Annotated in this window: 52 protein-coding genes, 1 tRNA gene and 4 pseudogenes (1 of these 57 cut by a window edge); 21 read left to right on the forward strand and 36 right to left on the reverse strand. The window is 57.3% G+C overall.

Features of this window, described 5'->3' with window-relative positions; all coding sequences use genetic code 11:
• Positions 1 to 90: 90 nt before the first annotated feature.
• Together OMP38_RS32625 and OMP38_RS32630 are read left to right on the forward strand one after the other, a co-directional pair.
• The gene (locus OMP38_RS32625) at positions 91 to 837 is read left to right on the forward strand and encodes an MBL fold metallo-hydrolase (protein WP_277568755.1); all 747 of its coding nucleotides are present in this window, start codon (positions 91 to 93) and stop codon (positions 835 to 837) included.
• On the forward strand, positions 834 to 1277 hold the full coding sequence (locus tag OMP38_RS32630; protein ID WP_277568756.1) for a GNAT family N-acetyltransferase: 444 nt from the start codon (positions 834 to 836) through the stop codon (positions 1275 to 1277). Before OMP38_RS32625 ends, OMP38_RS32630 begins: the two co-directional genes overlap by 4 nt.
• A gap of 69 nt (positions 1278 to 1346) precedes the next feature.
• Here OMP38_RS32630 and OMP38_RS32635 read toward each other — a convergent pair whose 3' ends face one another.
• Entirely contained in the window at positions 1347 to 1880 is a 534-nt protein-coding gene (locus OMP38_RS32635; RefSeq protein WP_277568757.1) for a DinB family protein, read from the reverse strand.
• 232 nt (positions 1881 to 2112) lie between these two features.
• Here OMP38_RS32635 and OMP38_RS32640 point away from each other — a divergent pair, with 232 nt between their 5' ends.
• Together OMP38_RS32640 and OMP38_RS32645 are read left to right on the forward strand one after the other, a co-directional pair.
• Positions 2113 to 2937 (forward strand): SDR family oxidoreductase, encoded by an 825-nt coding sequence (locus tag OMP38_RS32640; protein ID WP_277568758.1) that lies wholly within the window; start codon positions 2113 to 2115, stop codon positions 2935 to 2937.
• Between the two features lie 138 nt (positions 2938 to 3075).
• On the forward strand, positions 3076 to 3675 hold the full coding sequence (locus OMP38_RS32645; protein WP_277568759.1) for a TetR/AcrR family transcriptional regulator: 600 nt from the start codon (positions 3076 to 3078) through the stop codon (positions 3673 to 3675).
• Between the two features lie 12 nt (positions 3676 to 3687).
• Here OMP38_RS32645 and OMP38_RS32650 read toward each other — a convergent pair whose 3' ends face one another.
• From OMP38_RS32650 to OMP38_RS32660, 3 genes are all read right to left on the reverse strand, one after another.
• Entirely contained in the window at positions 3688 to 4659 is a 972-nt protein-coding gene (locus OMP38_RS32650) for a helix-turn-helix transcriptional regulator (RefSeq protein ID WP_277568760.1), read from the reverse strand.
• Positions 4643 to 5665, reverse strand: a complete 1023-nt coding sequence (locus tag OMP38_RS32655) for a DUF1835 domain-containing protein (RefSeq protein ID WP_277568761.1) — start codon at positions 5663 to 5665, stop codon at positions 4643 to 4645. Before OMP38_RS32655 ends, OMP38_RS32650 begins: the two co-directional genes overlap by 17 nt.
• An 88-nt stretch (positions 5666 to 5753) precedes the next feature.
• Positions 5754 to 7184 (reverse strand): MDR family MFS transporter, encoded by a 1431-nt coding sequence (locus OMP38_RS32660; protein WP_277568762.1) that lies wholly within the window; start codon positions 7182 to 7184, stop codon positions 5754 to 5756.
• Between the two features lie 144 nt (positions 7185 to 7328).
• Here OMP38_RS32660 and OMP38_RS32665 point away from each other — a divergent pair, with 144 nt between their 5' ends.
• From OMP38_RS32665 to OMP38_RS32680, 4 genes are all read left to right on the forward strand, one after another.
• Positions 7329 to 7958 (forward strand): TetR/AcrR family transcriptional regulator, encoded by a 630-nt coding sequence (locus tag OMP38_RS32665; protein ID WP_277568763.1) that lies wholly within the window; start codon positions 7329 to 7331, stop codon positions 7956 to 7958.
• A gap of 218 nt (positions 7959 to 8176) precedes the next feature.
• Positions 8177 to 9913, forward strand: a complete 1737-nt coding sequence (locus OMP38_RS32670) for a hypothetical protein (protein WP_277568764.1) — start codon at positions 8177 to 8179, stop codon at positions 9911 to 9913.
• A gap of 7 nt (positions 9914 to 9920) precedes the next feature.
• A complete protein-coding gene (locus OMP38_RS32675) occupies positions 9921 to 10205 on the forward strand; it encodes a hypothetical protein (RefSeq protein WP_277568765.1) in 285 nt (94 codons plus the stop codon).
• 203 nt (positions 10206 to 10408) lie between these two features.
• Positions 10409 to 10485: transfer RNA gene (locus tag OMP38_RS32680), tRNA-Met, on the forward strand.
• 70 nt (positions 10486 to 10555) lie between these two features.
• On the opposite strand, the gene OMP38_RS32685 is transcribed toward OMP38_RS32680, so the two are convergent.
• Together OMP38_RS32685 and OMP38_RS32690 are read right to left on the reverse strand one after the other, a co-directional pair.
• Positions 10556 to 10912 carry a nucleotide excision repair endonuclease gene (locus tag OMP38_RS32685; RefSeq protein ID WP_277568766.1) on the reverse strand — a complete coding sequence of 119 codons (357 nt, stop codon included), beginning with the start codon at positions 10910 to 10912 and terminating at the stop codon, positions 10556 to 10558.
• A 125-nt stretch (positions 10913 to 11037) separates the two neighbouring features.
• Positions 11038 to 11511, reverse strand: coding sequence for a phage tail protein (locus OMP38_RS32690; protein ID WP_277568767.1), 474 nt, complete (start codon positions 11509 to 11511; stop codon positions 11038 to 11040).
• 192 nt (positions 11512 to 11703) lie between these two features.
• On the opposite strand from OMP38_RS32690, the gene OMP38_RS36505 reads away from it, so the two are divergent.
• Together OMP38_RS36505 and OMP38_RS32695 are read left to right on the forward strand one after the other, a co-directional pair.
• Positions 11704 to 11928 (forward strand): DUF7336 domain-containing protein, encoded by a 225-nt coding sequence (locus tag OMP38_RS36505; protein WP_420869790.1) that lies wholly within the window; start codon positions 11704 to 11706, stop codon positions 11926 to 11928.
• 31 nt (positions 11929 to 11959) lie between these two features.
• Complete coding sequence (locus OMP38_RS32695) at positions 11960 to 12433, forward strand: hypothetical protein (RefSeq protein WP_277568768.1); 474 nt, start codon at positions 11960 to 11962, stop codon at positions 12431 to 12433.
• Here OMP38_RS32695 and OMP38_RS32700 read toward each other — a convergent pair.
• The 4 genes and pseudogenes from OMP38_RS32700 to OMP38_RS32715 form a co-directional block, all read right to left on the reverse strand.
• Positions 12400 to 13078, reverse strand: a pseudogene (locus OMP38_RS32700) (ABC transporter ATP-binding protein). The gene OMP38_RS32695 and the pseudogene OMP38_RS32700 overlap by 34 nt on opposite strands.
• Positions 13079 to 14266: 1188 nt before the next feature.
• Positions 14267 to 15202 (reverse strand): sensor histidine kinase, encoded by a 936-nt coding sequence (locus tag OMP38_RS32705; RefSeq protein WP_420869806.1) that lies wholly within the window; start codon positions 15200 to 15202, stop codon positions 14267 to 14269.
• A gap of 441 nt (positions 15203 to 15643) precedes the next feature.
• Positions 15644 to 16364: pseudogene (locus OMP38_RS32710) on the reverse strand (response regulator transcription factor).
• Between the two features lie 76 nt (positions 16365 to 16440).
• Positions 16441 to 16983, reverse strand: coding sequence for a YceI family protein (locus OMP38_RS32715; protein ID WP_277568769.1), 543 nt, complete (start codon positions 16981 to 16983; stop codon positions 16441 to 16443).
• A 182-nt stretch (positions 16984 to 17165) separates the two neighbouring features.
• Between OMP38_RS32715 and OMP38_RS32720 the strand changes: the two genes are divergently transcribed.
• Positions 17166 to 17597, forward strand: a complete 432-nt coding sequence (locus OMP38_RS32720; RefSeq protein WP_277568770.1) for a hypothetical protein — start codon at positions 17166 to 17168, stop codon at positions 17595 to 17597.
• Positions 17598 to 17617: 20 nt separating this feature from the next.
• On the opposite strand, the gene OMP38_RS32725 is transcribed toward OMP38_RS32720, so the two are convergent.
• Together OMP38_RS32725 and OMP38_RS32730 are read right to left on the reverse strand one after the other, a co-directional pair.
• Positions 17618 to 18094 carry a hypothetical protein gene (locus tag OMP38_RS32725; RefSeq protein WP_277568771.1) on the reverse strand — a complete coding sequence of 159 codons (477 nt, stop codon included), beginning with the start codon at positions 18092 to 18094 and terminating at the stop codon, positions 17618 to 17620.
• A 34-nt stretch (positions 18095 to 18128) separates the two neighbouring features.
• Positions 18129 to 18338: a hypothetical protein gene (locus OMP38_RS32730; RefSeq protein ID WP_277568772.1), complete on the reverse strand. Its 210-nt coding sequence runs from the start codon at positions 18336 to 18338 to the stop codon at positions 18129 to 18131.
• Positions 18339 to 18837: 499 nt separating this feature from the next.
• Between OMP38_RS32730 and OMP38_RS32735 the strand changes: the two genes are divergently transcribed.
• Positions 18838 to 19629 (forward strand): hypothetical protein, encoded by a 792-nt coding sequence (locus OMP38_RS32735; RefSeq protein ID WP_277568773.1) that lies wholly within the window; start codon positions 18838 to 18840, stop codon positions 19627 to 19629.
• Between the two features lie 308 nt (positions 19630 to 19937).
• On the opposite strand, the gene ytxJ is transcribed toward OMP38_RS32735, so the two are convergent.
• Positions 19938 to 20276 (reverse strand): bacillithiol system redox-active protein YtxJ, encoded by a 339-nt coding sequence (gene ytxJ, locus OMP38_RS32740; RefSeq protein WP_277568774.1) that lies wholly within the window; start codon positions 20274 to 20276, stop codon positions 19938 to 19940.
• Between the two features lie 238 nt (positions 20277 to 20514).
• Between ytxJ and OMP38_RS32745 the strand changes: the two genes are divergently transcribed.
• Entirely contained in the window at positions 20515 to 22542 is a 2028-nt protein-coding gene (locus OMP38_RS32745) for a Na+/H+ antiporter (RefSeq protein ID WP_277568775.1), read from the forward strand.
• Between the two features lie 817 nt (positions 22543 to 23359).
• Here OMP38_RS32745 and OMP38_RS32750 read toward each other — a convergent pair.
• Positions 23360 to 25015 carry an alpha-amylase family glycosyl hydrolase gene (locus OMP38_RS32750; RefSeq protein WP_277568776.1) on the reverse strand — a complete coding sequence of 552 codons (1656 nt, stop codon included), beginning with the start codon at positions 25013 to 25015 and terminating at the stop codon, positions 23360 to 23362.
• 239 nt (positions 25016 to 25254) lie between these two features.
• Here OMP38_RS32750 and OMP38_RS32755 point away from each other — a divergent pair, with 239 nt between their 5' ends.
• The 4 genes and pseudogenes from OMP38_RS32755 (at position 25255) to OMP38_RS32770 (ending at position 28099) form a co-directional block, all read left to right on the forward strand.
• Entirely contained in the window at positions 25255 to 25743 is a 489-nt protein-coding gene (locus tag OMP38_RS32755; protein ID WP_277568777.1) for a DedA family protein, read from the forward strand.
• 578 nt (positions 25744 to 26321) lie between these two features.
• On the forward strand, positions 26322 to 27008 hold the full coding sequence (locus OMP38_RS32760; RefSeq protein WP_277568778.1) for a response regulator transcription factor: 687 nt from the start codon (positions 26322 to 26324) through the stop codon (positions 27006 to 27008).
• A gap of 46 nt (positions 27009 to 27054) precedes the next feature.
• A pseudogene (locus OMP38_RS32765) lies at positions 27055 to 27312 on the forward strand (hypothetical protein); the annotation flags it as partial.
• 103 nt (positions 27313 to 27415) lie between these two features.
• Positions 27416 to 28099 (forward strand): sensor histidine kinase, encoded by a 684-nt coding sequence (locus OMP38_RS32770; RefSeq protein ID WP_277568779.1) that lies wholly within the window; start codon positions 27416 to 27418, stop codon positions 28097 to 28099.
• 83 nt (positions 28100 to 28182) lie between these two features.
• On the opposite strand, the gene OMP38_RS32775 is transcribed toward OMP38_RS32770, so the two are convergent.
• Positions 28183 to 29013, reverse strand: a complete 831-nt coding sequence (locus OMP38_RS32775) for an SDR family oxidoreductase (RefSeq protein ID WP_277568780.1) — start codon at positions 29011 to 29013, stop codon at positions 28183 to 28185.
• 91 nt (positions 29014 to 29104) lie between these two features.
• Here OMP38_RS32775 and OMP38_RS32780 point away from each other — a divergent pair, with 91 nt between their 5' ends.
• Positions 29105 to 29485, forward strand: coding sequence for a MerR family transcriptional regulator (locus tag OMP38_RS32780; RefSeq protein ID WP_277568781.1), 381 nt, complete (start codon positions 29105 to 29107; stop codon positions 29483 to 29485).
• Between the two features lie 90 nt (positions 29486 to 29575).
• On the opposite strand, the gene OMP38_RS32785 is transcribed toward OMP38_RS32780, so the two are convergent.
• The 20 genes and pseudogenes from OMP38_RS32785 to OMP38_RS32880 all read right to left on the reverse strand — a co-directional run bounded on the left by OMP38_RS32785 (position 29576) and on the right by OMP38_RS32880 (position 52874).
• Complete coding sequence (locus OMP38_RS32785; protein WP_277568782.1) at positions 29576 to 30304, reverse strand: MBL fold metallo-hydrolase; 729 nt, start codon at positions 30302 to 30304, stop codon at positions 29576 to 29578.
• 227 nt (positions 30305 to 30531) lie between these two features.
• Complete coding sequence (locus OMP38_RS32790) at positions 30532 to 31458, reverse strand: ABC transporter substrate-binding protein (RefSeq protein WP_277568783.1); 927 nt, start codon at positions 31456 to 31458, stop codon at positions 30532 to 30534.
• Positions 31459 to 31642: 184 nt separating this feature from the next.
• Entirely contained in the window at positions 31643 to 32407 is a 765-nt protein-coding gene (locus OMP38_RS32795) for an ABC transporter permease (protein WP_277568784.1), read from the reverse strand.
• Positions 32340 to 33179 carry an ABC transporter ATP-binding protein gene (locus tag OMP38_RS32800; protein ID WP_277568785.1) on the reverse strand — a complete coding sequence of 280 codons (840 nt, stop codon included), beginning with the start codon at positions 33177 to 33179 and terminating at the stop codon, positions 32340 to 32342. Before OMP38_RS32800 ends, OMP38_RS32795 begins: the two co-directional genes overlap by 68 nt.
• Before the next feature lie 43 nt (positions 33180 to 33222).
• Positions 33223 to 33864: a Crp/Fnr family transcriptional regulator gene (locus OMP38_RS32805; protein ID WP_277568786.1), complete on the reverse strand. Its 642-nt coding sequence runs from the start codon at positions 33862 to 33864 to the stop codon at positions 33223 to 33225.
• Between the two features lie 311 nt (positions 33865 to 34175).
• Complete coding sequence (locus OMP38_RS32810) at positions 34176 to 36620, reverse strand: glycoside hydrolase family 38 N-terminal domain-containing protein (RefSeq protein WP_277568787.1); 2445 nt, start codon at positions 36618 to 36620, stop codon at positions 34176 to 34178.
• Positions 36607 to 37116, reverse strand: a complete 510-nt coding sequence (locus OMP38_RS32815) for an ROK family protein (protein WP_277569028.1) — start codon at positions 37114 to 37116, stop codon at positions 36607 to 36609. Before OMP38_RS32815 ends, OMP38_RS32810 begins: the two co-directional genes overlap by 14 nt.
• Entirely contained in the window at positions 37040 to 37573 is a 534-nt protein-coding gene (locus tag OMP38_RS32820; protein ID WP_277568788.1) for a hypothetical protein, read from the reverse strand. The genes OMP38_RS32815 and OMP38_RS32820 overlap by 77 nt, the downstream gene beginning before the upstream one ends.
• Positions 37574 to 37586: 13 nt before the next feature.
• Positions 37587 to 39339, reverse strand: a pseudogene (locus tag OMP38_RS32825) (class I mannose-6-phosphate isomerase).
• A 103-nt stretch (positions 39340 to 39442) separates the two neighbouring features.
• Complete coding sequence (locus OMP38_RS32830) at positions 39443 to 40255, reverse strand: DeoR/GlpR family DNA-binding transcription regulator (protein ID WP_277568789.1); 813 nt, start codon at positions 40253 to 40255, stop codon at positions 39443 to 39445.
• A gap of 557 nt (positions 40256 to 40812) precedes the next feature.
• On the reverse strand, positions 40813 to 42513 hold the full coding sequence (locus OMP38_RS32835; protein WP_277568790.1) for a sensor histidine kinase: 1701 nt from the start codon (positions 42511 to 42513) through the stop codon (positions 40813 to 40815).
• Between the two features lie 39 nt (positions 42514 to 42552).
• Positions 42553 to 43434, reverse strand: a complete 882-nt coding sequence (locus OMP38_RS32840) for a carbohydrate ABC transporter permease (RefSeq protein WP_277533773.1) — start codon at positions 43432 to 43434, stop codon at positions 42553 to 42555.
• A gap of 15 nt (positions 43435 to 43449) precedes the next feature.
• Entirely contained in the window at positions 43450 to 44340 is an 891-nt protein-coding gene (locus tag OMP38_RS32845) for an ABC transporter permease (RefSeq protein WP_277568791.1), read from the reverse strand.
• A 90-nt stretch (positions 44341 to 44430) separates the two neighbouring features.
• Positions 44431 to 46137, reverse strand: a complete 1707-nt coding sequence (locus OMP38_RS32850; protein ID WP_277568792.1) for an extracellular solute-binding protein — start codon at positions 46135 to 46137, stop codon at positions 44431 to 44433.
• Positions 46138 to 46235: 98 nt separating this feature from the next.
• On the reverse strand, positions 46236 to 46868 hold the full coding sequence (locus tag OMP38_RS32855) for a helix-turn-helix transcriptional regulator (RefSeq protein WP_277568793.1): 633 nt from the start codon (positions 46866 to 46868) through the stop codon (positions 46236 to 46238).
• Complete coding sequence (locus OMP38_RS32860) at positions 46865 to 47788, reverse strand: response regulator (RefSeq protein WP_277568794.1); 924 nt, start codon at positions 47786 to 47788, stop codon at positions 46865 to 46867. Before OMP38_RS32860 ends, OMP38_RS32855 begins: the two co-directional genes overlap by 4 nt.
• An 83-nt stretch (positions 47789 to 47871) precedes the next feature.
• Positions 47872 to 50316, reverse strand: a complete 2445-nt coding sequence (locus OMP38_RS32865) for a glycoside hydrolase family 38 N-terminal domain-containing protein (protein WP_277568795.1) — start codon at positions 50314 to 50316, stop codon at positions 47872 to 47874.
• 191 nt (positions 50317 to 50507) lie between these two features.
• Positions 50508 to 50906: a MerR family transcriptional regulator gene (locus OMP38_RS32870; RefSeq protein WP_277568796.1), complete on the reverse strand. Its 399-nt coding sequence runs from the start codon at positions 50904 to 50906 to the stop codon at positions 50508 to 50510.
• A 769-nt stretch (positions 50907 to 51675) separates the two neighbouring features.
• Positions 51676 to 52125, reverse strand: a complete 450-nt coding sequence (locus tag OMP38_RS32875; RefSeq protein WP_277568797.1) for a DUF2269 family protein — start codon at positions 52123 to 52125, stop codon at positions 51676 to 51678.
• Positions 52126 to 52145: 20 nt separating this feature from the next.
• Positions 52146 to 52874: an NAD(P)-dependent oxidoreductase gene (locus tag OMP38_RS32880; RefSeq protein ID WP_277568798.1), complete on the reverse strand. Its 729-nt coding sequence runs from the start codon at positions 52872 to 52874 to the stop codon at positions 52146 to 52148.
• Between the two features lie 138 nt (positions 52875 to 53012).
• Between OMP38_RS32880 and OMP38_RS32885 the strand changes: the two genes are divergently transcribed.
• Positions 53013 to 53378: a winged helix-turn-helix transcriptional regulator gene (locus tag OMP38_RS32885; protein ID WP_277568799.1), complete on the forward strand. Its 366-nt coding sequence runs from the start codon at positions 53013 to 53015 to the stop codon at positions 53376 to 53378.
• 25 nt (positions 53379 to 53403) lie between these two features.
• Here OMP38_RS32885 and OMP38_RS32890 read toward each other — a convergent pair whose 3' ends face one another.
• Positions 53404 to 54300: a diacylglycerol/lipid kinase family protein gene (locus OMP38_RS32890; RefSeq protein ID WP_338130725.1), complete on the reverse strand. Its 897-nt coding sequence runs from the start codon at positions 54298 to 54300 to the stop codon at positions 53404 to 53406.
• A gap of 337 nt (positions 54301 to 54637) precedes the next feature.
• Between OMP38_RS32890 and OMP38_RS32895 the strand changes: the two genes are divergently transcribed.
• The gene (locus OMP38_RS32895; RefSeq protein ID WP_277568800.1) at positions 54638 to 55108 is read left to right on the forward strand and encodes a hypothetical protein; all 471 of its coding nucleotides are present in this window, start codon (positions 54638 to 54640) and stop codon (positions 55106 to 55108) included.
• 52 nt (positions 55109 to 55160) lie between these two features.
• Positions 55161 to 56695, forward strand: partial view of an EAL domain-containing protein gene (locus OMP38_RS32900; protein WP_277569029.1) — the 5' portion only. Its footprint extends 121 nt past the window's final position; 1535 of the gene's 1656 nt are visible here — the first part of the coding sequence; its start codon is at positions 55161 to 55163; its stop codon lies beyond the right edge, outside the window.

The raw sequence follows: 56695 nt of genomic DNA on the forward strand, positions 1-56695 counted from the left end.
AATCCTTTCAAATACGTTCATCCGGCTATGTATCAAGCCTAGGCGCTAATGCTATCATCATAACAGATGAATCTCCGAGGAGGCATTCCGATGAAAATTCAACTGATTCGCCATGCGAGCCTATGGTTGGAATATGCGGGGACGACCTTTCTGGTCGATCCGATGTTCGGCGACCGGTCGAGTATGCCCCCGATCGCCAATTCCGGCGATGAGCGGCCCAATCCGCTCGTTCCCCTGCCCGACGCCCTGGACGCGTGGATCGCCCCGGACGCCATCCTGCTGACTCATTTGCACCGCGATCACTGGGATCAAGCAGCCGTCGACGCGCTCCCCAAGACTTGCCCGGTCTTTTGCCAGCAGGGAGACGGGGAGGCGATCGCTTCGTCGGGCTTCGCGCGCACGACGGAGATCCGGACCTCCGCGCGCTTTCGCGACGTAAGCATCCATCGGACGGACGGTCGGCACGGGACGGGAGAGATCGGCCAAAAGATGGGGATGGTATCGGGTTTCGTACTGAAGGCCGAAGGAGAGCCTACGCTCTACATCGCCGGCGATACGATCTGGTGCGACGACGTGAAAACGGCACTCGACACGTATAAGCCCGATACGACGGTCGTCAATGCAGGCGGGGCGAGGTTCCTTCTAGGCGACCCTATCACCATGGACGAAGACGACGTGAGCCGGCTCATCGGATACGCCCCGTATTCCCGGGTCGTTGCCGTTCATATGGATGCCATCAATCACTGTCATGTCACGCGCGACAAGCTGCGGTCGACACTCGCAGCCGGCCGGTTGCTGGATCAAGTCGTTATTCCGGAGGATGGTGACTGGTTATGAACCAGCGTGAAGGGAATATGGAACGCATCGTGTTGTCGACGGACCGGACGCTGATCGACCTGGACTTCGCCTACCGCTACCTGCGCGATCACATGTATTGGGCGAAAAAGCTGACGTTCGACGTTTTCCAAAAAGCCGTAGCCCACTCCGCGATCGTGGTCGGCGCGCACGATTCGTCGAAGGACGGGCAGCTCGCCGGCTTCGCCCGGGTCATCTCCGATCTGGCGACCTTCGCCTATTTGTCCGACGTCTTCGTCGTGGCCGAATATCGCGGCCAGGGGTTGTCCAAACGCATGATGGAGCTGATCGTCAACCATCCCGAGCTCCAGGGACTGCGGCGCTTCGCGCTCGTGACGGAGGACGCCCAAGGACTGTATGCCCAATTCGGCTTCGAGCAGCTGCGGGACGGGGCCAATTGGATGCAGATCTACAACGGATAACGCAAAGCGATCGAGCTCGCCAAGCCGCATATGTATACGTTCAAGAATGCAGGCAAGTAAAAAGGCACCTCATCGGGTGCCTTTGTCGTTGATCGATGCCTGCCGCTCCACCAAATAAAACATATAATCGGTCGGTACGCCGGCATGCCCTTGCTGCCTCAGCATCGCGGTTACGTTGCCCCGGTGATACGTCCCGTGGTTGACCACATGCCCTAGGATCTCGGAGAAATGCGTATCGAGCCGGCCGTATTGCGGATGCTCGATCGTCATCGCCTTGTCCGGGTCGGGCGTACGCCGAAGCAAGTCGCGAAACTCGCCGGAGACGTCGGCGAACAAACGGCGCATCTCGTCCACGGATCTGCCCTTCGCTTCCTCCGTCCAGCCCTGGAGCTTCGGGAAAATGTCGTCGTTCGGCACTTCCGCGAGCACGGACATAAAGAGCCGTTCGAACAAGTACATATGCCCGAGCGTATGCGAGACGGACGGGAACACGCTCGTTACCTCCGCATGGAATACTTCCTTCGGAAGCTGCGCCAGATGTTCGAACAGCCGCTCGTTCGCCCAAACATGGTACTCGTACAGCTGATGGGATTGTTGTCGCATGGCTCATTCTCCTTTCTTCCTTCTTCGCTGCTGCAGCAGTCTTAAACCTATCTTACACCCGGTCGGCTGACAAACGTTGTCAGCGAAGATCTGCCATATGTCCTTGCCGCAGCGGTTCGTGCAGTCTCTTGACAACCGATTTTGCGCGGATTATGATTAGAATGAACATTCGATCTAGAAGATTCAGCGGAATAGATTGAACGTTCTATCGAAAAACGTGGAGGGATTTCCGATGACAACAAAAACAGTCTTCATCACGGGCACGAGCTCCGGGCTTGGCAAGCTGACCGCCATTCGTTTTACGCAAATGGGCTGGAACGTCGCCGCCACCATGCGTACGCCTGAAAAAGAAACCGAGCTTACGGCTTACGACAACGTCCGGATTTTCAAATTGGATGTCACCGACGTCGAGCAGGTCCAAACGGCCGTGGAACAAGCAATCGCCGCATTCGGAAGAATCGACGTCGTCGTCAACAATGCCGGCATGGGCACCTACGGTCCGCTCGAATTAGCCCGGGAAAGCGACATCGATTGGCAATTCGCCGTCAATACGCGAGGCCCGATCAACGTCATTCGCAAATTTCTGCCTCATTTCAGAGCGAATAACGGGGGCATGTTTATCAATATCAGCTCCTTCATGGGGATCACGACGGCCGTGCCGCTCGGTTCGCTGTACAACATGTCCAAGTTCGCTTTGGAGGGATTGACGGAGGGTCTCTATTACGAACTGAAGCCGTTCAACATCGAGCTCCGATTGATCGAGCAAGGCGGCTCCACCGGGAATAACTTCAAAGACAGTATCGTATGGAACCGTGGCGCGCATATTAGGGACTACGATGATATGATCGGGAAATTAGAGCAGGTCATGAATACGGCCGGCGATAGCGGCCAGCTGGACGATCCGCAGACGATCGTCGACGCCATCGTCGCCCAGGCGACGGGCGAGAGCCAAAAATTCCGCACCGTCGTCGGCGCGGCGGGCAACGGGCTGATGGCGCTGCGGAACGCGATGCCGATCGAAGATTACCTGGAGCAAATGGCTGCAAGCTATAGGTGAAGCGGATATTAGCCCCATCACCCGATGCTGCAAATGAACGGGCTGCCTGCCTGCGTCCGCTGTGTTGACTGATCGCGGCATTGCGTTTATGCTGATTAGAATGAACGTTCGTTTGGTATCGGGAATGGGGGTTTTCCAATGTTCGAGACGTACAACAAAGTGCAACGCGCCGTCCTCGAGACGACGCTGAACATCATTATCCGCAAAGAACTGCAGGCGACCTCGATGTCGCTCATCGCGAAGGAGTCGCGCGTATCGACGGGCAATATTTATCATTACTTTCAAAGTAAAGAGGATATCGTCAATGAGTTGTACAAGGCGATCGTCACCTTCAACGGAGAGTATGTGCGCGCAGGCCTGTCGCAAGGAGGGACGATTCGCGAGAAATTTGAATTAGGCTGGCAGCGGGTCGTGGACCTGGGCAAGCAGTATCCGCAAGGCTTTCAATTCATCGAGCAGTATTCCTTCTCGCCCTACATCTACGACGAGGTGAAGAAAGCCGTCTATGTCGGCGGCTGGTGCGGCCCCATGAACCAATTGTACGAGGAAGCGATTCAGCAGAAGCTGTTCATCGCGCTGGATCCCGGCATGATGGTGCAGATGCATTACGGGTCGTTCGTATACATCCTGAAGGCGCACCTGCAAGGGGTGCTCGAATTAACCTCTGATCACGTGAACGAAGTCATCCGTTCTTGCTGGAAAGGCGTACAGCTCGCGGACGCGCCCGTGTCGGGTTGAGGGACATGCGCTTCAGCCGGCGCCGTCTTCGCAATGCGCGGCGATCCGCGATGCCAGCTCTTGCACGCTGCGCCGCAGCTCCTTCGGCTCCTTAATGCGGATGTCCGTCCCGAACGTAAGCAGGTACGTCGGAAGATGCTTGTTCATCGTCGGCCAATCAAGCAGAAAACGCGCATCCCGGTCGGTGCGCTCGGTCAAGTAATGACGCAAATGCCAGTGGCCGCACACCGCGTTCAGCGCGTCGGGCGCTCCCTCGATGCGGATGACCGTGAGCGGCCCGTCCGCATCCCGCGCCCGCTCGGACTGGTCGCGGAAGTAGCCGGATGCGGAAAAGCGCTCCGGCTTTTCAAACGTTGCTTCGGTCGGCTCCAGCTTCTCGATGCGGTCTACGCGAAACGTCCGCGTCTCCCGCGACCGATGGCAATACCCGACGGCGTACCATTCGCCCCGGTCGTAGGCCAGACCGTACGGATCGACTTCGCGTTCGTCGACCTGCTCCGCATTCGCTTTGCGATAGGCGATTCGGACCGTACGCCCGGCCTCCGCCGCCTGCTCCAGATCCCTCAGCGACACGACGACCGAAGGCGGCCGCGCCGGGGCGATCACGTCCAAGCCGTTCGTCCGGATCGACAGCTCATGAAGCTGATCCGCCTGCAGCCCGTTCTCCACCTTCTTCAGCGCGCTCTCCAGCTCCTCCGCGTACGGATAGCCGGCGCCCTGCGCGAATTTGTACGCATCCACGAGCGCCTTCAGCTCCAGGGCATTGAAGAACAAAGGCGTCTCCTTGAAGCTGTCCAAAATGCGGATGCCGCCGTCATGGCCCGACTCCGCCACGACCGGCACGCCGCTGGCGCCCAATGCGTCGATATACCGGTACACGGTGCGGATGCTGATCTCCAGCTGGTCCGCGATCTGCGCGGCGGTGAGCTTCCTGCCGTCCCGCAGCATCCAGAGCATGGACAGCATGTTATCCCATTTGGCCATTCGGGCGTCGCTTCCTTCCTTGAACGATTATTTGCCAGGGCGCGTCGTGAACTGCTTCCGCCCGGCGTCCCAGCGCCAAGTCAGTTCGTCGTGCAGATGCAGGCCGCCGTACAACTCGTCCAGTCCCTTTGCCTGCACATCCTTCACGCCTGCTGCGATATCCCTCCCCCAAGTCCGTCAAAGAGACGACGTTGTCGCGATCGCCAGGCAAGGCACTCGGATTCCGTATCTCCAACAATGCATGGGGCCGGTCTGCCATCCTTCTAAGCCGATACCAGAATTCCAGATCGCCCATCCCCAATAGACTTAAGCGATCCCCGGCTTCTTTAAAAAGCTCGCGCGGCGTGTCCGTCCCGTTCCGGACAAGCTCCAGGACCGTCTGCTCAACGCTTCCGAGTCCGTTCAACGTCGAGGGCAGGCGGGATAGATGCATTTCCAGCGCCGCCTGGGCGAAGGGCAGCGCCGATGTGTCCTCCTGAAGGAGGGCAGCATGCTGCCCGATATCCGAAGAGGCGTACGCTTCCCAAATCCGCCTACCCGTCTCGAGCTCCCGATCCCCGATCCTCCGCCACGTGCCCGCCAGCGATTCCAGCTGCTCCACTGTCAGCTGCCCCAAGCCGCGGAACCGTTCAATGCCCGGATACGCGCCGATGCACAGCAGATTCAGCGTCGTGTGCCCAAGCTCCTGCTGCGAAAACCAATGCAGCAAATATCCGAGCATCAGCTGGTCGAATAGATCATGCTCGAACCATAACACGACTTCATCGTACTGGCGGAAGTTCCGCAGGCACTGCTCCTGCGACTTGCAGGCTTCCGCATATTCGTCGGCCGGGATGCCCAAGGTTTTTTCCAAGTAGGTCGCTCTGGCCGTTCTGGCATGAGGTTCGTCCATTTTTACGACCGTCGGTCCTACGGGGTATACCTCTCTCCAGACCAGGATATCTCCGCGGATATTCCCTTTCCGCAGCTTGTCGCCGACGCTGTCGCCGTTTACGATGTGGAGCATCGCGCACCTCCTCTAGCAGCTGTAGCTGCCAGGTTCTATCAAAATAGTAACAGAAATGGGGTGTATATGTGAAAAGGTTGCCTCCTCCTTATTTCTTGCCCTTCGACAGCATGAATGCGGGGATGACCGCCAGCACGGTGAAGCCGAAGGACCACCAGAAGGCCGACTGATAAGCATGGGCGATGGCGCTTATGCCCGAGACTTCCGCGCTTCTGAGCTGCCGATCGATGACGGTCGCCAGAATCGCCGAGCCGAAGGCGCCCCCGATCGTCTGGAAGATCCGCGTGGAGATGCTCGCGTGCGGAATCTGCTCCTTGCTCAGTCCCGCGTAGGCGGACACCATGATCGGGATAAAAATGCCGTTCAATGCGGCTCCGCGTACGAACTGCGCGACACCGAGCAGGACATGATTCGTATCCGCTCCGGAGAGCGCGAATGGGATCGTGCCCATCGCCGTCGCCGCCAGGCTGAGCAGCACGATATTGCGCGAGCCCATCCGGTCCGCCAGTCCCCCGATCCAGCTCCGCGTCGCCAGCATCCCGAGCCCTTGCGGGATGAGCAGCAGCCCGGTCTCCAGTACGCCCTCTCCTCGCACCTGCTGGTAATATAGCGGCAGCAGCAGCATCGCCCCGTTCATCACCATCCCCGTCAAGAACAGGGTCACGTTCGAAGCGAGAAAATGGCGGGAACGGAACAGCCGCAAATCGAGAAGCGGCGATTGTCTCATACGCAGCGCGTAGACGACGTAAGCCGCCGTCAGGACGATCCCTCCCGCCAGCGGAAGCGAGGCTTTCAGATGGCTCAATCCACCCTGCGTGCTGGCTTCGGATATGCCGTAGATAAGGGCGGCAAAGGCTGGAGACAATAGCAGGAGCCCGGCGATATCGAGCTTCGGCTTGTCGCGCGCCGGCTCGTCGGCCGGAATATGGCGCCAGCTTAGCCAGATCGCGACGAGCATGATCGGGATGTTCACGTAAAAGATCCAGCGCCAATCGAGGTTTTGGATGAGGAGACCGCCGACGACGGGACCGAGGATCGGGCCGATCAACGCGGGAATGCTGATGATCGCGATGAGCCTGCCGAGATTGCGGCCGCCTGACGATTGTACGAGCACGTTTTGCATCGTCGGAATGAGCAGCCCCGCGCCGACGCCTTGCAGCAGCCGGAAGCCGATCAGGCTGCCGGTATTCCATGCCAACGAACACAAGACGGATGAGACCAGGAAAATGAAAAGCGAGAACAAATATACCTTTTTCCCGCCGAAGCGCTGGATCGCCCATCCCGAGGTCGGCACCGCCAACCCCATCGTGAGCACATATCCCGTCACGACCCACTGAATCGCGGACACCGTGCTGTGCAGGTCGGATGCCAGCTTGTCGATGGCCACGTTGATCATCGTCGAGTCCAGCTGGGACGCAACGGCGCCGAAGACGAGGATCAGCGCGATCCTCAGTACGCCGGCGTCTATTTTTTCTTTTGGCGGTTTGGCCGTTCTCGCCTCTGTTTGCGCGCTTTCCATTTTGACTGTCACCTCTTTTTCATTTAGAGTACGGTACGTACCGTACCTTATATGAACAAGATATGCTACTGCGGCGAGAAATGCAATATAATAATGAAAAGAATGCTTATTTCTTATATAAAAGACCGTTGAGAGGATCGAGCGATGGCTGAATCGAAAAAGGAGCAGGCTCCGAACAATGGCGCCGGGACGCGCCGGCGGGGCGACGTGCTGGAAAACGCGATTCTGCAGGCGGCCTGGGACGAGCTGGAGACGACCGGCTATAACCGCCTGACGATGGAAGCCGTGGCCGTGCGGGCCCAGACGAACAAGACGGCGGTCTACCGAAGATGGCCGAACAAAGCGCAGCTCATCATCGCCGCCCTTATCAAGTTCGCGCCCAAGCCTTCCCTGGAAGCCGCGGACATGGGCGATCTGCGGACGGACGTGCTCACCTTCCTGCAAGGGATCTTCAAGCCGCTGCAAGCAATCGGCGCCGAGACTATTCATGGCCTCATGAGCGAATATCCCGGCAAGGAGCACCCGATGTCCAAGCCCCTGCCGCCAAGGTCCGAGGACGCGCTGTTCGCCGCCATGAAAGCGATCGTCGGCAACGCGGAGAAGCGCGGCGAGCTGCAGCCGGATCGGCTGCCGGAGCGCGTCATCTCGCTCCCGGTCGATCTGCTGCGGTACGAGATGCTGACCACCCATGGCTCGGTCTCCGAAGATATTGTCGTTCAGATCGTGGACGAGCTGTTCCTGCCGCTGGTCAAGGCGGTCGCGCAAGCCGAATAAAGAAGTGACGAGGCCCGTCCGCATCGATTGCAGACAGGCTTTTTTTTATACTTGTTTTGGCGGAAAGGAAGGATATGGATCGGTTTTAGTCGAATGCATCCTAAACATTCAACCCATGGGAGGAGGCAATCGTGAACGCAAGCGGCATTGCTCGCCGATCGCCGTCAGGAAGTGCGCCGGCGAATCTAACTCTCGCTTCGGAGGTGTCGAACGCGCCCATGTCGAAAAGCTTGCCCAAACGCGGCGCCGCAGGTCCGGCGCGCGCGAACGAGGCCGCCTGTACACAGGCCCCCATGTCCCCGGCCCGCCCTGTCGGTCCCCGGCCTGCCGCTCAACTGCTGGCCGCCCAGCGGCAGCTTGGCAATCAAGCCGCCCTGCAAATGCTTCAAGCGGCCGGGGCATCCCGCCCTGTCTCAAGCGGCGGACCAGTCATGCAGATGCTCCGCGTGCCGACGCAAAGCCAGTCGCTCAAAGGTCTCCTTGGCGAACAATACGGCGTGCAAATCGAAGCGCTGCAGGGAGAAGGAAGAAGTACCTCAAAGCTGGACGCCATTCTGGAAAAAAGAAAAAACCTGTCCGCCGAAAAGGCTCAACAAGCTAGCCAAACGACCGTGGATGCGCCGACCCCATCGGTCAGCGTAGCAGATCAGCAGGCAGAGACGGAAATCAAGGAGACCAAACAGGAGGAGGAGGAGGCGCCGGCAAACGACAGGCCGACGGAGAAATACACGACGGTCGGACTGGAGTTCGAATTCGCGCAATTCGAGGCGGGACAGCTGCTGCAAGGCGTCTCTCACCTTGAGGTCGCCAAGTCTTCGAGCGCGCTCCCTTATTCGAAGGAGCACTTCCTGATCGAGACGGATGCCGACCGGGCGCTGGAGCTGGTTACGCCTCCTTTTCTCGTCAATACGATCTCGGACGACGTCAACGTGCCTGACCCGGCCCAGGTCAAGCATGTGAGCGACATCATCGATCAAGAGCTCAAAAAAGCCAAAAAGGCCGAAACCGTAGGGAAAATGATGGACGCCTTGGAGAAATCGGGACTCGCGTTCGACAGGAAAAATCTCGACAAGGAAATCGAGATCGAGCCTGGCCATCTGTCGACGGAGATGCCGCTTAACCAGTACGAGAAGCTGAAGAAAAACAAGTGGAAAGCGACGCTGAAAGAGATCCTGGACATGCCTATGGCCAAGAGCTTTAAAAAGGGCAACGGCAAGCCCCAGATCAATATCGCGACCGACGCGCTGACGGTACACGAGATGAGAGCCGATGCGGACGCCGGACAAACAGAATCGACGGACCATTTTAAAATCGCCATGGACACGCATAAAACGGAGATTGAAAGCGTCGTTCGCCCCGCAGTCTCAAAGCTATTGGGAAAAAAGGAGCCCCAGCCGGAAAAATCGTCAGCATCCGGCGGCAAGAAGTCCAAGCATCCGCTGTCGAAGATCGAAGCGCCTGCCGCCGAGTACGAACACGCCTCGTCCAAACAGGCGGAAGCCTATGTCGCGATGATCGTCGATTCGATCGCGTACAAGATTCTGGAGCCCAGCCTTATGCGCATGCGAGAAATTCAAGAAGAACTGTATACGTCCGATCGGCTGCCGATCGAGAAAAGCAATGTCGACAAGAACAGCACGCTCGGCGAACTGATGCCGGAGACGGGCAGCGAACTAAATGAAGTGTCCGGCATTACGAGCTACGTCAAGGATCTGTCCGCGCTATGGCTCAAGGACAACATTGCCAACGTCACGATGGGCATTTTTAATTCGGACCCCGGCATCGTCGCGAAGCTGGGCGGTCTGTTCATGAACGAAGGATTTATCGGCGAGCTGCTCAAAGTGACGACCGCGCAGTCGCTTAGCGGCAAGGAACAACGCAAACAGGCAGCCGGGCAGAAAAACAAAAACATTGGACTTGGACAAAAAAATGGCCGCCTTGTTCCAAAAGAATAAAGAGGCGATGGCCGCTTCCATGCCGGACGTGCTAAAGAAGTATGGCCTCAGCCTGCAACAGCTGGCGGTGTCGAACGGATCCGCCGAAGGCGAACGAACGTTTTACGAGCCGAAAACGGACAAGCACCTGTACGAGAACGATGAAGATCTGCTCGGCATCCGCCACGACACGCTCATTCCTGCGGACAAGGTGCAGGGACCGGCGCGCGACGGCCAGATTTTTCATGTCGCGGAGCTGCGGCGGGACGGGCTCGAGCAGCTTGAGCGTGCCCGCGACAAGCGCAATACGTAATATCGCAGACGTAAATAGACAGGAACGAGAGGCGGTCCGATCGGACCGCCTTTGCTTTCATTCTTGTTCAGTAGGCCAGTAGCGACGGCGCGCGCTAAGCGCCGTATCGGAGTAATTCTTTTCATCGCTTGCATATTGGCTCGAACTGCTGTAGTATAAGAAATCTGTTCAGCGTTCATGATTAACATGCTACGTTATACTATCGCGGGGTGGAGCAGCCCGGTAGCTCGTCGGGCTCATAACCCGAAGGCCGCAGGTTCAAATCCTGCCCCCGCAACCAACTTAACTTCCCCACTCGGCACATAGATGAAATGCCCCTCGACCACTAAAGTGGGTCAGGGGCATTTTTGTTATTTGAACAACACTTTATCTACGTTGTACTTGGCCTTATATTCGTTGATAATGTACGTCTCGTAAATTTCTCTATGGACGGCATCCTCGACCAAACAAACTTCGATTTTAGCCACTTCGTTCCGCTTGTCTTTGATGACCGACGCGGTATCTTCGAAATGCTTCTTGATTCGGGGTCTCAGCTTCCGCGCCTTGCCGACGAACAGGAGCTCGTCCTTGTCGTTATAGAACATAAAGATTCCCGCTTTATCCCTTGGGATCAGAATAAAATCCGTAAAGCCGTAAATATGGCTAAGCTCGGGGGCTTCCTGCTTGTGAATCGTGACATCCGGCGTAGGTACCGTTATTTGTATCATGAACATTCACTCTCTCTTATGCGCCATTTATTTTGCGTTTTGAGTCTAGGTTACATTCTATCCATTCTATCTATTCTATCTATTCTGATCAAACTCGTCCACCACGTGATGGGTTCGGATTCGGGCTATACGGGCGATATCGGCATAGCTACCGGGAGCATGAGCCAAGCTTTGGTGCCGGCCAGCTTGGACTTCTGTCTCGCAAACTTGAACTTCTCCTCCAGCTCTTTCGGCACTTCCATCCCCTCGGAGAGCTTGAAGCCGACGGCCCGCTTCTTGGGATCGTCAACCGTGTACATCACGTTGAGCGACAAGCCGTCTTCATACAAGACGTAAGTGAACAGAATATTTTCCACCTGAAAACGCGACGTTTCAAGCGGTTTGGCGGCAAACGCAATGCCCCGTTCTTCCTTCAAAATGCGGTTCACGTATTCGAGGCTCTCCTGGCTCTCGCTAGCCGGCACGACCGTGAAGGCGTGCTCGTACTTGTTCATGAAGTACCGGGCTTCGTTCGCGCGCAATCCCGCGAGCGCTTCCGCGACAGGCGAAGACTCCAAACCGACCGTGGACACATTTTTAAAATCGACGACGCAAGACATGAAGTCCCCTCCATTTTTATCCTTTTATTTTGAACAAGAAAGATCTGCTTTATGCTGTGATTTCCGTGTGTCGTGTCAATCTAAAGTTCGAGGCTCGCCAGATTCAGCGTGCCGCGGAGTTGCTGCGGGAAGAATCGTGCTGGCTGTTTTTTTAAATTGGTCTATAGCGGTAAGAGTAAGCGAGCACGAAAAATGAATGGGGGGGCGACAGTGATTACTCTCTATCTGCTCCAGCATAGCTATAGCGCGGGATGTGAAGAAGACACTAAAATAATCGGGATATACTCGTCTGTCGAGAAAGCCGAGGCGGTAATTCAACGGTATAAGCAGCTTCCTGGATTCATGGATTATCCAGGCGATTTTTATATTGATCCTTACTGCGTGGATGAAGATCAATGGATAGAAGGTTTTGTCTAAAAGTAAATATCGTTGCGAAGGAGGTGGTTGATTGGATCGCAGCCACGACAAGAGATTCTTCTACGTCGAGAGCGAGGTTATCAAGCATTTTGTATTAGGCTTTGTCGCCTCTCTCATTAGCAGCGCCGTATTGGCCATGGTGGAAGGGAAAGCGGTTGTCCTTTATTTTATTGTCTATTGGCTTTACACGTTTCCATCAATACTCGTCTTAGGCTGCGTTATTTCGTACCTGATCGAGAGATGGATCGTTGTAAAGTCCCGGATCGCCAACAAATGCTTGGCGTACCTGTTCAAGTTCGTTTTATATTTGATCGGCGGCTTCGTTTTTATCACCTTATACTGGGTTCTCGCCTTAGGAACCCTACCTTCCTTTCGTCCGTGGAATGCATTTATCTCCACTTATGCCTATGGATTTATAGGCGCCCTCCTGTACCTTCATCTCTATCTCTTATACGAGGGCGCCATGCGATTCTACTTTTCAATCAAACGACCGTCTTCTAAATAAAGCACGCGGTCGCACAGCGGAAGTACGCGTTCGTCGTGCGTCACCAGGACCGCGCTTTTGCCGCGCTCTCTCGCTTCCTCGGCGAGCATGCGGACGACATCCATGCCCCTGGACGCATCCAGGCTTGCCGTCGGCTCGTCGGCCAGCAGCACGGCCGGGTCGTTCATCAGGGCTCTGGCGATCGCGACGCGTTGACGCTCGCCCCCCGACAGCTTGTCTGGGTAAGCATTCCTGCGATGGTCCAAGCCCAGCCCGCGCAGCAGCTCCCCCCGTGCGCTCGGCCGCCTTCGCCTTGTCCATCCCGCCAAGCTTCGCGACGAGCATCAACTGCTCCCGTACCTTCAAGTAGGGTATCAAATTCGCGCTTTGAAAAATAAACCCCAGCTTGCGAAGCCGGATGTCGGACAACGCCTGCTTGTCTTTGCCGGCGATCGATTCACCGTCGAGCAGGACTTCGCCGCTCGTCGGCTCCAGCAGGGCGCCCGCGATTGATAGGAACGTGCTCTTCCCGGAGCCGGACGGCCCCATGACCGCGACGAGCTCCCCTTCCGCCACCTGCAGGTTCAGCGCGTCCAGTATCGTACGATGATTGCCGCCATCCTCGAAGGCATGCGTAATATTTCTCAAGACGAGTCTGTATCTCATGCCGCCGCCCTCCCGATCGCATCCAACGCGTCGATTCGGGCGACCTTCCATACCGATAGCAAAGAGCCGGCCAGAGACATCAAGATAAAGGCACCGCATGTAAGCGCCAGCGTCGATAGATTCAGCTGGAACGGCATCCCGTCCGGCAGAATCGCCTCCATCGCCCGGACAAGGAGCGCGCTGACGATCAAGCTGGCCGTCGACAAGAGCAGCACCTGCAGCGCGACGCTTCGCGCAAGGTAGGCGGTACGCGTGCCGATGGCTTTGAGAATCCCGAATTGACTGCTCTTCTGGATGGTGACGACATAGAAGAACACCGCCAGGACAAATGAAGCGATGACGAACAAAAAAGACGATCATCATCCAGAGCGAGCCCTGCTCTTCTTTATAGCCCGGGATCGCCGACACCGCATCCGATTTGGCGACGATCTCGGCGGCCGGCAGCGCCGCGGCAAGCTTAATCGCCTGCGCTTTGCTCGCTTTGACCGCAATCGCGCTGTAGGTCGTATCGCCCGCCGCACCCGTCGCCTTCGGCCCCGCTGCCGGCACGCGCTGAAGCTGCGCCCATTGCTCCGCGCCGAGGAATACCGCCGGCGAATGGCTGAAGGACTCCTGGCTGACGAACCCGCCGACCGTCCATTTCAAGCCCGAAGCTTGATCGACGATGACCGTGCCGAGGCCGATCCCGGCGTCTTTCAGCTTGCGATCCACGAGTACGCCGCCCGGCGCTTGCGGCGAGATCGCCACTCCCTCGGCCACCGCGGGCATCAGCCAGCTATTCGCCCGCATGCCGAGCAGCGTCACGTCCAGCTTCCGGGCGGTTCCATCGGCCGTCACGGTCGTCATCTTAACGCCTAGCGGTTCGACGTTCTCCTCCCCTACGATCGAGCCCGCCTGATTCAACAGCGACTCCCCGACTTCCGAGCGGGTGAACCGGTGATTCGAACCCTTTTCCATCACAAAATGCGTAGCATCCATATTCTGAATCGACGCCGCGTTGTCATAAGCAAGCCCCCGCGCAAGCCCGGTGACGAACAGGACCAGAAAGGCGACCAACAGGATGATCGCGGCGATGAGCGAATAACGGACTTTGGCAAACCTCATTTCCCGAATCGCCAGATACATGCGCTTCCCTCCTCTGATGAACCCAGTTTAGGAAGCGAATATAAACGGCGCATAAATAACAAATTACAATTGCGGCAGCGTGACCGTGAAGCGGGTGCCGACGCCTAAAGCGCTGTCGACCTCGATCGATCCTCCGTGCAGCTGCACGATTTTTTTCACGATGGCCAGCCCCAAGCCCGTCCGGCCCGAAGCGCGTTCCCGCGCGCGGTCGATCCGATAGAACCGGTCGAACAGAAAGGGCAGATGCTCCGCCGCGATGCCTTCCCCGGTATCCGCGATCACGATGCGCGTGAACGACTGCGTCTGCTCCGCGCGGACTTCGATCGCCCGGCCAGGCGGTATATGGTTCGCCGCGTTCCCCAGCAGATTGGTCCATACCTGCATCAGCAGCACCTCGTCGCCGTCGATCGCGATCGAATCCGGCACGGACAGCTTGAGCAGCAGCTCCTTCTCTTCCAACTGCCACTGCAGCATCTCCGCGGCTTGGCGGACATGACTGCTCAAGGTAAAACGCTTCTTGTTCAGCGCATCCTCCCCTTGGTCGAGCGTGGACAGCAGCAGCAGCTGCTTGCTAAGCATGGACAGGTGGCGGCTCTCGGCTTCGACGATGGCGGCGTATTGCTCGCGCTCTTCCTTCGGCAGATCGTGCTGCGCCAATACTTTGGCAAATCCCTGTATGGCAGCGAGCGGCGATTGGATCTCGTGCGACACGTTCGATACGAACTGCTGGCGCGCCTGGTCGACCCGCTCCAGCTCTCCGGTCATCGTCATAAAATGCTCGGCCAGCTGGCCGATCTCATCGCGCCTGCCGGTGGCCAAGCGAAGATTGTAGTGGCCTTGCGCGAGGCGCTTGGTCGCTTCGGTCAGCCTCGTGATCGGCTTGACGATATAGCGGGTGCTGATCAGGAAGAATAAAATGCTGATGAGAATCGTCAGCAGTCCGACCAGGGCGAAGAAGGTCCGCAGCTCGCCGAACTGCAGCAGCACATCCGGCCGCATGAACAGCGCGTATCGCTTCGCGGACGATTGGACGGGCACGCCCACCGTGTTGCTCAGACGATTGTCGAAGAAGCCCGAGATGAACGGCTTGTTCGGGAACTGCGCCACGCCATGGTAGACGCCGCCGCCAAGAACAAGGTCGATATCCCGCTTGTCCAGGTCCTCGACGCGGAAGCTTCTCCCGTAGAAAAGCGATTCCCCCCTGCCCGTCCGTCACGTAGATCTCGTACCCCAGGTCCGCCGCATGACGAAGATAACGCTCCATGCCGGCCGGCTCCGCCTCGATGAACCCTTTCATTTGTTCGGCGATGGAGACGAGCTTCTTGTCGTTAAAGGGCTTGAGCTTGATATGGTAATAATAGTTTGAAGCGAGAAAGCCGAGTACGCTGCTGGCCAGGATCACCGCTAACGTGATCAGAAACACGCGATAGTAAAGGGTCTTCATTTTTCCGCCACCACGAGCTTGTAGCCGATCCCGCGGATCGTCTGGATGACGAAGTCGTCGGCATAATCGGCGAACCGCTGGCGAAGCCGGTTGATGTGCACGTCGACCGTCCGGTCTTCGCCCTCATAATCCGGTCCCCAGACGAGGCGGATCAGCTCATCGCGCGCAAATAGGCGTCCCGGGTACTGGGCCAGCTGGGCCAGCAGCTCGAATTCCTTCATCGGCAGCAAAAAAAACCGATTGGCCGTCGGAAACTTCGACGTTTTTGCGATCAATCGTAATGCGGTGCATCCGAATGATATCGTTCGATACGCGGCTGTAGCGGCGGAACAGCGCCTTGACGCGGAAGAGCAGCTCTTCCGGCTCAAAGGGCTTGGTCACGTAGTCGTCCGTTCCTTTCAGATAGCCCTGCGCCTTGTCCGACAGCTGGTCCTTGGCCGTCAGCATGATGATCGGGATGTCGTACTGCTGCCGGATATGCTCGCACAGCTCCAGCCCGTCCATATGCGGCATCATGACATCGATGATCGCGATATCGATCGGCGTCCGCTCCAGCGCTTTGACCGCCTCTACGCCGTCCTGCGCCTCATGCACGCTGAATCCTTCGCGGGTCATCACGTATCGCACCAGCGCTCGAATGCTCGGATCGTCGTCTGCCAGCAGCAGATGGTTCAACGCCGCTCCCCCCGTTTCTGTTCCCTGCCTTTCTGTTAGCATAGCAGAAATCGGGGCAAGCGCATGCATGCGTGTCTGACGGAATTTCGAAATGAACCGCGCTCCTTCGAACTTGCCTTTAGGATGGTTCGCTCACCTTGATGGCTTCGATATAGAGCTCGATCTTCACTTCATTGCCGACGACGATCCCGCCCGTCTCCAGCGGCGAGTTGAACGTCAAGCCGAATTCCTGGCGCTCAATGCTGGCGGTAGCATGGAATCCAACGCGCTCCCGGCCGCGAGGGTCATTGTTGAAGCCTGCTAATACGGCGTGGAAGGTGACGGGTCTGGTGACGCCATGCAGCGTCAGGTCGCCCGCAAGTTCAAATTGCCTGTCGCCTATCGGGACGCAGCCTGTGCTTTGAAACGCGATGACAGGGTACTTTTCCGCATGGAAAAAGTCCTCGCTCCTCAGGTGCGCGTCTCGCTGCGGCTGGCGGGTCGTGATGCTGTTTGCTTCGATGGAAGCCTGAATGCCCATGCTTGCCGGCGCCTCGGGATCGAAGCTTATGTCCGCCTGAAACTGCTCAAAGACGCCTTTAATCCTGCTGATCATCAGATGCGCCACCGAAAACTCGACGGAGCTGTGGTCCGGATCGACTGCCCATTTCAAATTGCTCATGAATGAATTCCACCTTTACGAAGTTGTTGAGAATCGCATATGGCGACTATATAAAAAAAGCTGCTGACAACAGATTGTCAGCAGCCTCTAAGTTAAGCTGATACGCTGCAAGACCCCGATCCAAATGAGATTGCCGCTTATTCGGCTGCGATCATGGTGTAATGGATAAGGAGGTGATGCGTATGGCGGACTTTCCCGCAAGAACAGGACTGCGAATCAGGAGCTTGTCCGGTGTCCATCCTGAGGTACGAAGGGCTTGTCTCGAATTTGCAAAATGGCTGCGCCACTCGATGGAATTCCCGATTCGAGTCATCGTCTATTTGAAAAAGGATTACCGAATCCGAACCCGCGCTCGCCAACAAGTCACGGCCTCTTTCTTTGCCCCGTACGACAAGAACGACGAACCCTATATCCGGGTCGCAACCGGCGATTACGAGGAATCGCTGATCGAGGTTGGAAAGGATAACGCTTTGGCCGGGTATTTGCACTCCATCGCTCATGAACTCGTACATTATCAACAGTGGCTGGCGGATGCGCCCTTTAGCGAGAGGCAGGCGGTGTCGCGGGCTAAAAAAGTCGTCTGGCTGTATGCGCAGACAAGGGAGCATCCTTGAAAAATGGGGCGGCTATCTGGCTACCGTAATGACCATTCCCCATCCTTATACGCAAGCCAATGCTGCGATCTTGCTTCGGACTTATATTTTTCGATGTTGTTATACAGATCGTCATAGTCCATAAATTTTCCTATAACGTGGAGTGGGATTTCCACGTCGGCATGCGACTTAACAACCCTAGAACTCTCGATCAATACGCCGTTCTTCGCGAATGCCGTTAACCGTTCTCCAACGTCCTGACCTAAGGGCGGCACGTCTATCCCATACGGCTTTAACCGGTTTGCAACCAGACGCGTCAGCATATCCGCGTACAGCCGGGCGTCTTTATAAAAGACCTTGTTGAACCAGCCGTCATCGTGTGCCAGGTAGGTAAACTGATTGCGGAGCTTATCGAAAAACGGACTTTTAAGCGGCTGTTTATAGTGACCCAGATATAACAACTCCGCTTTCTCTTGTGGCTCGAGCTGATCGAGGGCCGGCGCTTCAGCAAAGTCCACCCAACAAAAATCGCCGTACGCATATACGTTTTCCTTATATAAAGCTTGCAGGGACTCCTTTTTTGACGTACTCCATTCTCAGTCCTGCATGAAAATCCCCATCTGCATACCCCGATGCAAGAAGCAGGATATGGCTAAGCTCGATTGGAAGGGCATGGACAAAATCCTTAAATTCGATACCCGTCGAGGTTACGGATTGCTCGTTCTCGTTATAAATCATGTAGAGGAATTTTCTTTTTCCCATCTGAGCACCTCGCGGAATGGACTGGGTCAGGGTAATTAAGGATCAGACATGAACCAACAATGTGGTTGGCTCACAGAAAGGATAACGAACTTGGATAAAATTATGAATTTCAAAATCATCCAAGATACCCTCGCCGATTTTACATGGTCGAACTGCCGCTTTATAAGAGAATACCGATTCTTTTTTTGAACGCAATAAATATGACGAGGAAATTTCGATACTTGAAATTACCTTTGAGTATATGGGTAACAAAAACTATTTAATCAAGGCGCAATTTAAAGAGTTAGGCAACTACGAAATTAACTCCGGAGGATCGAAGATCCAACTCATTTTTTTTGCAAGTTCAGGATATTCGAGGCGACGGATGGAATGAACTGAATTATAGAATAACCGATTATGAAAGGGAAGAAATCAAGCTATATTGCAAGGATATCGAAATCATTGCTGTAGAACCCGTTGAATAGACTTCCAACGCTGCACGAAAAGAGGAGGCTGTCAGGTGAATCTTACAAAGGCCATTCAAACACTCCTCGCACCCGAACTAAAGAAATTGGGTTTTGCACTGGAGCATGAGCGGAAAATATGGACCTTTTATCGAGACAGCCCTGAACATCAAGATCGAATTGAGTTGGATCAAAGCGATTGGTATCCACATGCGATCAGGGTTTACTTCATTACGGGCAGTAAAATGATTTCGTATCATGATTTACGAAAGGAAAATCAGGCCGTCTTAACCTGGGAGGAAATAAGCGACCGATTTGCGAATCTTGAGGATCTGCTTGAATTCGCAGCGCTTAATCAGGAATGGCTTCATTACGAAGACGAAGCATCTCTCGAGCGCTTATTGCTCAGTATCGTAGCCGTATCGAAAAACGAAGCGCTAGCTTGGTTCGAACAAAATCAACCTGAGGCCTGCCCGATTCCGCTGAGCGCCATTCTGACAGAAGCGTTTCAGGAAAGTGCCTATACATTCTTCAGCGCCCATCATCTCAAAGTGGAGGATCCGTCCTGTTTGAATCAACTTGAACAGTTACTGACGCAGGATCGCGCTTCGGATATCAGGTTGGAGGCCACATTCTTCTTAGGCGAAGTATTTAGAACGAATCTGGGAGGCGGGGTTTGGACGCTGAAAAATAATCGCGCTTTATGGTTAGAGCGAATCGGCGGCTACGAAAATGGCAAGATAGAGCCGTACTTATTCATAGAACAGTTTAAAGCGAACGGGGAAAGCTTATATGAATATTATCAAATTTGGGAGGACTTAATCCAGCAGCTGGGATCAACGCAATGATTGTGAATACTTCTAATAAATGTCGAGATACTGCCAATAGGCAATAAATAAGTCGCCTTCCTGAATAACTCCATCCAACCATCGGCAACCATCTCATCCTGCCAGTTGCCTCTCTACTACTAACTTTAATATCGGCCCCATACAACAGCCGGGACCCAAGTTGATGTAATCCGGCTTCATCTATGCGGTTCCCCCCTTTGGCCAGTGCTGCTCCCACTAATTCCTCTTCCACCTATCCGGTTGTTTTTTTAAGCAGGAGTGGATTAGCAATAAAAAAGACGATAGCCGCAGCTATCGCCGAATTCAGTTTAGTCTAAAACGGCCGTCATGTGCGCCTTTGTCACAGCCCAGTGCGTAGCGCTCCAATACTTCGCCTTATCTTTGATGTATATGATCTGAGGCGATTCGTGTTTGACGTTCAAATCCTCCGCGATCTGATTCGACACGGGGCGGGATTCGATGACTTTGACCAGCGTATAGTCCGCATCCGGATTGGGCGCAGCCTTCAGATACGCTTCGTATTCGCCCAGCGCGTTGGTGCTGACAGGACAGGTCGTGCTGTGCTTTAAAATAACCTGTCCGCGTTCGGCGGATTTGGCCAGCACCGCGTTCCACTCGTCGATCGTCGAAATCTCTCTCCAGGTCATCGTCGTACCTTCTCTCGTTTATTGAAGATCCAATATTGGATTGAATTGTATCATATTGCAGGACGGGACGAAAGCAAGCCTCGGCAGCGCGTTGGCATGACTCGCTTTGTTATTCATGCAGGATCGGCACTCCCGCGTTCTCCTGGATGGAGTATAATAATTCCAAGTAACTCGCAGGCTACACGCAGTCGTAGTCCGACGAACACCAGCTATGTAAAAGGAGACGTTCAGAGCTGCCATGGAATTATTTTTTACGATCCTAATTCTACTCGCGCTGGTCGGCGTATCCAATATCCTAAGCGGCAAATTCCCGCTCGTGCCCGTGCCGCTCATGCAGATCGCGCTCGGCATCGTCATCGCCGCCATCCCGTCCGGCCTGCATATGCATCTCGAGCCCGAGCTGTTCTTCGTGCTGTTCATCGCGCCGCTGCTGTATAACGACGGCAAGCACGTGTCGAGATCCGAGCTATGGAAGTTGCGCGTGCCGATTCTTGTGCTCGCCGTCGGCTTGGTGTTCGCGACCGTGTTCCTGATCGGCTACGCCATCCACTGGATGATCCCGTCGATCCCGCTGCCCGTCGCGTTCGGTCTCGCGGCCATCCTGTCGCCGACGGATGCCGTCGCGGTGAGCAGCCTCGCCGGCCGCATTCGGCTGCCGAACAACCTTATGCACCTGCTCGAAGGCGAGGCGCTCATGAACGACGCGTCGGGCCTCGTCGCCTTCAAGTTCGCGATCGCCGCCGCGCTCACCGGCAGCTTCTCGCTGGCGAACGCAAGCGTCAGCTTCCTCTTCATCGCCATCGGCGGCCTCGGGGTCGGCGCGGTAACGGCGCTGCTCGTCTCCGGCTTCCGGATATGGCTCCGCCGGTCGGGCCTCGAGGACGAGACGATGCATATGCTCATTCATCTCTTGACGCCGTTCGCGCTGTATATGATAGCCGAGCGGCTCGGCGTATCCGGCATCCTGGCCGCCGTCGCCGGCGGCGTCGTGCACGCGATCGAGCGCGACCGGATGTCCAGCATCAAGCCTTTGTCCAACGAGCTGTCGGATAACACATGGTCCGTCATCGTTTTCATCCTTAACGGACTGGTGTTCGTCATTCTCGGCCTGCAGCTGCCGAGCGTGTTCAACGAGGTATTCCGGGAGCCGACGCTGAACAACGGCGAGGTGATCGCTTACGCGGTCGTCATCTTCCTCATGCTTCTCGTCCTTCGCTTTCTATGGGCGCTGGCCTTCTCTCGGGGCGGTCGATGGATCGGCAAGAAGACGGCAACCAACGTCAAGGTCTCGTTCCGAAAGCTCGCGATGACCGCCCTGTCCGGCGTACGCGGCGCGGTGACGCTGGCGGGCGCTTTCTCGATCCCGCTGCTGCTGGACAACGGGGCGGCGTTCCCCGAACGAAGCCTCGTCATTTTCCTGTCGGCCGTCGTCATCCTGCTGTCGCTCATCGCCGCGAGCGCGCTCCTGCCGCTGTTCGCGCAGCAGCCTGCGCACAACAAAGCGGCGGAGCTCGCGGCTGCGGAGCGCAAGGGAGAACGGCTGATCATGGGCGCCGCCATCCGCGCCGTCCATTCCGCGACGACCGAAGACAACGAAGTCGAGGCGGCGTCCGTCATCTCCGATTACGAGCGCTGGCGCAGAAATCCGGAATTGGACATGCTGCGCATGCAGCACGGACAATTCGAGTTGGAAGAGCGGGAGCTGCGACTCAAAGCGATCGACGAGGAACGGCGCACGGTGAACAGGCTGCTGCGGGAAGACCGGATCACCGAGACGCAAGCCGTACTGTTCCAAACGAACCTGGAGCAAATGTCGATGGTATTGTCCGTTCGCACGAATTTGTTCACGCTGCTGGTAAAATTCTGGGCGCGCGAACTGAAGGCGCTGTTGACCAAGCAAGAATCCCGATTCAAAGCGATACGGGACTTGTCGCAGGCGGATCGGGAAGCGATCCGAGGTCTGAAGGTGCAGACTTGCGAGGCGGCGCTGTCCTCCCTCCGCTCGGAACGCAAATGCGAAGCCAGGTCGGCAGTCATGAGCCAGTACGAGCATATACTGTCGAAGCTGACGACGCCTTACTCGTTCGGGAAGCCCCCCTGCAGGCGACGAAGAAGTGCGGCGCGACCTGCAGTGGATCGCCATTCAAGCCGAGCGGGACGAAGTGCAGTCGCTGTTCGAGCGCAACGAAATCACGCGCGACGTCGCCAACAAGCTGCGCCGGACGATTCGGACGCGCGAGGCGACGCTATTGAGCGAGGCGCTTGACTAGGATGCGTACGGTACGCCGTATTGGTTGAAGATCCGCGGTACTTATTTTCGAAAAATGGCCCCGCGGTTTTCCGTCCCGTGCTTGTCCTGCGGGGCCTTCAAATCGCGTCGGGCCGCTCCTCGTCGCCGGATTGCAAGAAAAGGCGGAAGCTCTCTTCGCCCAGAGCAAGTGGGGCCCTGCAACGTAGTAATCGACGATGGATCTGGCGCCGGTCATCGTATCGTAGAATTGAACGACTTCGCCTAACCCGTTTAGCCAGCGTGTCTCTTAGGTCTTCCATATTCGTATCGGGCTCAATGGAGAATCGCGCCGAAACAGCCTGGGCCAACTGTTCGATCCTATGCCGCATCCGTCGCCTACCTGTGGACGGACGAGGATGTGCGAAGAGAAGGCAGTCGATTTTAATCTGTTCCTATTTTATTCACCTCAGCGCCGCTATGACTCCATAGCGGCGGGATCGTGGAGTCGGCGCTGTATGAGGTGTTACTTTCATAAGCGAAAGTCATAAAACGACCCGCAAAGTGGGCGCTCGATCTTCGTGCGCGCTCCTTGCGGGTCGTTCGCGTTCCTACTCCTCTTCGCCTTCGCAAACGACTTCGGTAAACTGATTTAACGGAAACAGCGTAGGCACCCGGCGCCCCGGCATCTTGATAAACTCGACGAAATCTTTGCCGACCCGGAGAGCCTCTCGCGAAGCTCGCCGATATCCTCAGCGATCGCCGTCAAATCAAATGGCTTTGTCCTTTTAACGGGCTCGTTGAGCTCGACGAAGAAGGAAGTCCGGGTATCCACGATCGTCGAGCTTGCGCTCTCTTATGCTCGCGCACTTATTTTATAGATGATCGTTTCATAGCGATCCGCCCATACTGCCGAACTTTCATTCTCGGCGTTAATCTCGCGCCCCCCGGTGCGGTAGAGCAGATTCCTTTGATCTTTAATAAACTCGCCTGCCAAGCTCTCCTTTTCAAACCGAACGCGCGCGGGTTCCTCGGACAAATTCACGATGATCAAAAATCGGATGCCTTCATGCTCCCTGACGTACGATAACGCCACTTTTTCCGAGCTGGGCATGAACGTTAGCGTGCCCGCCCAGAACGCCGGCTCGCTCGTGCGAAGATGGATCAGGAACTTATAGTGCTCGAACAGCCTTGCGTCGAACGAAGCCCAGTTGAGCCTGTACGCATCGAATAAGGAAGTCCATGTTTCCAGCGTATTCTCGTTGAATTCCTGTCCCATCATGACGAGCGGAACGCCTTCGAGGGTGAGCAGGATCGATGCAGCAGGCGCCGCATACGCCACGCCCAAGTGCCGCCACGCTCTGGACTGTTCTTTCTCCTCGAGCCAGGTCATTCTTAGCGCGTCTTTAGGAAAGCTGTACTTGTAAGAATGATAGATGGCGCTGAATTCAGCTTGCGTAATCGTCCTGTCGATCATCTGGCGGATCAGGATGCGGGGATTGCCGTCGTAGGTCAGATCGCAGGCTTCAAGATGATGATATTCATCGTAGGATTGGGAGATCAGCGCGAGATCGGCCTTAACTTCCTGCAGCGCCCGCCGGATCTCCACGAGGAAATCATAGGGCGTAATATCCGAGTCATCCAGCCGAATGCCGTCAAAATCGAACGCGGTAATCCAGTATTTCATCGCTTCTATGACGGATCTTCTCATATCGCGATTGCTGAACTGCAGGCCGGCAAAATATTCGCGATGGGGCACATCGTAGTAGATTTCATTTCGTTCGTTGTGCGTGAAGTATTCCGGATGCTTCCCCGTTAGAATATGATCCACGCTGGCGCGATTCACGACCCAGTCCAAAATGACCCGGATGCCGTTCGCATGGGCTTGCCGCATAAAGAGCAATAAATCATCTTTCGTCCCAAACTCGGGGTCGATCGAATAAAAATCTTTTACCGCATAGGGATCGCCGTATTTACCGATTCTGCGTTCCTGCCCCACTTCGTTAAACGGCATCAGCCACAGCGTATTGATCCCCAGCTCCTTCAAATAACCGATCCGATCCGTTAGTCCCCGGAAGCCGCCATTCGTAAACGCGCGGAGATGAAGCTCGTAAATGACCGACCTTTTCATCCATTCGGGACTAGAGCGGGCCGTGAAGTTCTCATACATATAGCCCGGGTCGCGTGCGGAAATCCCATTGGTCCGGATCAGTAAGTCTCCGTTTTCGGTTACCGTAATCGCAGAGTTGTTCTGCCCATCCTCCGATATGCTCGGATTCAACGGGTCAAGCATCCACTTCTCCCCGTCCACTACGAATTTATAGAGATGCCTGCCCGTCGGAATCGCCAATTCAATTTCCCAGCCTGACGAATCTTCCATCCGGTTCATCCAGTTGCGATCGCCGTTCCAATGATTAAACGTGCCCGCTACGGCAACGCGCTCAACGGGCGTATCCGAGTAATAAACAAATCTTACGCCATTGGATCCCTTCGTTGGGGATAGACTCAGCATGATGTGACCTCCGCTAATAGACTCCCTCCTATCGTATCTTTATGAAAATGAGTTTCCAATGTCCGATCCCGATCGATCTTGATGCGATTCTGTCGTGGAACTTCAGTAATTGGGCCGCCTCCCCCCCTTATTTCAACCTTCAGAATATCTTCAGAAAGATCCCAAGCAGGAACTCATTTATTTTTCCTAAACTGATCGTGTCCTCAATCGGGCGAAATGAAGTCGAAAGGAGAACGCGCATGGAACAAATAATGTCATTGGTGAGCCATTACGGCTATGCGGTGCTTTTCTTGGTTTTCTGCCTGGGCCCATTCGGAATTCCGGTGCCCACTGAGGTGACGCTTTTGGCCGCCGGCATCATGACCGCTCACGGGTTGCTGCACCCTCTGTATACGCTCGCTTCCATGGCGATCGGGATGACATCCGCGGTAACCGTCGGGTACGGGGTCGGCAGGCTGGCCAGAAGGTACGGTTTTTTGGACCGATTAAGCCGTTTCAACGGTTACCGGAAAGCGGAGAGATTTTACGTCAAACATAACGGAACGGCCTTATCGATCGGCTATCTCATTCCGCTGGTTCGCTACTTCGTCACGGTTCTGGCCGGCATCAACGGCGTTCCCTTCAAGCGAATGCTCTTCGTCTCCTATCCAAGCGCCATCGTATGGATCGGCACGCTGTATGGCGTTAGCTGCATGTTCGGCCATCGGATCGTTCAAATCTTCCAATGAGGTGCGGCGGAATGTCCAAAAATCATTCGATGCTTTTCTTTAAGAAGTTCGTCCATAATCCGAAATATATCGGAAGCGTCATCCCTAGCTCGCGTTTTTTTAGCCCGTCGCATGGCTGCCGCCGCGGATTGGGGCCACGCCGCGAATATCGTCGAGATCGGATCCGGCACGGGCGCGATTACGCGGGTCATCGCACAATGCGTATCGCCCGGAAGCAACGTCGTCTTGTTTGAAAAAGAGGAGGAGATGGGGGGAGAGGCTTCAGTCGGATTTTCCCCGCTTCATCAGGGAGCGCAATGCGCTCGGATTAGTTTCGCAGCTGCAGAAGCACAATATACGGGAGGTGGATTATATTTTTAGCGGACTGCCCTTTTACAACTTTTCGCCGATCATGCGGCTCCAACTGATTCGGCAATGCCAAGAGGCGCTTAGACCGGGGGGCAAGTTGATTGCCTTTCAGTATTCGCTGCAAATGAAAAAGCTGCTCTCGGAACATTTCGAGATTGAAAGCATCTCTGTCGTGCCCTTGAATTTGCCCCCGGCGTTTGTATATGTTTGTAGAAAAAGGGGAGCGTACGATGAGCGTAATTCTGGTCGTAGACGATGATCCGGAAATTAGAGACGTGATCCACGTCTACTTGCGCAACGAAGGCTACGACGTGCTTGAAGCGGGCGACGGCGCGGACGCGCTTGACGTGCTTGCGGTGCGCACGGTCGACCTGATCGTCTTAGATGTCATGATGCCGCGAATGGACGGGATTAAAGCGTGCATGCGCATTCGGGAACGATATTCCGTCCCGATCATCATGCTCTCCGCGAAGGAGGGAGATCTCGACAAGATTGTGGGACTCACGACGGGCGCGGACGATTATGTGACGAAGCCCTTCAATCCGATGGAGCTCATCGCCCGCGTCAAGGCGCAGCTGCGGCGACAGAAGATGCTTGTCGCCCCTGAAGCCGCGCACGATTGCATAGCCATTCGAGAGTTGATGATCGACACGGCCAAGCACTTTGTATCGATCCGAGGCCAGGAAGCGATGCTGACGCCGCTCGAGTTTTCCATTCTTCATTTGCTCGCGGCTCGTCCGGGGCAAGTATTCAGCGCCGAGGCGATCTACGAAGCCGTGTGGAAAGAGCGAATCGGCTACACGGACAATACGGTCATGGTGCATATCCGGAATTTGCGCGAAAAGCTTGAACTCAATCCGAAAAAACCGGAATACGTCAAGACGGTTTGGGGTGTTGGCTATAAAGTGGATCGTTAAGCCGTTCAAATTAAAGCGGAGCTTGCGGTATTCTTTTCTTGGCGCTATGGTTGCGACCGTTGTGTTATCCTACTTTACCAGCCTGTACACGACTGCGTTCATCGGACAGTTGCTCGATTCGGCCACGCCGCAGGGAAAGCTGGCGTACGTTCCCTTATTAGTCGGCACGTCGCTAACGGTCTTTATCTTGGTTTTTCTTTTGTTTTTCTACCTCCTGACGAGGCGGATCATCAAATACTTTTCGGTTCTTTCGGAGGGGCTTGGTTCCATTTCGCAGGGCAATTTCGACTATAGGGTACCCATTCGCCGGGAAGACGAACTTGGCCATTTGGCGAAAAACATTAATCTGATGGCCGATAAGCTCGCGACGCAAAAAAGGCAAGGAAAAGGAAGCGGAGGAATCCAAAATGAATCTCATTACAGGGGTTTCTCACGATTTGCGCACGCCGCTGACGAGCATGATCGGTTATCTGGATTTACTCCGAAAAAGATCCTACCTGGACGAGAGCGAATACGATCGCTTCGTCAACAATGCCTTCAGCAAAGCGCAGCAGTTGAAAAAGCTGATCGATGACTTGTTCGTTTATACCCGGCTCACCTCCGGGGATATGATATTCGCGAAGCAGCAAGCGGATATGCGGGATCTGCTGCAGCAAGTTCTATTCGAATTCGTGCCCATCGCCGAGGAACATCGTACGGTCGTTCGTTCGGAGATCAAGATTAAAAGGGCCTCTGTCCTAATTGATCCGGAGCAAATCGCTCGAATCCTGGACAACCTCCTCATGAATTCGCTTAAATATTCGACCGAACCAAAAGCAATCGATATTCGCCTCGACTGCGACGAGACCTTTGTTTATTTGACGATTGAGAACGAGGGCGAGCTGATTACCAAAGAGCAGGAAGCTAGACTTTTCGATCGTTTTTATAAGACGGAAAATGCGGAGCTGGATTCGCCTATTCAAGTAGGCGCCGGCTTGGGCCTTGCCATTGCCAGGCAGCTTGCGGAGCGCCAGGGCGGCCGCCTGACGCTTGCGTATGACGGCGGTCATTATGCGTTTACGTTAGCGCTGCCTTTACATACGGAAGCGTGAGGTTTCCGCGTGATTAAGCTTTTTAAACCGGAAAATGATAAAACCGGCGGGAACTGGTACCCGCCGGCTTACGAGCGTCATATTCACTTGGAGAAATAGTGTCCCTGCTCGAGGTCGGGGATAAGCGCCGCATGAACAGGTCGCCATCCCAAAAGCGACTGCGTCTGCGCGCTGGACCGCGGGATGTCGAGCGATGCCAGCATGCCGAGGAAGCCGAAGTGGGCGTCCGCTTCTTGGCGCGAAATGCTGGCAGTCGGCACGTTCAGGTGCTTGCCGATAACGCTTGCGATGTCGCGGAACGGCACGCCCTCGTCGTGCACGCCGTCCAGCCGCGCGCCTGCCGGAGCGGACTCCACCGCCAAGCGGAATAGGGAAGCCGCATCCAGGCGGTGTACCGCCGGCCAACGGTTTGCCCCGTCGCCGACATAGGCGGCCACGCCTTTCTCGCGGGCGATGTCGATCAGTCTCGGCACGAAGCCTTTGTCGCCCTCGCCGTGCACGGTCGGCGCAAGCGACACGATCGATGCCCGTACGCCTTGCGCGTTCAGCGCCAGCGCCGCGTTTTCCGATGCCTCTCCGTTCGCGTGCGCCGTAATGACGAGCGGCTTGCCGGAGCCCTTAAGCGCCTCTCCCATCGCTTCGACGGCACGAAGATCCATGCCGAGCGAACCGGCAAAATCGGAGAAGTCGTGCCTGAACGCCAGGTGGATGACGCCTTCCGCAGCGGCCGCGCCCCGCTGAAGGCTATCCAGATCTTCAAGCGTTCCCTGATGTACCTCGGCCCCCGCCGCCGCAAGCGCTGCGGCGCCGCGATCCGAACGCGTTAGGCCGACGACCTGGTGACCCGCCCGAATCAACTCGCTGACGACGGTCGAACCGATGTACCCCGTAGCTCCCGTGACAAAAATTCGCATGCTGATCTCTCCTTAGGCTTTTGATACTCACGACTTCACTGTAAACTATAGAGTAGACTCTAAGGCAAGCCGTTAATAAGGAGCGTCGCGCATGAAAATTCAGGAACTCGCCGACAGGGTCGGATTATCGGTTCACACCATTCGTTATTACGAGAAGGAAGGGCTATTGGACGAGCGTCACGTCGAGCGGGATAACAACAATTATCGCCACTATGCCGACGAGGCGATCGAACGTCTGAAGCTGGTCAAGAGATTCCAAACCGTCGGCTGTTCGCTCACGGAACTGAAGGAAATCCTGCAGGGTCTGGATACGAACACGACGACCACGCAGCAGGGAATCGACTGGGTCTTATCCAAAATCAAAGAAATCGAGCGCAAGAAGGAAGAATACGATCAAGTGCTGGCCACGCTTAACCGGATGCTGGAATACAAAGTCGCCTTGCAGGACGACCCCGGAAAGAAGCATCGTTGACCCGGGTGATGCTGACCTTCGACGATCAGCCGGAACAGGCCGAGCCGCGGATCGGGAGGTGCCCGCATCCCTTGCTGCAAACAATGGCTGTTACTTCAATTCGAAGGCCATCAAGTCCCTGCCGACCGTGATCGGACCGGCGTAAATATCGGCCATGCCTTCGATGTACGCTTGCTCCGCCGCCGGGTTCGCCTCCGGCGCGGGAATGTGATGCGTCAGCACCAGATGCTTGACGCCCGCCCGCTGCGCGATCTGCGCCGCTTCGAGCGTCGTCGTATGATACTTGGCGGGGTTCGACAGCGCCTTCTCGTGCTGCGGATATCGCGCAATGAGGGCGTCCAGCCAGGGCTTGTTGTACGCCTCGTGAACGAGCAGATCCGCCCCGGCCGCATGTTTCTCCATATTCGCCACCGGTATCGTATCGCCGGAGATCACGACCGTCTTGCCGTTATACTCGAACTTATAGGCAATGGCCGGATAGACCGGGCGATGGTCCACTTCGAAGGCGGTGATCCGGATGCCGTCTTTGTCGTAGACGACGCCCTCGTTGCACTCCGTATACTCGATTCGCGAGCCCGCTTCGTCCGACAGGTTATAGCTGATTCGGAGCTTGACGTCGAACTCGAACGACTCCCGCATTTTGCCGATGATCGCCTTCGTCGTCTCCGGCCCGTACACCTGCATGGGCACCGAGCGGCCTTCAAAGACCCGTTCGGCGGTAATATGCGTCCGCCAGCTCGTGATGAACACGTCGAAAAATCCGCCGTTGTGATCGTAATGGTGATGGGTGAACAAGACGTCGGATATCCGCTGAGGCATGACCCCCCGCCTTGACCAGCTGGTCCACCGCGGCGCCCCCGCAATCGACGAGGAAGGCCTTGTCTCCCGCGAGCACCGCGACGCCGGGCTTCGCTCGCCCGTAGAAGGCGCGGGGAGAACCCGTTCCGAGCAGAACGACGGTCAGATGCGGATGGTAGTCCGGGCGCAGATTGTCCTGCGGCTGAATATACGTTTCTGTCATCGCGATCATCCCTCTCTTCGTTCGTCTATTTGCCTTCCTGCGTCTCCTTCAGCAGCGACAGATCGTACAAGCCGGTCAGATCCAGGCCGTCTGCGCCGACGTCCTTGATATACCCCGCATCGACCGCGACCTGCGCCATGGCCTGCAATGCTTCTTGGTCGATGTTCGTCGTGAGGCTGAGGTGCGATAGCGCGGCCTTGATCAGTTCGGCGTCCAGGCCCTTGCCGGTCAGTTCCTTCAGCTCGTCGCTGACCAGCTTATACGTGTCTTCCGGGTGGCCCTGGATGAATTGGATGGCATCCTCATTGGCGAGCAGGACGGACTTCGCCAGATCCCGATGCGCCTTCAGGAAGCCGTCGCTTGCGACGATGATCGTAAGCGGATAGTTCCCCTTGTTCGGCGGAACCTGATCCCAATCCACGGCGATCTCGCCGATCCCTTCATTCGCGATCTGCGTGCCCCAAGGCTCGGGCAACAGCGCCGCGTCGACCTGGCCCTGCTTCATGGCCGTCAGCGTATCCGCCGGCGCCATCGCGATGATCTGCACCCCGCTCTTGTCCGTCGTCACCTTTAGACCCTGCTCCTGAAGCAGCAGACGGAGCGAGATCTCGTTCGTGCTCCCCTTGGTAGGGACGGCGACCAGCTTGCCCGCCAAGTCCTTGACGCTCGTCACGCCGGCACCCTTCCTCGCCACGAGCACGGCGCCGCCGTTGTTCGCGCCGGACACGATCTTGATGTTCTTGCTCCTGACGTATTGGTTGATGACCGGACTCGGCCCCACATAACCGATATCGATCTCGCCTGTCGCCATCGCGGTCGAGAAGTCGGAGCCGTTGTTGAAGCCCTGTACTTCGACCTTCACGTTCGCGCCAAGACGATCTTGCAGATAGCCCTTTTTGATCGCCACGAAGGCCGGCGCATGGGTCACGTTTTTGAGCAGGCCGATCTTCACCGTGATTGGGTCGGCCGACTTGGAGCCGCCGCTGCTCTCCGAGCCGGAGGAGCCTGATGAGGCTGAGGAACCGGAGGATTCTGAGGAGCCGCAGCCTGACAGCAGGGTTAGCATCAATACGAGGACAAAACTTGAATAAATCGCTTTTTTTAAACATGGTTCATTCTCCTTTTTCAATTTAAGCTTAGGCTTTGGCCGTCTGAAGCCCGTACAGCGTCAAGACCCGGTCCTCGATGCGCTTAAAGACGAGGTGGTCGGAGATCGTGCCGAGAATCGCGATCACGAGCACGATGCAGAGCATGAGCGACGTGTCGCCGAGGCTCCGCCCCTCCTCCAGCAGCTGCCCGAGCCCGACGCCGCGCGCGATGAGCTCGCCGGAGACGAGCGCCCGCCAGGCGAATGCCCAGGCCATGCGCATGCCCGTGATGAGCTGCGGGATCGCCGCGGGGACCATCACCTGATAGAAGAGACGGAGACCGCGGCCCGTCCCGAACATCTGCGCAGACTTCACATAGATCGGCGGGATGTTCTTGATCCCGCTCCGGCTCGCGATCGTCATCGTCCAGGTCGCCCCGATCGTCGTGATGAACACGACGGCGAAGTCGTTCAGCCCGAACCAGATGATCGCAAAGGGCAGCCAGGCAATGCTCGGCACCGTCTGCAGCGCGACGACGACAAAGCCGAACGTCTCGTCCAGCAGCCGGCTCCGGGCGAACAGGACGCCGAGCATGATGCCGATGGCGCACGACAGCCCGAACGCGACGAGGATGCGCCGCAGGCTGCCGAGCGTCGCCTTGAGCAGTTGGCCGTCCGCCATTCCGTCATAGAACGTCCGCATCGTCTGCAGCGCCGACGGGAAGCGCCAGCCCCAGTGCATCGTCCTATATGCCGTCTCCCAGATTATGAGCAGCAGAAGGAGAAAGAGGGCTTTTCTCCAAAGTGTAGTCATCGCCGTATTCCTCCTTCGCCACCTTCTCCAGCTCGGCGGCCAACGTATCCATGATCTGACTCTCGATATGGTGCAGCACGGAGTCGCCGGGCTCCCGCGGCCGCGCCGCCTGTACGCGGAACTCCTTTTTGATCCGGCCCGGCCGGGTGGACATGACGAGTACCCGTTCCGACAGCGTGACCGCTTCCCGGATGTTGTGCGTGATAAACAAGATCGTCTTGCGCGTGTTCAGCCAGATCTGCTCCAGCTCCTTGTGCAGCAGCAGCCTCGTCTGCTCGTCCAGCGCGGCGAACGGCTCGTCCATGAGCAGGATCTCCGGATCCATGACGAGCGCCCGCGCGATCGCCACCCGCTGCTTCATCCCGCCCGACAGCTCGTGGGGATAGCGGTCCGCGAACTTGCCCAGATGGACGGCGCGGATCTGCTCCATGGCCCGCTCGCGGCGCTCCTTTTTCCCGATCCCCTTCTGCTTGAGACCGAACGCGACGTTCTCCAGCACGGTGAGCCAGGGATACAGCGCATGGTCCTGGAACACGACGATCCGGTCGGGCCCGGGAGCCGCGACGGCCTTGCCGTTCGCTTCGACGCGGCCGCGATCCGCCCGTTCCAGTCCCGCCACCAGGTTCAGCAGCGTGGACTTGCCGCAGCCCGAAGGACCGAGGATGGAGACGAACTCTCCCTTCCCGATCTCGAAGCCGATGTCTTCCAATGCCGTGTAGCCGACGCCGCCCCGCTGCGCAAACGTCTTGCTGACGCCTTCTAACCGGATCATGCTCCGCCACCTCCATCGCTTTCTTTTTCGTGTCGTCGTATCGTTAGATGTGCGCTTCGAACGCCTCCGTATCGAAAATGACGACCTGCTTCCTCTCATAGCGGACGATGCCTTCGTCCCGCCATCGGCCGAGCGTCTCGGTCACCGTCTGCCTGCTGCAGCCGATCACATAAGAGATCTCCTCGTGGCTCAGCGGAAGCGTGACGACCGTCTCCTTCCCGGAGCGCACGCCGAGCTGCAGCAAAAGCTGCGCCAGCCGCCACGCCACCGGCCGGGACACGAGCGTCTCCACGTAGCGCTGCGTCTGCAGCAGCCGGCGGGCGTTGGCGACCGTCAGCGCGTAGAGGGCGTCCGGATGCTGCTTGAGCAATTCGATGAAGGAAGAAGCGGGAATCGATAGAATGCGGCTGTCCGTGATGCATCGCGCGTAACGCTGCCGCTTCTCCCCCGTCAGCACCTCTGCCGCGCCGAACACCTCGCCCTTGTGCCGCAGGAACAAAGTGATGCTCTGACCTTCCTGCGCGAACTGCGAGATTTTCACCAGCCCGTCCCGAACGAAGTAGATGTCCTGACTTTCCTCTTCGCTCCTGAAAATAAAGGCGTTCTTCTTCACGTCCCGGGAAGCGCCGAATGTCTCGAAGAGCCCGGCCAGCGCGAGCTGCTCGGCTTCGCCATTATTTGGCATGGCCCCCTCCGAATAGGGGGACATCTTTTCTTGGCGCATGCTCGCCTAGCCCCTCTCTGTCCGCTTATAAATCCTTAGTTTGCTGATCGGTATTTATGATTATATTTCATCGTTTCCTTTAAAAAAAAGTCGGCTGCCCGACAAAATAAGAGACCAAGCTTTGTTTATTTGTAAAAGGGCGGCCGCGTAGAAAACCATGGTCATGAGATTTGTACGTTTATTTTTCTGTCGCAGAGAAAAAAGGTTGTCCCGAGGCCGAAAGGGCCTTGGAGACAACCTTTTGAAGAAAAAGAATAATGAATGAACGGAATTTATACGCTTCTAAACGCCACGGTACCCGCATTTACGCTGCGACTGACGCGCAGGGCTCGCTCCGCCGAATTCAGCGCCCCGCCCCACTGCAGCGTGTAGCGGAATTCGTAAAATCCGCCCAGCGTCGCCTTGAAGTTGGTCTCCCAGTAATTCGTCAGCACCCACGCGTACAAAGTGGGCGCCTCGTCCCGCGCTTGTCCCTGCACCTTGCGCTCGCCGAACGCGAGCGGTCCGGTCTGCATCAGCGGCGTATCCGGCGTCGCGATCGCAAGTCCGCCGGACGGCGACACCAGCGCCAGTCCGTCCTGGATGCAGTAGAAGTCGGTCAGCGTGCCCGGGATCTGGTCGATGCCCGGCCTTACGGCTGCTCCCGCCTTGTCGAACCACAGCTCGCCGCCGTCCTTCCGCAGGAAGGGCAGGGACACGTAGACGTTCTCCGGCTCCCACACGCTCGTCTTGTGCATGCGCACGGAGACGTCGGCGCGCGCCTGATCCTTGTACACCTTCAGGAACAGCGAGTAGTGGCTCATCCCTTCGACCTCGTAGCGCAGCTCCACGACCGCGTACAGCGGGCCGTCCGCGATCGACCTGACGCCGGTCAGCGCGCCCGCGGAGCGCTTGACGTTCATGCCCTTGCGGTTGCGGCCCATGATCCGGCGGACCGTCATCTGGTCGCCGTGCTCGCCTGCGGTCACTTCGTATACGGGCGTGAAGGCGGGATGCGCCTGGTTCGGATCGATGAGCTCCCTGCCCGTCCCCTTGTCGATCCAGGAGACGATGCCCGCTCCGCTCCGCCACGCGATCCGCATATGAGGCGTCTCGATGCCGTTCTCGGTCACGGCCGCTTGATCGGCGGCGCCGGCCAGCGGTACGAGGTCCCGGATATCGTGGATACGGTCCGCGCCGACAAGGCGCGTGCTGCTCGTCGTGCGTCCTGCAGGCTGCCCCGAAGCCTCGCGAATGACGTAGCGCTTCTCTTCCCGCGCGCCGAGCTTGGCCATGATCGCGATCTGGTAACCTCGGCTCACCGTCTCCTGCTGGTGCGGCACGACCTCGCCCGTCTGCTCGTCCGCAACTTCCAAGCCCCGTCTGAAGTAGTCGGCTTCCCAGTTCTCCTCGAGATAGAAATAGGCTGCATCCGTAACCGGGTAATCGAACGAATTGACGACCGTAAACGTGAACGCGCGGCTCGCCCGCAGCAGCACGTCTCCGCGAGCGCGCAGCACGCGATCGAGCGAACGTTGGACCAGGCGGCTCGCATGCGCGGCGTACGCCTCCTTGCGGACGCCCAGCTCCTGCACCATCGGATGCCAAGGTTCGGAGATCGAGGAGTGATAGCCCCACGTATGCTCGGCGTACATGATTAATTGCCGCTGCGCTTCCTCGATCTCTTCTTGCTTGACGCTTAGTCTATCTGGGTCAAGCTTCTTGACGACGGACAACGCGCGCTGCGCGCCGCGGAAGATCTGGGTATGCATGGCGGTGGAGGCGACGCCGTCGGACCACCAATCCGGCCAATCGCCTCTGTAGACCGGGATCGGCGCGTCCTGCTCCTTCACCAGGTCGAAGTAGCGGTTCAGCGTGGTCATCTCGATCTCGATCCGGTCGCCGTGCTTCGCGTTCCACTCCTGGATGAAGCTCATGATGCGGCCGTTCGGCGCGGCGTTGTCGCGCAGCTGGCCCGAGACGTTCACCACCGTGAAGTCGTACGGGTAGTCCTCCTTTTCCAGCTGGGCCAGATACCGGCCGATTCTCGTCTCCGCCAGCTGCCAGTGGTCCTCGGCGATCCCGCGGATCGGCGTCTCGTCCTGGATGGAATAGGAGAACGTGCCGTCCGGATTGAGGCCGAGATCGTTGCCGATCATATAGTGCTCGCCGTTCCACACCAGCAGGCGATCGCCCTTGGGCGTCTCCCAGTAGAACGGGAACTGCTTGCGCCCGATCGCGAACATGCCGTGATGCGTATGAATGCAGCTCAGCAGATGCTCGATGCCAGCGTCCGCCAGCGCTTGCGAGTAGCCCCAGCTATAGCCGTTGATGTCCGCCGTCATCGCCGAGCGTACGCGCAGGCCGTGCGACGCCGCGAATTTGCCGGCCCGGCCGGCCATGTCGGCGAGGAGCTCGTAGCCGGCCAGCTCCGTCATGTTCAAATAAGTGCCGGACAGCTCGATATCGCCTCTGCGGAGCGCCTGCACGAAGCGTTCTTTTTCCAAGTCCTCGGCCTCTTCAAGGAACCGCTCGACGGCCCAGAACGCCTCGCAGGTCCACTTGAAGCCCTTCCACTCGGGATGCTCTGCCGTATGGGAGGCTTCGCTGATCTCAAGCGCCTGCCGGATAAAGTCGACCTGGTACTGCTCGATTTTTTCCTGTCTTTCCGTGTATCCGATGTCCGTGTGCGAATGGTGGATCACGTATAACTTCCACTTTCTCTTAATGCTTGGCATCAACGTTCTCCCCCGTCAAGAAAGTCGTTTCCGTCATAAATCTGTATATGCCAAGCAGCGTGCTGGTCAACGTGTCGCGGCCGACCCGGACTACCCCGTGCGTACCGGACTCCGCGAGCTTCTGCCGGAAGGCCGGCGCGAACAGATGCGCGCTCTTGGAGATCTGCCCGCCGAGCACGATCGATTCCGGCCGGTATCGAAGGAGCGGCTGCGCCAGTATCTCCGCCATTCGCTCGCCGAAGCGATGAAAGAGACGCAGCGCCGCGGCGTCCCCCCCGTCCGCCAGCAAGGCCAGATCCCGTACGTCCAAGCGGGCGTCCTCGAAGCCGAACCGCGGAGCGAGTTGCAGAACGCCTCTCCGCGAAATATAGTCGTCGGCCATGCTGTTCTTGTAGGGCGTCGCGTACAGCCAGCCGTCGCTAGGCACGTCCGCGCGCGTCTTCACGAGACGCCCCGACTCCAGGAAGCACGAGCCGAGACCCGTGCCGATCGTCAGGCAGACGACGCGCCCCGCCCCCCTCCGCGGCCCCGCCGGGACCCGTCTCGCCAAGACCGAACAGCGCGGCGTCGTTCTCGAACGCGATGCGAAAATGCGGCGCCAGCCGGGTGCCCGTCCGCTCGTCGGCCCGCAGCGCCTCTTCGAGCAGGCCGCCCACGGGCAGGCCGTACAGCGCGTCGAACTTGCCCAGCCCCCGGATGCGGCTGACGCCCGCTTCGTAATCGAACGGTCCGGGAAAAGCAAGGCCCAGTCCGTCCACGCGGGCATCCGTCCCCCACTTGCGCAGGATGTCCGCGACGATGGCCGCGAAATGCCCGATCGTATCCCCCGCCGCCAGGCCGGCGCCGGATTCGTAATGTCCGACGCTCGCTTCGATTATTTTCCCGCCCACGACGGCCCCCGCCTTAATCTGCGTGCCGCCGACATCCAGCGCGATCACCACGGACGATGTCATGCCCTGTTCCCCCCTATGCCCGGACATAAGCCTTGATCGTGCCTACCGTCTTGCCTTCGCTGGCGCCGCTCGGCCGAATCGTATAAGCGGGGACCGATGCCGGGACGATAAACGTCTCGGCGTAGCGAACGACGAACGGCTCGAAAACGCCGTCCGGGCTCTCTACGGTCGCCTCCTCCCCTTCGATCAGGTTGAGCATGTGCACGCTGCCGTTGCTCTCGTGCAGGACCGGCTCCGAGAACCAGTGACGCCGCGTCTCGATGAACTCGAGCTCGTGCAGTCCCGTGCGCTCCTCGCGCCAGCCCTTCCCCCTCCGCGACCGGCTCGATGACGTTGACGCACTGCGCCTCCGTCCACTTCGTCGTCCGGTCCCAGCGAATGACCCGCTCGCCGTGATCGATATGCACAGGGCGCGGCTTGCCGTCCAGTCCCAGCCGGTCCCAATCCCATAGCTTGAACGTGAAGATGTACGGCGTCGCGCTGATCTCCAGCACCATGCAGCCCGCGGCCGAGCAATGCACGGTGCCGGCCGGGATCAGAAAATGATCGTGCTTTTTGGCCGGGAACGTATTCGTATACTTCTCCGCCGGGAACGTATAACCGCCTTCTTGCGCCTTGCGCAGATCGGACATCATCTCGTCCGGCGCGACGCCGTCGCGCAGTCCCAGATACACTTCGGCACCGGGCGCGGCATCCAGAATATAGTAGCTCTCGTCCTGCGTGTAGGCCATGCCGAACTGCTCGCGGATGTACTCCGCAGTCGGGTGCACTTGCAGGCTCAGATTCTGGCCGCCGATCGTGTCCAGGAAGTCGAAGCGAATCGGGAACTCGGCGCCGAATCTCGCGTACACCTTCTCGCCAAGCAGCTCGATCGAGCGGAAAAACACCAGGTTGATCGCCGGCAGCTCGAGTCGATGCGGGCCGTAGCGCAGGTAAAGGCTGTTCTCCTCCGGCACGCCGTCGAAGCCCCAGGCATACGGATGGTCAGCCTTGGGCAGGTCGATATGCGCTTCCAGCCATTCGCCTCCCCATACGCCGGGATCGAAGTAGGGCACCAGCCGGAACGGCCGCTTCGCCGCCTGGGCCAGGCCGTCGAACAACGCTTCGCGGGTCGCCATGACGGGCGACGCCTTGGCGTTGGTATCCAGGTAATAGTCGATCGAGCCGAGCAGCCGCTTCTTCAGCCGGTCGGCCATGCGCCATTCGAAAAAAAAGCCCCGCTTGTACAGGCGAAGAATGTCGCGCTCGCTGCGTTCCGCCCGCCAGTTGCCCAGCTCTCCGGAACGGTACCGCTGCTGGATCTCCCAACGCGCCAAGTCGGCATAGACGAGCAAATCCCCGCGCGCGACGAGCGATGCCCCGAAGCCGATGATCAGGACGACGCCCTCCCGGACCGCGTCGATCCGCTCGCGCAGCGCGGCGATCCGCGCCTGATCGTAGAACTCTTCCGCCTGAAAAGGCGCCATAAAGCCGAATACGCGGTCATCCGTCATGTAGCGCCCGACGATGCGGTCGACCTCCGCGGGAGGCAGCGCCGCTTCTTCGGCGCGGACGACCGTCAAGGCGCCGAGCGTCCGCTCGCAGCCCGCGACGACCTCCTCCTGCCGGACGCCGGGATAGCATTCCAGGACGACGACGGCTTTGCGCCCGCCCAGGCGTTCGATGGCGGAGCCGAGCTCGGCCGCGATCGCTTCGTAGCCCGCCCATACCTCGTCTTCCCGTCCCTTAATCGCGATGAAGGGCTCTTTGTCGTAGCGTGGTGGCATGATCGTACAGCTCCTTTGCGTGATCTGATCACATATTATCAGATATTATCACAAATGAACACATCAAACGATCAATTTTATGTGCGATATTGTTAGATTTTCGCTAAACGATATGAAGCTCCACGCCGCTGCTCTCGATGAGCTCGCGGTCTTCACGGGAAATGCCCGCGTCGGTGACGAAGACGTCGATATCCTTCAGGACGGCGACCGGCGCGAAAAACCGCTTGCCGATCTTCGAGGAATCGAGCAGCATGACCACGCGCCGCGCCGCGCGGATCATCGCGATCTTGACCTGCGTGTCCATCAGGTTCGGATCGGTGAAGCCGATCTCCGGCGTATAGCCGAGCGCGGACAGGAACAGCGTATCGGCCTGATACCGCGAAAAAAATTCCTCCGCCAAAGGGCCGACGAACGTGCCCGACTTTTCCCGGAGAATGCCGCCGCAGACGATCGCGCTTCGCCGGTCGCCGGCATGCGGCCGAAACCGGTTCAGCGTATCCAGGCCGTTGGTCAGCAGGGTCAGCTCGTTCATCTGTCCGAGGAGATCGACCATAGGGGACACCGTCGTGCCGTTCTCTATGGCCACGATATCGCCGTCGCTCACGAACCTTTGCGCGGCATAAGCCGCCAGGCGTTCCTTGACGTCCCGATTGTGGGCCTGCTTGTCCGTAAGCGCCGGCTCGTCCTGTCCCGGCGCGTCTTGGCCCTGTCCGTCCTGTCCCGGCTCCGCTCTCGTCCCCAGGTAGACGGCGCCGCCGTGGGAGCGGCGGATCAGGTTCTCCTGCTCCAGCGCGTTCAGATCCCGGCGGACGGTCATCTCGGACACGCCGAAGCGATCGCTCAACTCCCGCATGGTGGCCACGCCTTTGTCGGCCAAATAATCGATCAACAATTGCTTCCTTTGCAATGGCAGCATCGCCGCACCTCGTCATTTTTTTCTCATTCTATCATAAATGAACATCGTAATCTCAGCCTTAGGCGCAAAATTAGGGCACCCTGAAGGGCGCCCTGAGTTCTGTTTACTGCATTCGATAAAAGCGAAGAGGCATACAAGAGGTCTTGGACGCGCTGGCGGTTCCGTCGGCGCATACGTACATTTTCGAACGCGGATACGTTTCTTTCGGACGCTATGCGGATTGGATGAAACCGCCACCTTAGAGCGGAGTAACACGGAAAAACCGTGCAACTCCGCAGAAACCGCCACCTGGGAGCGATTAACGCGGAAAAACCGTGCAACTCCGTAGACCCCGCAGCCTGGGAGCGGAATGACTCGAAAAAAATCGTGCCATTCCATGCCGATAAGCGCCAATGGACACTAACGACGCCTCTTCGAGGTAGCGTCAAGAAGTTTGTGTAAGTAAGGCATCTCATCCATCGTGCGTATACGGTCATCGTGAACCTGGGGAGCACAGCCCATGCGAAGGCGCGTGAGGCTAATGTGCTTTAGGTGGTTCCCCGGCAGCGTATCGTTCCTCAAACATCGGAGACCGGGATCGTCACGCTCACCCGCGTCCACCGGCCAGGCTCGCTCGCGACTTCGACTCCGTACCGGCTGCCGTACTGCACCTGAATCCGCTGGTGAACGTTGCGAAGCCCGTAGCCGCGGGACTGCTTGACGAGCACCTCCTCCGCGACGCCGGCGGGCATGCCCGGCCCGTTGTCCTCCACCGTGAATACGAGCGTCTCTTCGTCTTCCTCGATGCTTCCGCAGATTCGCAGCATGCCTCTTCCCTCGCGCTTCTGGTCGATGCCGTGCTCGATGGCGTTCTCCACGATCGGCTGAAGGACGAGCTTGATCATCCGCTGCTCCAGCAGGGCGTCGTCCACCTCGTATTCGACGTCGAAGTTGTAGTCGTGCATGATGAGCTGCATCTCGAGGTATGACTTCGTGTTCAGCAGCTCGTCCTTGATCAGGATCAGGTCGTTGCCCTGGTTAAGCGTCGTCCGGTAGAAGGTCGAGAGGATGCCCGCGACCCGGCTGATGTCCTCGGCGCCCGCGTCGATGGCTTTCCAGTTGATGACCGACAGCGAGTTGTACAGAAAATGCGGATTGATCTGGGCCTGAAGCGCCCTCAGCTCCGCCTCCCGCTGAACGATCTTGCTCTTGTAGCTTTCTTCGATCAACTGGTTGATGCTGGCCAGCATCTTGCCGAACCGCGATTCGAGCTCTCCGATCTCGTCGCCTCCGTGGACCTTGAGACTGATCGTCAGCGTCCCTTCCTCGACCAGCTTCATCTTGTGGTTCAGGCGCTGGATCCGGCGGACGAACACGCGGGAAAAAATCCAGCCGACGAGCAGAAGGACAACGATGCAGAGTCCTTCGATGATGAGCGTCGCCCGGAGAATCTTCCAGGGGCTGATCGTGAGCGCGTCGTCGGGAACCATCAGGGACAGCGACCAGTTGGACGCTCTCAGTTCGCGATGCAGCCAGAGATATTCCGGATGGTCGTCGGCCGCGCCCTGCAGCCGCCGCTCGACGAGGGCCGCGGCGTCCCCCATCCGCCCCGAAGCCGGCCCGCTCGCGTATACGACCTTGCCGCGACTGTCGGCGATGACCGCCGCGGCTTCCGGCAGATCGGGCAGATTCAGCGAGTCTTGCAGGAATTCCGGGACAAGCTCCACGTAGACGAGGTTTTTCTTGTCGTAGTTGATGTCGCCGAAGATGCGCCTGACGCCGAACACCTTTCCGTTTTCGATATACCAGCGCGTGTCGATCGTCTCCATCGCTTCCTTGTACCAGTAGGCGTGCTCCACGGCAGAGATCGGCATGATCGAGTTGAAGCGTTCGGTCACGTTGTTCTCGGTGTAGATGACGATCCGCTGAATGTCGCTGTTGAGCGAGGTCGTCGTATTGATAAGCGGGTCTACGATCTCCTTCAGATCGAGGTACATCGTATAGTAGCTCTTGTATTCTTCGTTAAAAATGTGGGAGAAGTTTGGATTGTAGCTGATAAGCTCGATCGCCGCGTCGAAGCGCTGCAGCTTGTAGCTCAGGCTGTCGTCGATCTTGCCCAGATTGTCCTGCAGCACGACGTTCGCCTGCTTCAGCTGCACTTCTTTGGACTGCTGATAGGAATAAACGCCGAGAATCGAGAGCGGGATCAAAGTGACGGCGAGATAGGAGATGAACAGCTTATGTCTGAGTTTGATCGATTTTCCCCACTTCGCTAGCAACGGTCGATCCGCCCTTCCCGCTCTTATGGTCTCTTCATCTTACTCCTTCACCGCGCCCAGCACGATGCCGCTCACGAAATATTTTTGGAGAAAAGGATAGATCAACAGAATCGGCACCATGGAAACCATGACCTTCGCCGAGTTCAGCAGTTGGCTGGACATGTTGGTCAGCCGCTTGATCTCCTCGGGATCGGTCGTATTCATGATCGAGTTCACGCTGATGATCAGCTGCTGGATGTAGGTCTGCAGCGGCCAATGCTCCTTGTGCTGCATCAGGATCATGCCGTCGAAGAAGGCGTTCCAGTGGCCGACGATCGAGAACAAGGTGACCGTCGCGAGCGCCGGCAGCGAGATCGGAACGAAAATGACGGACAGCGTTTTCCAGGGACCCGCCCCGTCCATGTTGGCCGCCTCTTCAAGCTCCTTCGGAATGCCCTTGAAGAAGTTCATCAGCAGGATGACGTTGAACACGGGCACCGCCGTGGGCAGCACGAGCGCCCAGATCGAATCCAGCAGGCCGAGCGAATAGATCGTCATGTACCACGGGATCAAGCCGCCGTTAAAAAGCATGCAGAAGATGACGAACCACATGTAGACGTTCCGGCCGGGAAACAGCTTGGCGGTTCTGGACAGCGGGTAAGCCATCAGCACCGTGATCACGAAGTTGATCGCGCCTCCCAGCAGCACCCGTTCGATCGATACGCCGAAGGAAATGAAAAAATTGCGGTCCCGCATGATGGATTCGTAAGCGCTCAGATTAAATTCGACCGGCCAGAAAAAAACCTGGCCGGCCATCGCCGGAATTTTGCCGCTGAACGAGATGGCCAGCGTATTGAGAATCGGCGCGATGGAAAAAAAGGCGATCAGGCTCAAGATCAGATAGATCGTCCAGTCGACGGCACGGCTGCTTCCGCGTATCATGAATCGTCACTCCTGTCAGAAGATGCGGTAGTTGGCAAAACGGGCGGCGAGCAAGTAAGAGACGGCGATCAGGAGGAAGCTGACGATCGACTTCAGCAAGCCGACGGCGGTAGCGAGGCCGTATTGAATCTCCAGCAAGCCCGCGCGATAGACGTAGGTATCGATGATGTCGCCGGACTGGTAGACGACGGGATTGTACAGGTTCAAAATCTGCTCGAAGCCGGCGTTCAGCACGTTGCCCAGACTGAGCGTCGCCAGCAGGATGATCGTGGGGAGCAAGCCGGGTATGGTGATGTGAAGCAGCCGCTGAAAGCGGTTGGCGCCGTCGATCGCGGCAGCCTCGTACAGGCTCGCGTTGATCGAGGTCAGCGCGGCAATATAAATAATGGTGTTGAAGCCGAATTCCTTCCAGACGTCGCTCGCCACCAGAATGACCCGAAACCAGGAATTGCTCTGCAGGAACATGATCTCTTGGCCGCCGAACCACTGGACGATCTGATTGACGATGCCTTCCAGGCTCAGCAGATTGACCAGAATGCCGGATAGAATGACCCAGGACATAAAGTGAGGCAAATAAACGATCGTCTGGACGATTCGCTTGAACTTCATGTTCATGACTTCGTGCAGCATCAGCGCGAATACGAACGGAACGGCCATGCCGGCCACGATCTTTAAGGACGCGATGGACAGCGTGTTGACGAAAATCGTGCGGCTGTCCGGCAAGTCGAACATGTACTGGAAATTTTCCCAGCCGACCCAATCCGAGCGGAAGATGCCGAGCGTCGGCTGGAAATCCTGGAAGGCGATGACGATGCCGAGCATGGGGATGACGCTGAATACGAGCAGGAGAGCGATGCCGGGCAGCAGCATGAAATGGTAGTGTCGGATAAACGATCGGTTATTCATTGCATCTCCACCTATGCGCTAGATTCGATTCAAAAAGAAGGGGCTGACCTGACTTGCCGGGCAGCCCCTGATCACGTTTAGCGAGCGCGATTACTTTGCCTGAAGCGCCTCCTTGATCTCCTTGGCGACTTCGTTGCCGCCGATGGACTTCCACGTGGAGACGAAGCTGTCGAATTCGTCCAGCGGCGACGTGCCGGTGATGATCTTCAGGAACGTCTCGTTCTCCAGCTTATCCAGGTTGGCGCCGCGCTTGAGCATCGTCTCGGTCTTGCCGTAGTACGCGGGCTCCACCTTGTTCAGTTCCTTGGCGCCGGTGACGGCCGCCGCTGTATAGAAAGCCAGCGAATCGGCGTAAGCCGCCATGTCCTGCTTCGGATTCTCCTGGTTCTTCAGCACCGACTCGACGCGGGGCAGGATGCGCGCCGGCAGGCCGGTCTTGTCCTTGTCCTGTACGACCTTGTCATAGATCGGCACGTCCCGCGCCAGCGAATCCTGGAAGTCCAGCTGCAGGTTCAGCGGATAGTTCAGCCAGCCTACGCCGAGGCCTTTATAAAGCTCTTGCGAGGCAGGGTCGATCAGGCGGATGCCTTCATATTCTACGTTCAAGATTTTGATCGCGGCCTCGGGGTTCTTCGCCTGCTTCTTGACGACCAGGAACGAGCCCGAAGGGACCGACGGCACGATATTGCGCTTGCCGGCGTCGTCGAGCGGCACCGCGAGCGGCACCCAGTCCGCCTTCGGATTCGCCTTGACCGCGTCGGACATCGCCCAGCCGGCGAACCATGGCGCGAACAGGATGCCCGCGCGGCCGCTGGATACGAGACCGGCGTTGTCCTCCCATTTCCGCGTCAGGAACTCCTTGTCGATCAGGCCTTGCGCGTACATCTCCCGCAGCACGCCGAGCGCCTGCTTCGTCTCCGGCGTCGTGGAGCCGTACACGACATTGCCGTCGGCATCCTGGAACCAGCTCTTCGGGTAGCTATGGTAGGCGTTGAAGATCGGATCGAAGGTGAAGAAGCCGCCGTCGGTCACGATCGACGTGTCGCCGAGCAGACCGACCGTATCCGCCTGGCCGTTGCCGTCCGGGTCCTTCTGGACGAACGCCTGAATGATGGACTTGAGGTCGTCCACGGTCTTCGGCAGTTCCAGGTTCAGATGCTCGAGCCAGTCCTTGCGCATCCAGAGCAGCTGGAAGTTGCCGTCGATATTCGTGTTGGGCAGCGCGTAGAGCTTGCCGCCGATCCGCCCGGTGTTCAGCACGCGGTCGCCGGTATAAGAGCCGTAGTACTCTTTGATGAGCGGCGACGCGTACTTATCGTAGATGTCGGTCAGATCCGCCAGCATGCCCGCCTTGGCCATCCGTTGGAACTGCTGCTCGTCGACGACCATGATGTCCGGGATGTTGTTGCTCGCGATGGCCAGGGTCACCTTTTGATTGTAGGCATCGAGATCCTCGACCGAAAAATCGTATTTGATCTTCACGTTGAGACGATCCTCGACGTACTTCAAATATTGATTGCTCTCCAGCGTATCGCCGGAAGGCAGGTTGTTGCCGGATACGCCCTGTCTGCCCAGCGACACCGTGACCGTCTCGTCGTACTTGCCGAACGAAGCGTCTTCGGATGCGCCGGCGCCGGATGCGGCTGCCTGCTGCGAGGCGCTTGACGACGCGCTTGGCGAAGCGCTTGCGGCGCCCTTGCCGCCGTCGCCGCCATTGTTGCCGCCGCCGTTGCTGCAAGCCGTCATGCCCAGCACCAGCGTCGAGCAGAGCAAGAGGGTCGATTTTTTTGTATGCATGCCCCTACCTCCATCGAATGAACTTGTTTGCCTATTCATCATAGCAGTATCGTGAAAACGCCTTCCATCTCACAAATTTATGATTTGAACAGGTTTTTTTACGGAGTTGCCTCCCTGTATTTGGCCGGGGTCACGCCGTAATATTGCCGGAAAGACTGGATGAAATAGTTGGAGCTTCGGTACCCCAGCATGCGGCAAATGTCCACGATCTTGATGTTCGTATCCTGCAGCAGCTCGGCTGCCTTCTCCATCCGCACCTGCGTGATGTATCGGATCAGGCTTTGCCCGGTCTCCTTCTTGAACAGGTAGCTCAAGTAGCTCGGCGTCAGATACACCTGGTTCGCCAGGCCTTCCAGGGAGAGGTCCTGGTCGTAATTTTCCCCGACGAGCTGCTTGATCTGTTCGATGATCTTGTTCGCGGATTCGGCTTTGGCCCCGGAGACGGAGCCCGCTTCGACGAGATCGAAAATGTCGAACATGACCTGTTTCAGGTCGTGCAGGGAAGCGCAGCGGGATATTTTGTCCAGGTACTCGTTCATGACGGGCAGGCGGCTCTTGTGCTCCTTCGCCAAAGCCTTGGACAAAATCTCCGAGCAGAGGAATTTGGTATAGAGCGACGACAACTGCCCTTTCGTTTTCAAATAAGAAAACAGCAGCTCGATCCCGTATTTGGCCCCCTGCAAATCCTGGTACGACAGGCACTGGTACAGCTTGTCCACCAACGCGTTCAATTCGGTCTCGTTGAAGGGGGGCTTCGGAGAATTGCGCTTCGGAAAACAGGATCTGCCTGTCGTCCATAAAAAAAACGGTATTCCAGCAGCCGCTCGATGCTGCCGTAGGCTTCGTGCACATGCTCCCAGCCGTCGGCGGCCGCGCCGACGACGATGCTCACCTTCTGGCCGAAGCGTTCGAAGGCCTCGAGGGCGATCGTCTCGGCCAGCAGCCGGAGCGCCTCTATGGACAGCGGGACCGGGCGGCGGACGAAGACGAGGCTCTGGCTTTCGTTCACGTTCAAATAATCGAACGCTTCGGTCACGCACGCCTGAAGCATCGCGACAAACGCGTCGTTATGCATATCGAAAAAATGGTTCGGGCATTCCACGAGCAGCAGATGAATCGCTTCCGGCGTCCCGGAAGCGCCCCGCGAAGGAGGGGATGCGGGAAGCCTGCCGCTTCGCGGCGCGTTGATCGCGTCAAGCAGCATTTTTTCCCGCTCGTAGGCAATTCCGCGTTCGTAGCCCTCCAGCAGCTGCAGCTCGCGCATGCGGCCCGCCTCTTTTTCCTCGCAGGCGGCGATCGCCTCGCGCATCGCGGAGAGAAACTCCGGCACTTGAATCGGCTTGAGCAGATAGTTCGCTACGTTCGTGCGAAGCGCCCGCCTGGCATATTCGAACTCATTGAAAGCGCTGTAAATAATGATTTCGATGTCCGGCTTCTCTTCCCTGATTTTCTCCGACAGCTCCAAGCCGTCCATGAACGGCATCTTAATATCCGTGAGCACGATATCGACCGGTTCGTTCCGCACGATATCGAGAGCCTTCTCCCCATTCTCCGCCGTCACCGTCTCGAGCTCCAGCTTGCAGCTGCGAACCAGGTTCCGCAGGCCCTCTCTCTCGATCCGTTCGTCGTCCACGATTAACAGGCGTCGCATGCGATTCGCTCCTTCCCGGCGGCATAAGCACAAAAAGGGCTTCTCTCCGCAGAGAGACGCCGCCCTTCTCATGATATCAAAAATTATACGCTTCTAAACGCCACGGTACCCGCATTTACGCTGCGATTGACGCGCAGGGCTCGCTCCGCCGAATTCAGCGCCCCGCCCCACTGCAGCGTGTAGCGGAATTCGTAAAATCCGCCCAGCGTCGCCTTGAAGTTGGTCTCCCAGTAATTCGTCAGCACCCACGCGTACAAAGTGGGCGCCTCGTCCCGCGCTTGTCCCTGCACCTTGCGCTCGCCGAACGCGAGCGGTCCGGTCTGCATCAGCGGCGTATCCGGCGTCGCGATCGCAAGTCCGCCGGACGGCGACACCAGCGCCAGTCCGTCCTGGATGCAGTAGAAGTCGGTCAGCGTGCCCGGGATCTGGTCGATGCCCGGCCTTACGGCTGCTCCCGCCTTGTCGAACCACAGCTCGCCGCCGTCCTTCCGCAGGAAGGGCAGGGACACGTAGACGTTCTCCGGCTCCCACACGCTCGTCTTGTGCATGCGCACGGAGACGTCGGCGCGCGCCTGATCCTTGTACACCTTCAGGAACAGCGAGTAGTGGCTCATCCCTTCGACCTCGTAGCGCAGCTCCACGATCGCGTACAGCGGGCCGTCCGCGATCGACCTGACGCCGGTCAGCGTGCCCGCGGAGCGCTTGACGTTCATGCCCTTGCGGTTGCGGCCCATGATCCGGCGGACCGTCATCTGGTCGCCGTGCTCGCCTGCGGTCACTTCGTATACGGGCGTGAAGGCGGGATGCGCCTGGTTCGGATCGATGAGCTCCCTGCCCGTCCCCTTGTCGATCCAGGAGACGATTCCCGCTCCGCTTCGCCACGCGATCCGCATATGAGGCGTCTCGATGCCGTTCTCGGTCGCGGCCGCTTGATCGGCGCTACCGGCCAGCGGTACCATATCCTGAATATCGTGTATCCGGTCCGCACCGACGAGGCGCGTGCTGCTCGTCGTGCGCCCTTGGGGCTGCGCCGAAGCCTCGCGAATGACGTAGCGCTTCTCTTCCCGCGCGCCGAGCTTGGCCATGATCGCGATCTGGTAGCCCCGGCTCACTTTTTCCTGCTGATGCGGCACGAGCTCGCCCGTTTGTTCCTCAATCACTTCCAGGCCGTTTCTATAATAGTCGGCTTCCCACTGCTCTTCCAGGTAGAAATATGCCAAATCCTCGATCGGCTCGTCGAACGGGTTGACGACTTGATAGGTGAACGCGCGGCCCGCCCGCAGCAGCACGTCCCCGCGATCCCGCAGCACGCGGTCGAGCGAACGCTGGACCAGGCGGCTCGCATTGGCCGCATACGCCTCCTTGCGGACGCCCAGCTCCTGCACCATCGGGTGCCACGGCTCGGAGATCGAGGAGTGATAGCCCCACGTATGCTCGGCGTACATGATTAATTGCCGCTGCGCTTCCTCGATCTCTTCTTGCTTGACGCTTAGTCTATCTGGGTCAAGCTTCTTGACGACGGACAACGCGCGCTGCGCGCCGCGGAAGATCTGGGTATGCATGGCGGTGGAGGCGACGCCGTCGGACCACCAATCCGGCCAATCGCCTCTGTAGACCGGGATCGGCGCGTCCTGCTCCTTCACCAGGTCGAAGTAGCGGTTCAGCGTCGTCATCTCGATCTCGATCCGGTCGCCGTGCTTCGCGTTCCACTCCTGGATGAAGCTCATGATGCGGCCGTTCGGCGCGGCGTTGTCGCGCAGCAGGCCCATGACGTTGACCAGCGCGAAGTCGTACGGGTAGTCCTCCTTCTCCAGTTGGGCCAAATACCGGGCGATCCTCGTCTCCGCGATCTTCCAGTGGTCCTCCGCGATTCCCCAGATCGGCGTCTCGTCCCGGACGGAATAGGAGAGCGTCCCGTCGGGGTTGATCCCCAGGTCATTGCCCATCATATAGTGCTCGCCGCTCCACACGAGCAGGCGGTCGCCCTTGGGCGTCTCCCAGTAGAAAGGGAACTGCTTGCGCCCGATCGCGAACATGCCGTGGTGCGTATGGATGCAGCTCAGCAGATGCTCGATGCCGGCGTCCGCCATCGCTTGCGAGTAGCCCCAGCTATAGCCGTTGATGTCCGCCGTCATCGCGGACCGGACGCGCAGGCCGAGCGGCTCGGCGAACTTGCCGGCTCTCGCGACCATGTCCGAGAGGAGCTCGTAGCCGATCAGCTCCGTCATGTTCAAGTACGTGCCGGACAGCTCGATATCGCCCCTGCGCAGGGCATTCGCGAAGCGGTCCTTTTCCCCATCCGTCGCCTCTTCGAGGAATTTCTCGACGGCCCAGAACGTCTCGCAGGTCCACTTGAAGCCCTTCCACTCGGGATGCTCGGCCGTATGGGAGGCTTCGCTGACGGCGAGCGCCTGCCGGATAAAGTCCACGTGATACTGCTCGATTTTTTCCTGTCTTTCCGTATAGCCGATGTCCGTATGCGAATGGTGAATGACGTATATTTTCCACTTTCTCGTCGCGCTTTGCATGCGTTCTCCCCTAACGTATCCTGTCTTGCGACCAGTATAGCCTCGTGAGGAACGGGCGGGAAAGTTCACATTTTTGCGATTCATATCACATTTTTTCGCTATCCGCGGCTGACGGAGGAAAAGGATCGAATGGAGAGCAAGCCGATAAGCGCAAGCGCTTCGCGGACCCAAAGGCATTTACGTTTTCTTCCCTAGCACGAACCTTCGTTTTCGATCTTATCCTTGCACTCCGACCAACTCAGGCATTTGCAGCTTAATCCGCTGTCCAGGATCCGGATCATCGAGTTGAGCTGTTTTTTGCGAGCTTCGAGCTCGTCGCGTTTTTGCTTGGCCATCTGCTCCCACCGGTCAGATAGCGAATCGCCCGGCCCGAAGCCCTCTAGCAAGATCGACATTTCCTGAATGCTAAATCCCGTTTGCTGCGCGACTTTTATAAAGTTGATGCGATCTAATAGACTTTCGTCATAGCGGCGTTGGCCGCTTTTACGCGCTGGAGCAGGAAGCAGCCCCACGGATTCATAGTAACGCAGCGTAGATGCGCTGGTCTTGGACAATTCGGCCAGTTGACCGATGCTCAGTTCAGCAGCCATGACTCCAACTCCCTTGACTTAAAGTTAACTTTAAGTTTTATGATTAGCATCATAACTTACCTTGGAGGGTGATGTATATGAAGAACGGGAGTTGGCTTGCCGGTCTTGGACTCATAGGGGCATGCGCTTTGTGCTGCGCCTTGCCGCTGATTGGAGGCTTAGCGGCTCTAGGAGTTTCCTCCTTCTTTTTAAGCCCCTTCGTCCTTGCGGGCCTCGCGGTCCTACTCATAGCAGCGGGCGTCGTGATCTATCAAAGGAGAAAAGCGATCGGCTCCTCTTGTATGAATACAGGATGTCATTGCAATTCCTGCAGCACGAGAGGAGCGTGAACGCGATAAAAATAGAACTGCCTATCGCTTGCAGTCATTCCGTTTTTACGAAGGAGCAGCGCACGGCTTATAAAAGAATTTGGGAAGCGCTGGAGACAAGAAGGATCCGGATTTCCGAGCTGGAAAACGGCCTTCAACATCAGTTTCCCGGAGATGCGGAAACGCTGCGGCTCGTCAATGAATGGGTAAGCATGGAGCGGATCTGCTGTCCGTTCTTAACCTTTTCAGTCATCGCAAGCCATGAAGAAAAACCGGTCCTGCTGCAACTGACCGGAAATGAGGAAGTGAAGTCCTTTTTTAAAAGAGAGCATTCAAGCAAGCATAGCGAGCATCACGAGCGGGCTGGATCGCTAAATCCCTCCGTGAACGGCAAGTACAGGGCCATCCTTAAAGATGGCCCCGCATCGTCTCTAGTTGGATCCCCGTTGCCAGGCAACAGTTCAGAACATCGGCTTAACGACCATCAGCACGGTTACGGCCAGGCTCAGCAGTTGGGCAGTCGTCTCCCAGGGAACGAGCTTCCGCATCGCTAGCCCGGCCTCGGCGGATAATTCTTGACCTTGGCTTTCCGACGCGATTCGAGCGATCCGTTTGACGCGCGGTTCGATCAGTCCGCCGATCGTGACGGCCAAGCTCAGCGACAATAGGATGGAGAGGTTCAGCCACATCTGAGAGAATCCCACCTCGGCATTAACCATAAGCCAAATACCGGTCAGCACGAGTACCGCGGCGCCGATTTTAGAAATCCAGGCAACCGTAGTCGTCGCATCGAAAACAAAGCGAAGCTGGGCGGCGTTTTTAGCCGATCTGCGGATGACAGGCATGAAGAAGGCCGAACCGATCACCGCGACCGCAGCGAAAATATGCAAAACAAGCAGCATCTCGTACATGCGATCACCCCCTTCCCCGATTAACGAACCGGCTCCTCGTTTCGATAAGCGAGACCCAACCTTTTTCCTTTATACGGACCAGCAAGCTCCAGATGGTTGAGCATACAATTCGCGACATCCTCATAGGAGACGTCCAGTTCTTGAAGCCGGCTGAACAAGAGCCCCGCCAGTTCGGCTTCGGACAGCTCCCGGATCGTCTCGGGAAGCGCGAGCGGCAAGATTTCAGTCGTTACGCGCATATGAACCTGCGGCGCATCCGCCTTCGCTTCGACCATCGTTCCCGGACACATAACCGACCAGTCCAACCCGGTCCGCCGCAGGCGCTCCAAATTCCGGTTGTGGTATTGGAAAGCCGGCGGAAAGCCCGGCAGATCGTTGCCGATGAGGTCGGTGTGCGGAATATCGAGCAGTCCGGCGCCTCCCATCATCCATACGCGTCCCGAAAAGAGCGGTTGACGCTCGCATTGGCTGACGATGTTGTCAACGATGCCAACGAATTCCTCTCCCTGGCCCGCGTGACCGGCAGCGAGCACCGCAACGTCTTGATGCGCCAAAGCCGCAAAGACACTGTCCGGGTCTATGATGTCCTGCCCGATCACCTTCACTCGCTCGGCGATCTGATCGCCCTGCTGCTCATGCAGCTTTTCCGGACTGCGCACGAAGGCGGTCATTTCATGTCCCATTCGGACGCCTTGCGCCAGCACCCTTCTCCCCATGTTTCCCGTCGCTCCGAAAACAATGATCTTCATTTTCCAGCTCCCTTTTTTCCATTAATGATTTTCCCATCGAATTGACTCCAGCCTACCATGGGACATAAAATCTTGGTAAGAACCCACTTTTTTTGTAGGGCACTTACTCGAAAGTAAGCATGGCTGAGGAGGGTTGGCATGGAAACGAACGCAGAGACAGCGGCGGAGAGGAAATGCCCCATCGAAACGGTGATTCATTTGTTGGGCGGGAAGTGGAAGCCTTTGATCCTGTGGCACCTGCTGGAGTCCACCAGACGATTCAGCGAGCTGGAGAAGCTGATTCCCGAAGTGACCCAGAAGATGCTCGCGCAGCACTTGAGGGAGCTGGAAGCCGACAAGCTGGTGACGCGGACGATTTATCCTTCGGTTCCTCCAAAAGTGGAGTACATGCTAAGCGATTATGGGAAAACGATGGTGCCGGTGCTAGAGACGATGTGCGCGTGGGGCGAAACGCATAACAGGTTAAGCTTGAGGCCGGCTGCCCAGGCCATAGCCAATGTTTAGCGCATCCCGCTGCGCGTTGTTTTATTCATATCGGGCCGGCTCGGGCACGACCACGTCGATATGACGCGGCAAAATGTCTAGCTCGAGCGGCAGCGGCGGTCCTTCCTCGCCGTCCACGTTCGTGCCGACGGGTTTCGGGGGAGCTCACCGACACGCTTTTGGCCGTGAAGTAGACGACGTTCTTGTGATCCTGCAGATGGCCCCGCAGCAGCGACAGGCCCGCCGTAAACGTCCGGATGAAGCCCATATCCTTGACGATGAAGCCGTGAATGAGGCCGTCGTCGACGGCGGCGTCCGGCGCCAGCCGCTCGAAGCCGCCCACCGAGTTCGTCAGCGCGGCGATGAACAGCGGCGACTCCCCCTCCCAGACCGCTCCGTCGTAACGGATGACGAGCGGATGCCCGGAGCGGCCCAGGAGATCCTTCACGCCTTCCTTGAAGTAGGCCAGCGCGCCGAAGCGGGATTTGTCCTCCGACGTGACGGCCGACAGCGTCTCGGCGAGCGGGCCGGCGGCCGCGACATTGGCGAACAGCCGCCCGTTCAACCGGCCGACGTCGACCCGGCGCGTCCGGGACGACGCGAGCGCGGCGATGGCCGCCGACGGATCCAGCGGGATATGCAGCGCCCGCGCGAAGTCATTCACCGTGCCGAGCGGGACGATGCCAAGCCGCGGCCGATGCGCCTGCTGCTCGAATCCGTTGATCGTCTCGTGCAGCGTGCCGTCCCCGCCGATGGACACGACCAGCTCGCGCTTCGCCGCGCACGCCTCCGCGCAGAAGCGGGTCGCGTCCAGCTCCGCCGCCGTTTCCTTCACCAGCACCTCGTAGCCCTGCGCGCGCAGCAGCCCTGCGGCGCTCTCCACGAAGGAAGGCGCTTCTTCCTTCCCCGACGAAGGATTCATAATAATAGTCGCCTGCTTCATAACTCGTTCTCCCCTTTTCCATAACGGATGCCATTACTTTCGTACTTACCCGATCTTGAAGGAATGTAGGTCGGCAAGAGATAAGCCGCCGCGCGCCAAAAGCCGACGCTCTTCGCATTTCCTCCTTTATCCAGAATCTAGCAAGAAATAAATTGACAAAAAACTTTAAGCGTCGTCATAATGAAATTAGAATCGATATATACCGGGGATTCTCTTCATTTAAGCGAATTTTATTGCACTTTTTCTTGGTAGAGTAGGGGGATTGCTTTGACGAAAGTATCCTTGATCTCGGAGTCTAAAAAAGAGATGTGAAAGACTAGGTATAGATCCGCGGGGAATGCCCACCTTTACTAACTTTTTATCCGAAGTCGATCTGAATTTAAAACGGGCCGAATACGAAGAAATATTGTCCGTTATCGACTTTTTCGTCCATCGAATGTTGGAGCTTATGAAAGGGCTTCCGCTTCTGATCCTCATTTCCGACGAGAATGGCTGCATTCTGGAAATGGCCGGGGATGAAGCGATCAAGAGCGTGGTTCAGCAATCGGGCATTAAGGTCGGCCTCGTCTTCAACGAACACGAAGCGGGAACCAACAGCATTAATCTGGTTTTGGATCATCTTCAGCCTATCCAGCTTGTCGGCGACGAGCATTATTATGAATTTTTAGGGTCCTCCGCCTGCTATTCCGTACCCTTCCAATATACAGACATCTCTAATTTGCTCGGCACCATCACGATCATGACGACGATCGATCAGCATAACCCCTTTTTTACTGGCGATGCTATGCACGGTCGTAGACTCGATTGAAAGAGAACTGCTGCTGAAAAAGCAAAATAGACGATTGCATATATTGAATCAGGTGGTCATCGAGACTACGAGAAACGGCATCATCATTACGGACCGGGACGGGAATATCACCGAGTTCAACGAGTTTGCCGAGATTTTAACCGGTTCCAAGAAGCAGGACGTCATTAACGGGCCTATTCCGGATGCCAAGATAAACGACTTCATTAAAGAGGTCCTTCTAACCGGAAAAGACTACGAAGATATGGAATTCATGCTGTGTCCGCAGACGGGACAAGGCGACCTGGTCTGCCTGTTCGATGCCTTCCCTATTCTCGACGAGAATATGCAGGTCATGGGTGCATTTGCGCAGTTTAGAGACATTACCGAGCGCTATCACACGGAAAAGCAAATCAATTATTTAGCCTACCATGATGACTTGACCGGCTTGCCGAACCGGAGATTTTTCACCGGGCATATCGACCAATTGCTGAGACACGGCGTGAACGAAAACAGTATCTTTGCCGTCATGTTTCTCGATCTGGACAGCTTCAAGAAAATTAATGACACGCTGGGTCATAACAACGGGGACGCGTTGTTAAAGCTCGTTGCCGAGCGTCTGAAAACTTGCTGCCACGCTTCGGATCAACTGGTATCCAGGATGGGCGGGGACGAGTTCACGATCCTCTTGCAGGATATTACGGACCATACGGAAGCCATTCGCGTTGCGGAGCAAATCATTCAAGCGTTCGAGAAACCCTTTGCGGTGGACGGCTACGAGTTCTACATCACGGCCAGCATCGGCATTGCCTTCTATCCGCAAGACGGGACGAATGTCGAGATGCTGATGAAAAACGCCGACATCGCCCTTTACCGGATGAAGGACGACGGAAAGAACAACTACAACGTCTTTAAGCCTAACCCGAACAGCGGCGGCATCGAGCGGCTGACCTTGGAGAATTCGATCCGCAAAGCGTTGCAGCTGAATGAATTCGTGGTGTATTACCAGCCCCAAATCGACATTATGACAGGGGATATCATCGGTACCGAGGCGCTCGTTCGCTGGAATCACCCGACGCTCGGCTTAATCCCGCCGGCGAAGTTCATTCCGATCGCCGAAGAAACGGGAATTATCGTCCCGCTAGGAGAATGGGTGCTGAAAACCGCCTGTCTTCAAAATCAAGTATGGAGAGAAAAAGGATTAGCGCCGATGAGCGTATCGGTCAATCTCTCTTCTCGCCAATTTTCAAAGCATGACTTGGTCGAGACCATCGAAGAGATCTTGCGCGAGACCCGCATGGATCCCCAATACCTGGAGCTCGAGATTACCGAGTCGATGACGATGAACGTGGATGTCGCGATCGAGGTGCTCGGAAAACTGAAGGAGCTTGGCATCCATCTTTGCATCGACGACTTCGGAACGGGCTATAGCAACCTTTACTATTTAAAATTGTTTTCGATCGACCGGCTGAAGATCGACCGATCCTTTGTCAGGGACATCATGACGGATTCGAACGACGCGGACATCGTAGCTACGATCATCGCGATGGCCTACAAGCTTGGGATCGATGCGATCGCAGAAGGCGTAGAAACCAAGGATCAGTTGGATTT

The organism is Cohnella ginsengisoli (assembly GCF_029525555.1).
In the GTDB taxonomy this organism is placed as follows: domain Bacteria; phylum Bacillota; class Bacilli; order Paenibacillales; family Paenibacillaceae; genus Cohnella; species Cohnella ginsengisoli.

What these genes read in the sequence shown, in the direction of transcription:
- OMP38_RS32625 (WP_277568755.1), top strand. Translation starts at nt 91, where the DNA reads ATGAAAATTCAACTGATTCGCCATGCGAGCCTATGGTTGGAATATGCG.
- OMP38_RS32630 (WP_277568756.1), top strand. Translation starts at nt 834, where the DNA reads ATGAACCAGCGTGAAGGGAATATGGAACGCATCGTGTTGTCGACGGAC.
- OMP38_RS32635 (WP_277568757.1), bottom strand. Translation starts at nt 1,880, where the DNA reads ATGCGACAACAATCCCATCAGCTGTACGAGTACCATGTTTGGGCGAAC.
- OMP38_RS32640 (WP_277568758.1), top strand. Translation starts at nt 2,113, where the DNA reads ATGACAACAAAAACAGTCTTCATCACGGGCACGAGCTCCGGGCTTGGC.
- OMP38_RS32645 (WP_277568759.1), top strand. Translation starts at nt 3,076, where the DNA reads ATGTTCGAGACGTACAACAAAGTGCAACGCGCCGTCCTCGAGACGACG.
- OMP38_RS32650 (WP_277568760.1), bottom strand. Translation starts at nt 4,659, where the DNA reads ATGGCCAAATGGGATAACATGCTGTCCATGCTCTGGATGCTGCGGGAC.
- OMP38_RS32655 (WP_277568761.1), bottom strand. Translation starts at nt 5,665, where the DNA reads ATGCTCCACATCGTAAACGGCGACAGCGTCGGCGACAAGCTGCGGAAA.
- OMP38_RS32660 (WP_277568762.1), bottom strand. Translation starts at nt 7,184, where the DNA reads ATGGAAAGCGCGCAAACAGAGGCGAGAACGGCCAAACCGCCAAAAGAA.
- OMP38_RS32665 (WP_277568763.1), top strand. Translation starts at nt 7,329, where the DNA reads ATGGCTGAATCGAAAAAGGAGCAGGCTCCGAACAATGGCGCCGGGACG.
- OMP38_RS32670 (WP_277568764.1), top strand. Translation starts at nt 8,177, where the DNA reads ATGTCGAAAAGCTTGCCCAAACGCGGCGCCGCAGGTCCGGCGCGCGCG.
- OMP38_RS32675 (WP_277568765.1), top strand. Translation starts at nt 9,921, where the DNA reads ATGGCCGCTTCCATGCCGGACGTGCTAAAGAAGTATGGCCTCAGCCTG.
- OMP38_RS32685 (WP_277568766.1), bottom strand. Translation starts at nt 10,912, where the DNA reads ATGATACAAATAACGGTACCTACGCCGGATGTCACGATTCACAAGCAG.
- OMP38_RS32690 (WP_277568767.1), bottom strand. Translation starts at nt 11,511, where the DNA reads ATGTCTTGCGTCGTCGATTTTAAAAATGTGTCCACGGTCGGTTTGGAG.
- OMP38_RS36505 (WP_420869790.1), top strand. Translation starts at nt 11,704, where the DNA reads ATGAATGGGGGGGCGACAGTGATTACTCTCTATCTGCTCCAGCATAGC.
- OMP38_RS32705 (WP_420869806.1), bottom strand. Translation starts at nt 15,202, where the DNA reads ATGCGGCCGGATGTGCTGCTGCAGTTCGGCGAGCTGCGGACCTTCTTC.
- OMP38_RS32715 (WP_277568769.1), bottom strand. Translation starts at nt 16,983, where the DNA reads ATGAGCAATTTGAAATGGGCAGTCGATCCGGACCACAGCTCCGTCGAG.
- OMP38_RS32720 (WP_277568770.1), top strand. Translation starts at nt 17,166, where the DNA reads ATGGCGGACTTTCCCGCAAGAACAGGACTGCGAATCAGGAGCTTGTCC.
- OMP38_RS32730 (WP_277568772.1), bottom strand. Translation starts at nt 18,338, where the DNA reads ATGGGAAAAAGAAAATTCCTCTACATGATTTATAACGAGAACGAGCAA.
- ytxJ (WP_277568774.1), bottom strand. Translation starts at nt 20,276, where the DNA reads ATGACCTGGAGAGAGATTTCGACGATCGACGAGTGGAACGCGGTGCTG.
- OMP38_RS32745 (WP_277568775.1), top strand. Translation starts at nt 20,515, where the DNA reads ATGGAATTATTTTTTACGATCCTAATTCTACTCGCGCTGGTCGGCGTA.
- OMP38_RS32750 (WP_277568776.1), bottom strand. Translation starts at nt 25,015, where the DNA reads ATGCTGAGTCTATCCCCAACGAAGGGATCCAATGGCGTAAGATTTGTT.
- OMP38_RS32755 (WP_277568777.1), top strand. Translation starts at nt 25,255, where the DNA reads ATGGAACAAATAATGTCATTGGTGAGCCATTACGGCTATGCGGTGCTT.
- OMP38_RS32760 (WP_277568778.1), top strand. Translation starts at nt 26,322, where the DNA reads ATGAGCGTAATTCTGGTCGTAGACGATGATCCGGAAATTAGAGACGTG.
- OMP38_RS32770 (WP_277568779.1), top strand. Translation starts at nt 27,416, where the DNA reads ATGAATCTCATTACAGGGGTTTCTCACGATTTGCGCACGCCGCTGACG.
- OMP38_RS32775 (WP_277568780.1), bottom strand. Translation starts at nt 29,013, where the DNA reads ATGCGAATTTTTGTCACGGGAGCTACGGGGTACATCGGTTCGACCGTC.
- OMP38_RS32780 (WP_277568781.1), top strand. Translation starts at nt 29,105, where the DNA reads ATGAAAATTCAGGAACTCGCCGACAGGGTCGGATTATCGGTTCACACC.
- OMP38_RS32785 (WP_277568782.1), bottom strand. Translation starts at nt 30,304, where the DNA reads ATGCCTCAGCGGATATCCGACGTCTTGTTCACCCATCACCATTACGAT.
- OMP38_RS32795 (WP_277568784.1), bottom strand. Translation starts at nt 32,407, where the DNA reads ATGACTACACTTTGGAGAAAAGCCCTCTTTCTCCTTCTGCTGCTCATA.
- OMP38_RS32800 (WP_277568785.1), bottom strand. Translation starts at nt 33,179, where the DNA reads ATGATCCGGTTAGAAGGCGTCAGCAAGACGTTTGCGCAGCGGGGCGGC.
- OMP38_RS32805 (WP_277568786.1), bottom strand. Translation starts at nt 33,864, where the DNA reads ATGCCAAATAATGGCGAAGCCGAGCAGCTCGCGCTGGCCGGGCTCTTC.
- OMP38_RS32810 (WP_277568787.1), bottom strand. Translation starts at nt 36,620, where the DNA reads ATGCCAAGCATTAAGAGAAAGTGGAAGTTATACGTGATCCACCATTCG.
- OMP38_RS32820 (WP_277568788.1), bottom strand. Translation starts at nt 37,573, where the DNA reads ATGACATCGTCCGTGGTGATCGCGCTGGATGTCGGCGGCACGCAGATT.
- OMP38_RS32830 (WP_277568789.1), bottom strand. Translation starts at nt 40,255, where the DNA reads ATGCTGCCATTGCAAAGGAAGCAATTGTTGATCGATTATTTGGCCGAC.
- OMP38_RS32840 (WP_277533773.1), bottom strand. Translation starts at nt 43,434, where the DNA reads ATGATACGCGGAAGCAGCCGTGCCGTCGACTGGACGATCTATCTGATC.
- OMP38_RS32845 (WP_277568791.1), bottom strand. Translation starts at nt 44,340, where the DNA reads ATGAATAACCGATCGTTTATCCGACACTACCATTTCATGCTGCTGCCC.
- OMP38_RS32850 (WP_277568792.1), bottom strand. Translation starts at nt 46,137, where the DNA reads ATGCATACAAAAAAATCGACCCTCTTGCTCTGCTCGACGCTGGTGCTG.
- OMP38_RS32860 (WP_277568794.1), bottom strand. Translation starts at nt 47,788, where the DNA reads ATGCGACGCCTGTTAATCGTGGACGACGAACGGATCGAGAGAGAGGGC.
- OMP38_RS32865 (WP_277568795.1), bottom strand. Translation starts at nt 50,316, where the DNA reads ATGCAAAGCGCGACGAGAAAGTGGAAAATATACGTCATTCACCATTCG.
- OMP38_RS32870 (WP_277568796.1), bottom strand. Translation starts at nt 50,906, where the DNA reads ATGGCTGCTGAACTGAGCATCGGTCAACTGGCCGAATTGTCCAAGACC.
- OMP38_RS32875 (WP_277568797.1), bottom strand. Translation starts at nt 52,125, where the DNA reads ATGTACGAGATGCTGCTTGTTTTGCATATTTTCGCTGCGGTCGCGGTG.
- OMP38_RS32880 (WP_277568798.1), bottom strand. Translation starts at nt 52,874, where the DNA reads ATGAAGATCATTGTTTTCGGAGCGACGGGAAACATGGGGAGAAGGGTG.
- OMP38_RS32885 (WP_277568799.1), top strand. Translation starts at nt 53,013, where the DNA reads ATGGAAACGAACGCAGAGACAGCGGCGGAGAGGAAATGCCCCATCGAA.
- OMP38_RS32890 (WP_338130725.1), bottom strand. Translation starts at nt 54,300, where the DNA reads ATGAAGCAGGCGACTATTATTATGAATCCTTCGTCGGGGAAGGAAGAA.
- OMP38_RS32895 (WP_277568800.1), top strand. Translation starts at nt 54,638, where the DNA reads ATGCCCACCTTTACTAACTTTTTATCCGAAGTCGATCTGAATTTAAAA.